This is a genomic window from Microbacterium sp. 2MCAF23 (genome assembly GCF_052115565.1).
Classification (GTDB): Bacteria; Actinomycetota; Actinomycetes; order Actinomycetales; family Microbacteriaceae; genus Microbacterium.
Map to the genome: position 1 here is coordinate 169,050 of NZ_JBFRGY010000005.1, position 55,536 is coordinate 224,585.

Below are 55,536 nucleotides of genomic sequence, written 5' to 3' on the forward strand. Positions count from 1 at the left end.
GGTGGTGCCGTTCGAGGTTGACCCGGCGTCCTCGACGACGAGGCCCACAGGCACCTCGCTGAACTTGCCGTACGGATCCTGGTTCGCCCACAGATACAGGCCGCCGTACAGGATCGGCACGGCCATCAGCGCGATCAAGGCGATCACGGCCATGGGGGTCGCGGTCAGCCGGCGCAGTTCGGCGCCGATCATCGCGGGGATCTTCATCGCGCGGCTCCGTTCTCGGTGTCGGTGGGGTTGTCGGTGTCGGTGTCGTCTTCCTCGACGGGGTCGTTGAGCGAGGACGGCGAAGTCGACCGAGACGAAACGCCGTCTTCATCGGGTTGCGGCGTTTCGTCTCGCTGCGCTTGCTCAACGACCGGGGAGGGGACCGGATCCGGCTCGATGACCGGATCCGGCTCGACGTCTACAGGCGCGACCGGATCCGGATCTGCGTCCCTCACCGTGGTCGATCCGGTGACGTCGGCGAGCGGGCGCACCGGCACCGTGGCGTTGGAGGGGTAGTCGGTCTCGAGCGCCTCGGGGAGCCGCTCGATGACGGCGGCCGCGGATCCGCCGACGATCACGAGCACGGCGAAACCGCGCTCGGCGAACTCCGTGGCGATGCGCCACCAGCCCTCGGGGCGTCCGCCGTGGCGATCGGGGGAGACCAGCACGAACCCCTCCACGTCGTCACGCAGCACGGCGAGTTCGGCCATGACGCGCACGCGCACGGAGGGCTTGATCGTGCCGATCGGCTGCGCGGCGAGCTCGGCGAAGCCGATCTGCTCGAGCCAGCGCCGGGCGTGCAGCGGGGTGGCGGGGAGGCCCGCGAACATGAGCTCCTCGCCCACGACGGCGGCGAGCGTCACGCCGGGGTGCGGGTCGCTGACCTCGGGGGCGTCGACGAGCGCCATGCGGCGGCGCAGGTCGCGGTCGTTCCGGGTGCCGTCGATCGTGACCTCGCCCGTGTCGGGGCGCATCCGGCCGGTGGCGATGAGCCCCAGCACCGTGGGGCGCAGCTCGGTCTCGGCGAGCACGAACCGGGCGTGGCCCGTCTCGATCTCGAGCGATGTGGTGGGCAGGGCGTGGCCCTTCTTGCCCTTGCTGACGTCGTGCACGGCGATCCTCATGCGCGGCCCTCCTCGGCGGGAATCGTGGCAAGCGTATCCGGCGCTCCGGCGGACGTGAGCTCGGGGTGCGCGGTGAGCAGCGTGTCGATCTCGCGCCAGCCGAGCCCGGCGATGCTGAGCACGGCGCGTACGGCGATGTCCCCCGCGGCGGGGGAGGAGGGGTCGGTGCGGGTGACGACGGTGCGGGCGCTCTCCTCGATGAGACGCGCGAGCGTGGGGGCGGCCATGTCCTGGCGCAGCTCGCCGTCCTCCTGGCCGCGGCGGACGAGCGCCGCGAGCACGCGGCGCAGGGGTGCGAGCGCGGCGGCGGTCTCTTCGACGTGCGCGTCGTCGAGCGCGATCGCCGCGGCGACCTGGACGTGCGCGGCCTCGTGCCACAGGTCCGCGGTGAGGCGGGCCAGAGCGATGCGGCTGTCGGCGTCGTCGACCCGCTGCGCGATCGCGTTGAAGCGCGCGGCGCCGGAGGAGATCAGCGCATGCACAAGGGCGGAGCGGTCGTCGAAGTGGCCGTAGAGCGCGCGGCGGCTGAGGCCGGCGGCGCGGGCGATCTGGTCGACAGACGCATGCGGATCCGCGGCCAGGGTCTGCGAGGCGGCGGCGAGGATGCCGGCCCGGTTCTCGGCGGCGTCCCTGCGCTGACGGCGCGGTGCGGTGGTGTCTGTCACCCCACCAGTGTATCTAAAGTACACACGAGTGTGCAAGTTAGATGAGCACGACACAGGCGGTCGCTTCGCCGTAATGAACGGGTCGAGGCGGCGTCTCATTCTGAGGGACGGTCATCGCGCGCGAAGCGCGGCGACCCTCCCCTCTCGGGCGCGGCGTCGCCCGGGTGAACGAAGGGATGAGATATGCACGGGGGCACGGAGGAAGGGTCTCTAGCATCGGTGATCGGATGCACGCTCCCGTTGTCGACGACAGGGGCCTGCGCCGCGCGCCGCGTCGCCGGCGCAGGATGCGGCCGGTCCCCAGTGCCGGTCGCATCCCATGACGTCACGACTCATGTGGGGTGAGCGCGGGATGAGGAGCTCGGCTTCGTCAGTATCGCTTCAGGCTCTCGGTCGCGCGCGCCGACGGCGTTCGCGCGCCGATCGCCCTGCCGGTCGATGTGGTCATCCTGTGCCCACGGACGCCTCGGCACCCGCGAGAGAGCGGGGGCGCAGCGATGTCCGAGGGTGACGAGCGCTCCGTGAGATCGCAGGTGTTCCGCGCGCTCGCGGAAGGCGATTGGCGCGGCGCCGCTGATCTCGTCGTGGCGAACTGGGGGCGGTTGAGCAGCTCCGATGCGTCCTTGATCGAGATCGTCGGGGACTCGCTGCCGCCCGAGGCGTTCGACGAGCGTCCTGAATGGGTGTCGCTGCGTTCCTACGCGCGGCACATGCGCCTCGATCCTCGTGTTCGACCGGCGCTCTACGTCGATCCGGCTCGAGAGCCTCGGGCGCACGATTCCGCACTCACTCGTACGGTGCTGTGGACGAGTCAGGCGACCGCGATGCGCACGTCGGGAAGGATCGACGCGGCGGCCGAGCGCGTGGACCGAGCCCGGATCGCCGCGGTGGAGGTCACGACGCAGGACCCTGTGGGTCGGCAGCTGCTTCCAGAGCTGCAGTTCCAGTGGGCACTCACGTATGTGGTCGCAGGGCGGAGCGACCAGGCCTTCGATCTCTTCGCCACGGCGTTCGCCGGCGCCGTGGCCACATCGAACGTCCGGGTGCAAGTGGATGCGTCCGGCGAGCTGGCGTGGCTGCTCGCCATCTGCGGTTATGGCATCACCGCCGATGCGTGGATTCAAAGGCACGGCGCTGTGAGCGACGCGGATGGCTCGTTCTCCACGGCGCGGGTGAGCGGTATCCTCGCGCGGGCGATGCGCGCCCTGGATCGGCTGGAGCCGACCCACGCGGCGGAACTGTCGGACGGGATCGCCGACGCGGATGCGCGCGATCGCACTCCGTTCGTGGCCGGCGCCCGGTTGCTCGGCCATGCCAGGACGACGGGCGCCGTGAGCCCGTCGATCCTCAACCAGTTCGATGCGTCGGTGAGCGCGTTCTTGCCGGCCGCCTCACTCATCCCGTTCATCGACCAGCACAACAGGGTGGTCCGCTCGGACTATTTCCTGCTGCGGGGTGAGGCGTCCGCGGCGATCCGCATGCTGACCGACGATGCCGCCGCGACCGGTCTGTTCGCCTCCGCGCGGCTCGCGGCCGCATACATGCTGTCCGGCGACCTGGACACGGCAGAGCGGGAGGCGCGGTTCGTGCTGGGATCGCGCGGCACGTGCCCTCGAATCCAGATCGAGGCGTATGCGGTGCTGTCCGCGTCGCTGCTGCGCAAGGGCAACCCGGTCGCTGCACGCGAAGTGTTCCGTGATGCCGCCGCACTGGCGGTGGAGAACGACGCCTACATGCCGCTGGGCGTGATCCCCGTGGAGGATCTTCGGGCCCTGGTCGAACATCTTCCGCACCTGTACGACGTGGCCCCGATCATGACGCTGCGGCAGGGGCGGATACCGACGCCCCCGGCCGCGCAGCCGGAGGTGCATGTCACCCCGCAGGAGGCACGGATCATCGGCCTGCTGACTGGCGATCCTTCCGAGCAGGAGATCGCTGCGGCGATGGGCATCACCCGCAACACCGTGCGGACGCACCTGCGTGCGCTCTACCGGAAGTTCGCCGTCAACGATCGCGGTGCGCTCCGGGCCGCGGCCCGACGAGAAGGACTGCTATGAGCCGCGCGTCCGCGGCCGACGAGAGCGTGATCCGGAGTATCTTCGCGGCCCTCGCGGACAGCCACTGGGACGTTGCCATCGACCTGGTCGAGCTGCACTGGGCAAGCCTGTTGAGGACGGCGCCGCACGCCGTGCATGCGGTGGCGTTCGCCTTGCCCGAGGATCAGCGCCGACGGGACTCCCGGCGGTGGCGGCATCTCGTTGAGACGAGACAGCTGATCCTGCGCACGAGCCCGCCCTCGGTCCACTCGCCTGGTGATCACGCCGGTGAACTGCTGCTCTACCTGACCGAGCTCACCGAGCAGGCATCGCAGATGCTGGATCGGGGTGCGGTCGCATCGGCTCGCGGCGCGGTCCGGCACGCCGTCGCCTTCTACCGAGCGATGGCTGAGCAGCAGCGTCGAGCCGCGGCTCATGCGCTTCCCCAGCACCTGTTGTCCTGGGCACGCATGATGCAAGCGGTGGACGACGCCTCGGAGGGGCGCAATCTTCTCGAGGAGGCCTATGCGTGGAGCATCAGCATCGGGCAGGTGCGACCGGCGATCGAGTCGGCCGGCGAACTCGCCGCAGATGATGCACTCCGCGGGCGCATGTCATCGGCGCAGCAATGGGTGCAGCGGGCGACGATCCTCCATCGCGCCAATTCCGACGCGTCGGGTACGCCGCCGGCTGTGCAGTTCGCATCGGCGGTGATGGCCGCGGACGGCCTCGCCTTCCCGCAGGCACTGGCGCACCTGGCGCAGAGCAAGTCCGTCCCGTTCTATGATCACGAGCGTGTGTGCGCGTCGTTCGGCACGATCTGGCGCAGCTTCCTGCCGGCCCCGGAATCAGCAGAGCTGACCGCCGAACTCGACCGGGCATGCGCTTCTTCGCCGCGAAGCCACCTCGGGCGGATCACGGAGATGTTCGCACGCGTCCGCCTCGACCTCCTCGAGGGGTATCGGCACCGTGCCGTCGCCCGCTTCGCCTCGGTGTCTGAGGAACAGTTCGGGGTGTGGATCTCAGCGGGTAGAGCGGCGCTGCATCTGCGGCTCGGCGACATCCGTGCCGCCGAGCTCGATGCGTCCTTCGCCAGGGAACGCGTCGCCGACTCTCCGCGCAGCGTCGTCGAGCTGCAGGCGATCCAAGCTGCGCTCCACTTCCGTAAGTCCCAGCACGAGCTGGCCCGTGACAGCTTTCGCGCCGCGGTCGAGATGGCGGAGCTGCACGCCCTGCCGGCGGCACTGCTCGCCGCACCGCTGAGCGACCTGCGGTCGCTGGCCGAGATCACCTACCACGACGCTCCGCCGGTGATTCTGGCCCGTCTCCTGTCGACGGTTGCAGACGAGGAGGCCGTCAGCCCTACGGCGGCTAAGCTCACTGTTCGCGAACTTGCGGTGCTCCGCGCTCTCAGCGTCCACCCGGACGCTCGGATCGCGGGCATTGCGGAACACCTCGAAGTGTCTCGCAACACGATCAAGACGCAGCTGAGGTCGATCTACCGGAAGCTGGGCACCTCTGAGCGAGCGCGAGCCCTCGAGATCGTTCGGGAAGCCGGCGTCCTCGTTCCCGATTCCGCCGAGCTTGTTCGTAGCGAGGGCTGCGAGGCGGGGTGAAGGGCGGGGTGAGAATCCTGAGTTGAGCCCGGCCCGTTACGTAGCCTCGACAAGGAGCGCCGTGGATGAGCTGATGATCCAGGAACGCCGCGACACCGAGTGCGGTTCGTAGTGCCGCCGGTCCCGCGAGCCCGCCTTCGCCGATGGAGCGGTCGCCGGGTGCCGCGCCGTTCGAGCGCGTCCCACAGCCGAACGGGAGAGCACGTCATGACCATCCGACGACAGTCTGGGAGCGGCCCGACTGCCCGGCTCTCTGACACGATTCCGTCCACGCGTACGGATATCGTTCTGACGAGCGCCGTGTTCCTGCTCGTCGCGCACCACGGCGACATCGACGCCGCGGCGGAGGCGCTCCATGTTCGCGCCTCAGAACTGCGGATCCATCTTGCAGACCTCGAGACTCTGATCGGCGCTCCGCTTCTTATCGATGTTCAGGGGAATCTGCTTCCGACCGAGACCGGTGCCGTGCTCATCGCGCCTCTCAGGGACGCCGTCCAAGCCGCCGCCACCGCCGACCCGCGTATCGGCGACATCGCTCGGGCGCTCGGCCTCGCCGGGGACGAGACCGCCCCCGCCCCTGTGTGAGGCCGGGGCTGTGAGAGTCGTCGCTTCGTGTTTGGCCGCGCAACCGGTCAGGCGAGGAGCCTGAACGCCTCGATGATCGCTCCCGCACCCGACGAGGCGAGTGCTTGCGAGACAGCGGGCTGGGTGATGCCCTCGGCGGCCGCGAGGTCGCGCTGGAAGACGCCGAGGCAGCGGCCATAGGTGAGGCGCCGTGTGCGCGCGCTCATGTCGCTGATGAGCTGGTCTCGCGTCATCAGCCCGATGTTCGCCTGATGGGCGAGGAGGCGCGCGGCGTCCGGCTGGGCCTCGTGCGCGACCACCCAGGTGCGGGCTCCTGGCACGGTGCGTTTCTGCAGCGCATGCACGTGCTCGATCGCGGTGCGCGCGGCCCACCACCCCGGCCCCTCCGGGAGGTCTCCCGCAGCGGAGGCGATCTCCTCGACCGGCCCGATGCCCACGCCGAAGCGGCAGTCGATGTGCTCGGGCAGGGCGAGCCGCAGCAGGGTCAGCCCCGCGAGCGCGGCGTCGAGCGTGGGGTAGACGCCCTGCTGCTCGTCGCCCACCGTCGGCCGGAGCGGGCTGCTCGCGAGAGGCCGGTCGGCCTCGACGCGCGCGATGGCGTCATCGAGCGCGTGCTGGGCGCCCGAACGGTCATCGAGCCCGCGAGATCCGACGATGTCGAGGATCACGGCGATCATGAAAAAAGGTTATCACTGATCTTCTACGAAGATAAGCTCTTTGCTTCTTGATCGGGCGGATCCGCCGAGGGCTTATGGAGCCCGGGAGGCCTCAGTCCGTGCCGCTGTCGAACGCCGCGCCCTCGCTGGCCGCATCCACCGCGTCGGCCAGCGCCTCCTCGGTGTCGGCGAGGGTCGTGCCCTCGACCGCAGCCGCGATCTCCCCGGACTCTCCCGCGGTGACCCGGCCGACGAGCTCGCCGGTGGCTCCGCCAACAAGGCCCATGCTCGCGTACTGCTCGAGGCGCGCGCGCGAGTCGGCGATGTCGAGGTTGCGCATCGTGAGCTGGCCGATCCGGTCGACGGGTCCGAACGCGGCGTCGCCGACGCGCTCCATGGAAAGCTTCTCCGGGCCGTAGGACAGGTTGGGAGAGACGGTGTCGAGAATCGTCCAGTCGTCGCCGCGGCGCAGCCGGATCGTGACGGTGCCCGAGATCGTGGATCCGACCCAGCGCTGGATCGACTCGCGCAGCATGAGCGACTGCGGCTCGAGCCAGCGGCCTTCGTACATCAGGCGGCCCAGGCGCCGGCCCTGCTCGTGGTAGGTCGCGAGAGTGTCCTCGTTCAGGATGCCGTTGACGAGGCGCTCGTAGGCGATGAACAGCAGTGCCATGCCGGGGGCCTCGTAGATGCCGCGGGACTTGGCCTCGATGATGCGGTTCTCGATCTGGTCGCTCATGCCCAGGCCGTGCCGGCCGCCGATCCGGTTGGCCTCGAACACGAGCTCCACCGGATCCGCGAACTCGACGCCGTTGAGCGCGACAGGACGGCCGCCGGCGAAGGTCACCGTGACGTCCTCGGTCTCGATCGCGACGGAGGGGTCCCAGTACTTCACGCCCATGATCGGGTCGACCGTCTCGAGCGACACGTCCAGGTGCTCGAGGGTCTTCGCCTCGTGCGTGGCGCCCCAGATGTTGGCGTCGGTCGAGTACGCCTTCTCGGCGGAGTCGCGGTAGGGGAAGCCGTGCGCGACGAGCCACTCGCTCATCTCCTGGCGTCCGCCGAGCTCGGTGACGAAGTCGGCGTCGAGCCAGGGCTTGTAGATGCGCAGACGCGGGTTGGCCAGCAGGCCGTAGCGGTAGAACCGCTCGATGTCGTTGCCCTTGTAGGTGGAGCCGTCGCCCCAGATGTCGACGCCGTCCTCCTTCATGGCGCGCACGAGCAGCGTGCCGGTGACGGCGCGGCCGATCGGCGTCGTGTTGAAGTAGGTCTTGCCGCCGGAGCGGATGTGGAACGCGCCGCACGCCAGGGCGACGAAGCCCTCCTCGACGAGCGCGGTCTTGCAGTCGATGAGGCGCGAATCCTCGGCGCCGTACTCGAGTGCGCGGCCGGGGATCGACGCGATGTCGTCCTCATCGGGCTGGCCCAGGTCACCGGTGTACGTGTACGGGACGGCGCCCTTGTCGCGCATCCACGCGACGGCCACGGAGGTGTCGAGGCCTCCCGAGAAAGCGATGCCGACGCGCTCGCCGACGGGCAGAGACTGGAGGACCTTGGACATGGGATCCAGTCTATCGGCGGGCAGGGGGTGCATTTCGGGGGAGGCCCACCCGGGCGGGGCGACGGGCAGGGGTGCGCGAGTGACGCAGGACCGGGCGGATGCGAAGTCGCTCAGATCAGGCGCACGTCTACGCCGAGAGCCGCGTAGGTTCCGATGGCGCGACGGTCACAGGAGAGCAGCGGGACACCGGCGGCCTTTGCGGCGAGGCCGACCAAGCCGTCGTAGATCGCGCCGCCGGCGATACCCGCCTGGCTCAACGTGGTCACGGCATCGCGGGCGACGCCCGGCGGGAGCGCGGCCGATGCGGGAAACTCGCGGGCGATCATCTGCGCGGCGTATGCAGCGCTGAGTCGATTGTCTCCGGGGAGCCGGGTCAGAACTGAGTAAGTCTCGAACTGCGCATGGCCTGCGAGGCCCAGCGTCAACCCCTGTGTGAGCTCGAAGGCCACATCGTGCGACGGACTTGCATCTCGGAGAACCGCGAGCGCCGCGCTCGTGTCGAGGAGGAGGTCAGCGCTGGTCGGCAAGGCGAAGCTCGCGGATGTCGTCGGCGGTCAGCACGGGCCCGCCGGTGATGACCAGTCGACCATCCTTCTCGGTGACGTTGTCATGCGTCTCGATCTCGATCCGGATCCCGTCTCCGTCGATGATCAGGTCCACCGGCCCTGGCACCATCCCGAGGCGCTCGCGGATCGTCGCAGGGATGACGATCCGCCCTGCCTTGTCCATGGTCGCCTTCATGCCATCAGAATACCATTGGAATGGTCGACCTGAGAGATGGCGGCCAGATCGTGCCGGGGGCGGCTCATGATCCGACCGTTGGAAACGTTTGCAATGGCTTCTTGAGCCACAACGCAAACAGCATGCTTCGGTGTTGCGAGGAAAAGCGCAGATTCTCTGGAAACGCTTGCACAATGAGCGGGCGCCCTGCTACTTTCGGGCACGATCGCGCGCGCCCGCCGCGCGGCAAGGAGTCGACGATGACACTCTTCCCCCGCAGAATCGCGACGGCGCTCGCGGCCGCCGCGCTGATCGCATCCGCTGTGCTGGTCGCCCCGTCCGCCTTGGCCGCGACGCCGACGGTCGCGACGAAGGCTCCGGCACCCGCTGCGGATCCGGCCGCCGCCGCGACGAAGGACGTCACGGCGCATCTCTTCCAGTGGCCGTGGAAGTCGGTCGCCGACGAGTGCAGGCACGTGCTCGGCCCGGCCGGCTACGGCGCAGTGCAGGTCTCGCCGCCGCAGGCGCACGTCGAGTTGAAGGACCAGGGCTACCCGTGGTGGCAGGCGTATCAGCCGGTCTCCTACTCTCTGCAAAGCCGCTACGGCACGCCCAAGGAGTTCGCGCAGATGGTCGACGCGTGCCACCGCGCGGGCGTGCGGGTGTATGTGGACGCGGTGCTCAACCACATGAGCGGCCAGCAGACCGGCGGCGTCGGCAGCGACGGTTCCACATTCGCCAAGTACGACTACCCCGGTCTGTACTCGAACAGCGACTTCCACCACTGCGGTCGTAACGGCGACGACTGGATCGCGAACTGGAACGACCGCTGGGAGATCCAGAACTGCGAGCTACTCGGACTCTCGGACCTCGCGACCGAGACCGAGCACGTGCAGGCGACGCTCGCCGGCTACCTGAACTCCCTGCTGGCCCTGGGCGTCGACGGCTTCCGGTTCGACGCGGCCAAGCACATCCCCGCTGCCGACCTGCAGGCCATCACGGCGAGGCTCGATCGCCCGGCGTACATCTACCAGGAGGTGCTCGACGGCGGCCCCATCCAGAAGAGCGAGTACCTGCCCGTCGGCAGCGTGATCGAGGATCGCTACGGCACGCAGATCTCCCGGGTCTTCAAGACCGGATCCCTGTCCTGGCTGAACATGTTCGGCGAGGCCTGGGGGTTCAACGCCTCCGACACCTCGGTCGTCTACACCGACAGTCACGACACCGAGCGCGATGGCTCCGGTGGCTCGGTCACCTACAAGGACGGCGCGCTGAACGATCTCGCCACGGTGTTCGAGCTCGCCTGGCCGTATGGGCATCCGCTCGTGCTGTCGAGCTACCACTTCACGAGCACCGACGCGGGCCCCATCTCCGACGCCGGCGGCACCGTGCTTCCGGTCGCCTGCAACGCGGCGACGTCGGGCGTGGGCGGCTGGCTCTGCCAGGATCGCGCCGACGCGACCGTGGGCATGGTGGCGTTCCGCAGCACTGCGTCGGGCGCGGCCGTGACCCGCTGGTGGAGCGACGGATCCGATGCGATCGCCTTCGCGCGAGAGGGGGCGGGCTACGTCGTCGTGAACAAGGAGAGCGGATCCCTCACCCGCACCTTCGACACGGGTCTCGCCGCCGGCAGCTATTGCAACCTCGTCACCGGACACGTGGTGGGCAACCACTGCACCGGTCCGTCCGTGACGGTGGCGGCCGACGGATCCCTCGCGACGACCGTGGCAGGGCTGTCGGCCCTCGTGATCTCCAAGGACGCCCGCGTCAGCAAGCCCACGACGGCTCCCGTCGCGGCGGTCGCGTTCACGGCGTACGCCTCGGTCGACGCCGGGCAGAGGCTCGTCGTGGTGGGCAGCGATCCGGCGCTCGGCGCCTGGGATCCGGCGAAGGGCCTCGCGCTCTCGTCCGCCGCATACCCGGTGTGGCGCGCCTCGGCCGCAATCCCCGCGGGCACCTCCTTCGAGTACAAGTACGCGAAGGTGTCGGCGGACGGCACCGTGGAGTGGGAATCGCGATCGAACCGCACCGCGACCGTGCCCGCGGACGGCGCTCTCGCGTTCAACGACGGCTGGAATGCCGGGGCGACGGTGGACGCCTCGGTGACCCTGCATGCGACCCTCGACCCCGGCCAGACGGCGTACATCGTCGGCGGATCCCCCGCCCTCGGCAACTGGAGTCCGGACGCCGCGATCCCGCTCGCGGCTGTCGGCGACGGCACGTACACGGGGACGGTGACGCTGCCCGGCTCGACGACGATCGAGTACAAGTACATCCGCAAGGATGCGGCGGGCAACGTCACCTGGGAGAGCGACCCGAACCGCACTGTGACCACGGGGTCCGGTGGCACGATGACGCTCGACGACACGTGGCGCTGAGGCTCTGACCGCTCGAGGTCCGGCCCGTCTTCCCCTGAATGAGGGAGGACGGGCCGGATCCGGTGCCGCCCGGCTTCTACGATCCGCGCTTGCGGGACACCCAGACCACGCCCGCGCCCACGGCAAGGATCGCGACCGCGATCGCCGCGATGTACGCCGCGACACCGCCGTAACCGCCGACGTTCGCCGGATCGAGGAAGGGGTACGGGTACCAGCCACGGGTGCCCGTGCGCGGGTTGATGATGAGGTTCGCGCGGATCAGCGTGTACGCGGCCCACACGATCGGGAACACCGCGGTGATCGCGACGACGCCCCAGCCCAGGCAGCGGCGGCGTGGCGCGAACAGAACGTCGGCCAGCATCAGCAGCGGCCCCACCACGTGCATCATCTCGTTGGCCCAGGCCACAGTCGTACCCTGCGGGAGCTCGATGCCGCGCAGCAGGGTGTTGTAGACGATGCCGGTGACGATCATGTAGGTCGAGCCGCAGGCGAGCAGGATCGCGATCCAGCGCGGCTCCGGGGTGACGGATCCGGTGGAGCGCAGGCTCCAGACCGCCACGATCACGAGCATCACTGCGGACCAGATGTTCGACTCGATCGTGAAGAAGCTGAGGAAGTTCGCCGCCACGGTCGGCACATGCGACGCGTAGGGGGTCGTCGCCTGCAGCGCGTTGCCCATCGTCACGGCGAGCTGGTTGACGACAGCGGCGAGGATCGCGGCGGCTCCGACCAGGCGCACGATCGCCCATGGAGTCGTGCCGATCGCGAAGGCAGGGCGGGTCGTTGTGCGCTCCGGCGCGGACGTCTGCATGCTCTGACGATAGCGGTGCGGCTGCACGTCGATCACGGGTACTTCGTGAGCGCCTTCTGGAAGTCGTCGACCTTCGACTCGCTGAGCATGTAGCGGCCGACGATCGCGAGCTGCAGGCCCTCGAGCGGCTCGCCGGTGCGCTGCGCCGTCTGCTCACGGGACTTGCGGTGCTCGCCGGTCGTGTCGTTCGCGAGGTCGGTCATGTCGGCGTAGAACCAGCCCGGATCCGGTTCGTCGTCGCTGAACCACTCCCAGTCGACCTGCGTCTCCGGGGTCGCTCCGCCGTACATCTTCGAGATCATCGCCGGATCCACACCGCTGCCCGGATCGTTGAACGCGACCATGCTGCGCCAGCCGTGCTGCTCGATCACTGACTCGATCGTCTGCATGACCTCGAGCTTGTGCGCGTAGCCGGTCACCGGCGTCGTCGTCGCCCAGACGTCGGACGTGAAGCGCACCAGCATCGACTCGCCGCCGTAGCCGTTGCGTTCCGGCCGCTCCTGCGCGTCGGCGGACTTCACCCACTGCAGCCCGTAATCGGCCGTCAACTGCGTGCGCACATCCGCCATGGTCTCGTCGGCCAGCGCCTGCAGCTCCTCGAGCGGCTGCTGCCGCAGGAACGTGCTCGAATCCTTGTCCTTGATGCCAGGATACGCTTCCCAGAGCTTCTGCTTGGCGGTCTTGTGCCCGTCGTAGGATCCGGTCGCCGCGACCCGGACGGCGCTCAGCGCACCCATCGTGCCGACGTTCAGGACCAGCGCGATCGTGAGCGCGGCAGCGCCGAGCACGCGTCCGGCCTTCGTCGCCAGCGCGGCGATCGCGAGGCCCAGCACCACGAGCTGCAGCACGAGCATGGTCGCCCCGAAGAACGCATCGGCGGCGCCGATCGCGATCAGGATCAGCATGAGCACGGCGAAGGCGATCGCGGCGCACAACGCGATCCAGCCGAGCGGACTCCGCTTCTTCGGTGGCGCTCCTTGGTCTGCGGTGTACCGCGTTTCGTCTCGGCCGCGTGCGGCGTCCTCGCGCAACGACCGTGCGGCGTCCTCGCTCGACGACCCAGGGAAAGAGGCCGGGGGAGTCATCAGGGGCACCGCCGTGCCCAGCAGCGCACGGCGGGCGCCACGGTAGCCACCGGGCGGCGGCACGGGCGGGGCGCCGGCGGAGTCGGACACGTACCGGGGCGGGTCGCTGCGTTCTACCATGGCTTGTCCGTCCCGCTGCTGCCGCCGTCGTCGGTGCCGCCCTGCTGGTTCTGCTGGCGGTCCTGCTCGCCCTGCTGCAGCTTCTTCTGCAGTTCGTCGAGTTTGTCCGGATCGGGTGTCTGCGGCTGCGGCGGCTGCTTCGGGTCCTGCTTCGGATCCGGAGACTGCTGCTGCTTCTGCTGCTCGTCCTGCTGCTTCTGCTCCAAGCGGTCCTGCTGGTCCTTGTTGGACTGGCTCATGTCGCGCTGCGGATCCGGCGACTGCTCCTGCGCCTGCTTGCTGTCGCACTCCTTCGGCCGGTCGGCGTTCACCTGCAGCGCCTGCGCGTAGAACTCCAGCGCGGTGACATGGTCCTGCTTGTCGGCGGCAGCGTCGCCCTCACGCTCGAGGACGAGGGCGAGGTTGAACCGCACCGCGCACACCTCGAGGCCGTGCGCGAGCTTCAGCGACTCCTCGAACTTCTTCTGCCCGGCGGCGAGCTTCCCCGATTCGGCCAGGCCCACGCCCTGATCGAAGGGCGCCTTGTACGGCTCGAACCAGTTCGCGGGGTTCAGCCCCTCTGCGGCGCTCACGGATCCGGTGTAGTCGCCCGCGACGTACGTGACGATCGACTGGTACGCGAAGGCGTACAGGCTCACCAGCTTGCCGACGAAGAGGGCGGCGGCGAGCAGCAGTGGCAGCGAGCACCAGGCGATCCAGCGGCGTGCGGCGCGGCGACGCCGGTTCGCGGCGAGCAGCGCGTGCGCGGCGGCGTCGGCAGTGGTCCCTTCGAGCTCAGGGGCCGCGAAGGCAGCCTCGGAGGCCGGGGTGGTCGCCGTGGTCATGAATCACCTCCCGACGTCGGACGGACCGAGAGCCCGCGCATGCGCACGATCAGCATCGTCGCGCGGGCGATCTCGGCGCACAGGAGCGCCGCGACCACGAGCGCCACGATCCAGCTCAGATCGGTGGGCTGTGTGAGCGGGTCGTCCTCGCGGTAGGCGGTGGTCGACTTCGGCGCGGGTGGAAGCACGGTCTTCGCGTCGGCGGTGCGGTGCTCGTAGGTCACGCCGAGCTCGGACGCGATGCGCTGCAGGTTCTTCTCATCGATGCGGCTGAGAGCGTCGGACCCCTGGTACTGGATGTACGGCCCGGCCCCGGAGCCCGACGCAGTGTCGCCGAACGCCCCCGTCGTCTCGCGCATGGGTCCGCCCTGGCTGGTGCCGTAGCCGAGCACCTCGCCCCCCGAGATCAGCTTCTTCGCGCTGTCGAACGGCTCGGGCTCGGTGGAAACGGTCTGCTCGCCGTCGCCGAGGTAGAACACCATCCGCGCCCGATCCGGCGAGGCCTTCTGCGCGTTCTGCAGCGTCTGCGTGAGCAGCTGGTTCGCGATGCCGATCGAGCTGCCCTTTGACTGCCGCGTCACCTCGGGCTGCAGCACCTCGACGGCGGAGACGAGTGCGCCGGTATCGGTGGTGAGGGGCAGACGCAGCACCGCGTTCGCGTCGAACGTGATGAGAGCGAACCTCGCCCCGGGGTAGGCCTCCGCGATGCGGCGCACGTCCTCGCGGACGCCCGCCATGCGCGTGTTGCCGGCGGATCCGGCGGATCCGCTGTTCGCACTGTCCCAGTCCTCGGCGACCATGCTCGCGGTGGTGTCGACCGCGATCACGACATCGGTGGCGGAGGCGAGGGTGCGCACGTGCCCGCCGGGCACGCCGGGCCGCAGCAGCAGCACCCCGCAGGCGATGACGAGCAGGACCCGGAGGATCCACATCACGGGGCCTGCACCTGGCCCGGTCCCGGAGCCCGCCCCGGTCCCCGAGCGAGCCTCTTTCGGGGTCGTTGAGCGAGCACCGACGGAGTCGGAGCGAGACGAAACGCGGTTTCCCGCGGAGGACCGCGTTTCGTCTCGGTCGTCGCTGGCGCTCCGTCCTCGCTCAACGACCCCAGATTCGTTCCGCCGCAGGGCGCGCACGAGCATCCACACGGCCGCGGCCAGCACGGGCAGCACGAGCAGGATCACCAGGAGCGGTGCGAGGACGGGCTGGAGGATCACAGGCGCACCCTCCACAGCAGCACGATGAAGCCGAGCGCGATCACGATGAGCGCCGCGATCCACAGCTGCGGCACGTCGGTCCAGATCACGGTGGCCTGTCCCTTGAGCTGGGTCGCCTCCTGCTTCTGCACCTGGCCGATGATGTCGCCCACCGTCGTGGTCTCCCGCAGCGCGTAGGCCTTGCCGCCCGTCGTCGTGGCGGCATCGGACAGGGTCTTGCTGTCGGGCTGGTCGATGCCGTCGACCGGGTTGATCGTGTAGATCCGGATCTTCTTCGAGGCGGCGTAGTCGGCGGCCTCCTGCAGGCTGACGATCGGGGATCCGTTCAGCTCGTTGTCGGTCGCGAGGATGATCGAGCGGGCGCGCTGCTCGTCGGCATGGTCGAAGCGCAGGGCGCACGAGGCCAGGCCGTCGCCGATGAGCGAGGCGCCGACGCCGTTCATGGTGCCGACCCACTGCTCGGGGATGTCGGTCGAGTAGTCGAAGCCCTTCATGAGACTGCGCAGGTGCTCCTGGATGAACCTGTAGTCGTCGGTGAGGGGGAAGACCTGCACGGCGGAGCTGTTGAAGATCGTGAGCCCGACGCGCTCGCCCTTGAAGCCGTCGGCGAGCTTGTCGAAGATCGACACGATCTCCTTGTCGACGTCGGTCATGGATCCGGACACGTCCAGGCACAGCATGATGTCGCGGTTCGTGGACACCGGCTGGATCGTCTTCTGGGCGATCGGGCGGGCTGCGACCACGCCGCCGAGCACCACGGCGAGCACGCCCAGCGCGACGATGCCCGCGAGCGCCGCCTGGCGCCGGCGCACCGCGCGCTGGAACGCCGGGAGGGAGCGGATCCGTTCGGCGCGGGCGATCGGGGCGCCGGGCTCCGCGGATCCGGTGCCCCGGCGGCGCAGTCCGAGCAGCACGCCGAGCACGATCGCCACCAGCAGCGCGCCGACGACCGCGAGCAGGAGCCAGACGTTCGCTAGTACCACGTCGTCACCACCGTCCGGGCGGCGTCGGCGCCGACGAGCGGGTCGACCGGAGCGGTGCGGCGGAAGATGCTGGGGTAGTAGTTGCGCCCGATCGCGTCGATGAGCGCGGGGTGCACGCCCATCCGCACGAGGTCGTCGAGCGCGAGCACGGGTGCCTCGATGCCGCTGTACTCGTTCACGAAGCCGCGCACCACGCGGCTGAGCTCGAGGTTGGCGCGGCGGGCATCGGTGCGGCCCTCGCGGTAGTCGGCCTCGACCTGCGCGATCGCGCCGAGGTACTCCTGCCGCAGCACGGTGGCGACGTCGGCGGTGAAGGCCGGCACCGGGACCGGCGCGGCGGCGAACGCGACCGCGCGGCGCGGGCGCGTCAGCACGACGACGAGCCACGCGATCCCGGCGATCAGCGCGAGGACGCCGATCGCGAGCAGGACCCAGCCCCAGCCGTACTGGGCGGGCGGGTACAGCTCATCCGTGCCGGACATGCGACCTCGCATCCAGCATCCGCAGCAGCGCGCCGACCGCTTCGTCCTGCTCCGCCAGCGGCACGTGCGTGATCTCCAGCCGGCGCAGCAGCGCCTCGGTGTGCGCGGCATCGGCAGCATCCGCCGCGTGCAGTTCCGCGGCGAGCTCGGCGTCGCCCTGCAGGAACTCGGGGATCGCCCAGCGCGTCGCGACGTCGCGGCGGGCGCGGGCCGGCTCGGGAGCGGCCGACTCGGGCGCCCGGCCGTCGACAGCATGTCCTCTCGCCGAACGCACACCTTCTCGACGCGAAGAGCGTGCGCGTTCGGCGGGAGCGTGTGCACTCGACGAGCGCGGAAGGTGCTCCAGCACGGGCTCGGCGTCGCGCAGCGTGATCCACAGCACGTCGTGCTGCACGCGCAGACGCCGCAACAGTCGCTCGGTCTCGTCGGAGACCGGGGCGTCGTCGGTGACCACGACGACGATCATGCGCCGCGCGATCGTGCGGGCGATGTACGACAGCAGCGCGTCGCGGTCGCTCGGCGCGGACGCGGCGTCGACCGCGTGGTCGATCGTGCGCAGGGTGTGCTCCAGCGCCGCCTCGCTGCGGCCGATCTCGCGACGACGGACACCGGCGGAATCTCCGCTGACCAGGCAGAAGTCGTCGCCGTGGCGGAGCGCGAGAAGCCCCAGCACCCCGACTGTCAGGATCGCCAGATCCTTCTTCGGCTTCTCATCATGCGCGAGCGCGGTCATCCCGAGGCCGGTGTCGACGGCGAAGAGCACAGTGTGCATGCGGGTCGCGAGCGACCGTCGCACGACGGGGGATCCGAGCCGCGCCGTGGCCTTCCAGTCGATGTCGCGGATCTGGTCGCCGTACTCGTAGGCGCGCAGGTCGTCGAAGTCGAGGCTGTGCCCGCGCAGCAGCGACGCATACGCGCCGTCGAGCGCGTGCGTCGACTTGCGCGTCGAGTCGATGAAGAGCTTGCCCTTCACCGGCGTCAGCAGGCTGGCCATGGCGGGATCCTCGGTTCCTTCGGCTTCTCGGCTTGTTCGGCTTTTCGGTAGGGTCAGCGCCCGGTGGGAGATGGAAAACGTCGCTCCGAGTTGCTCGGGAGGAGCGAAATCCATCTCTTGGCCGCACGGTTGACGTCGTCGAGATGGAAAACGTCGCTGCCGAGGGCTTCGGAGATGCGAAAACCATCTCCGACACGGGCGCCGCGGACGAACGGATCCATGATCAGGGGGTCGGCACGGCGCCGAACACGGCGTCGATCACGTCTTCGCTGCGCACGTTCTCGGCCTCCGCCTCGAACGTCAGCAGCACGCGGTGGCGCAGCACCAGGTGGCGCAGGTTCCGCACGTCCTCGGGGATCACGTACGAGCGCCCGGCGAGCAGCGCGAGCGCGCGGGACGCCTGCAGGAACGCGATGGATCCGCGCGGGCTGGCACCGTACTTGATGTAGCCGCCGAGCGTCTCGCCGATGTACGGCACCGGATTACGCGTGACGTACACGAGCGAGACGATGTAGTTGCGGATCGCCGGATCGACGTAGACGCGTGAGGAGATGTCCTGCAGCTGCTCGACGTCGGCGAGCGAGATCGTCGTCGTCGCATGCCGATCCGGATCCAGGGCTCCGGAGTCGATGCGCGCGAGCACCTCGAGCTCGTCGGCCGGGCTCGGGTACTCGACGATCTCCTTGAGCAGGAAGCGGTCCATCTGCGCCTCGGGCAGCTCGTACGTGCCCTCCTGCTCGATCGGATTCTGCGTCGCGATCACGAGGAACGGACGAGGGACCCGGTGGATCTCGCCGCCGATCGTCGTCTGCCGCTCCTGCATCGCCTCGAGCATCGCCGACTGCGTCTTCGCGCTCGACCGGTTGATCTCGTCGAGCAGTACGAAGTTGGCGTGCACGGGGCCGAGCACGGTGCGGAAGGTGCCGCTCGCGGCGTCGTAGATCTGCGTGCCGGTGATGTCGCTCGGCAGCAGGTCGGGCGTGCACTGGATGCGCTTGAAGTCGGCCTTGACCGTGTCGGCGAGGGTGCTCGCGGCCGTGGTCTTGGCGAGGCCGGGAACCGACTCGAGCAGGATGTGCCCGCCGGCCATGAGCGCGAGCAGCAGGCTCGTGCGCAGGCGCTCCTGCCCGACCATGCGGGCCGAGTAGGCCTGGGACACGGTGTCGAGGATCTGCCGGGCGCGCGCCATCTCCGCCTCGGTCGGTGCGGGCTTCGCATCGGCGGCGGGGGCGGGCGCTTCCGGCCTGGGGCGGGTCTCGGCGGCCGGTGCCGGGGCCGGTGCCTGGGGAGCCGCGGTCGGCGGAGCCGCGGTCGTCGCAAGCTGCGGAGCCGGTGCCACCGGCTGCTCCCGCCGGATGCTCGGCGCGGGCGGCGTGGGCGGCGCGGGCGGAATCACCGGCGGCGGCGCGACCGTGCTGGCCGGCGGTGGCGGCGTCTGTGTGGCGAAGGATGTGGCGTCGTTGTTCTGGCTCACGTGCGGCTTCCCCCTGGTTCCCGTGTGCACGATCCGGCGACGCGCACCTCTGCCAGCGTAACCGCCGGCGCCTCCACCGCAGCCCCGACGGCATGGGGAGGACTACCCATCGTGGGCTCCCCGCCGCGAACGCGCCGAGGTGAGGCCGACGCGGGGCCGACACCGACATCGCCCGCGCCGAGGTCGATACTGCGGGGTGACGCGCGGGGGCGTGGGACGTCGTAGCGTGGATCGGACCGCACGCGACCGTGGAGAGGGGGCGGCATGACTGTCGAGACCCTGCAGGCTGCAGCGCGTCCGGCGCTGCGTCGCCTCGGGATCCTGCCGCTGCGCGTGACGCCGGGGCGCGCGAATCTCGCGATCTGGGCGGTCGCGATCGCGTGCGCGCTGGCACAGCTCGCGGTCTCCGCCTCGCTCAGCGTCACCCTCTACCGGATCCCGCTCGCGGCGGCGCTGCTGCTGTCGCTCGTGCAGGCGGCGGCCATCGTGCTCGCGCTGTTCGCGCCGGCGTGGGCGACCGTGCTCGCGCTGATCGCGGGCAATGCGCTGTCCGGACTCGCCGTGGCCGCCCCGGGACAGCCGTGGCCGATCGCCGCGTCGACCATCGTCGCCTACGCCCTGGTCTGGGTCGGCGTCGCGCTGCGGGCGCGCTGGTGGCTGCCGGTCGCCGGATGGGCGTTCAGCGTGCTGTCCTCGGTCATGGTCGCCGTGGAGGCGCCCGCGCTGCCCGACGACGGACCGGTGATCGCGAATCTCGTCGTCTTCGCCGCCGTCACACTCGGCGCGGTGCTCGTCGGACTCGGCATCCGCAACTGGTCGCTGCTGCGCGCCCAGCTGCGGACCGAGCGCGCCGCCACCGCCGCGGAACTCGCCCGCCGCGAGGCCGTGCAGGACAAGGCGCGCATCGCCCGCGAACTGCACGACGTGGTCGCGCACGGCATGTCCGCGATCCAGGTGCGCGCGGCCAGCGCGCGGTACCGGATGCCGGATCTGCCCGCGGAGGCGGCCGCCGAGTTCGACGAGGTCGCCGCCACGGCGCGGTCCGCGATGAGGGAGATGCGCGTGATCCTCGGGCTGCTCCGCGATGAGGAGAGCGAGGCGGAGCACGCGCCGCAGCCGGGGCTCGACGACCTCCCGGCGCTCGTCGCCCGGGCGAACGATCTCGCATCCGTCGCGGAGACCGGATCCTGGCAGCTCAATCCCGCCGAGCGGAGCGACCCGCTGCTGGGGCTCACCGCCTACCGCGTGGTGCAGGAGGGGCTGAGCAACGTCGCCCGGCACGCGCCGGGCGCGGCGACGGAGATCGATTGGACCGAGACGCCGACCGAGCGCGGGATCAGGATCCGCAACGCCGCCCCGACGCGAACGGCCGCGCCGCGTGCGGACGACGGAGGGCACGGCCTCCGCGGCATGCGCGAGCGGGTCGAGGCGATGGGCGGCACGGTCGCCGCGGCCGTCACGGGCGATGGCGGGTATGTGCTGCAGGTGCGCATCCCGCGGGAGGAGAAGGCATGACGACGGTGCTCATCGTGGACGACCAGGCCATGCTCCGGGCGGGCTTCGCCGCGATCCTGCAGGCGCAGGACGGGCTGGAGGTCATCGGGCAGGCCGCGGACGGCGCGGAGGGCGTCGACGAGGCGCGCCGGCTGCGCCCCGAGGTGGTGCTCATGGACGTGCGGATGCCGAACCTCGACGGCATCGAGGCGACGCGCCGGATCATCGCCGCCGCCGAGCGCGACGGCCGCACGCCGCCGGCCGTGCTCGTGCTCACCACGTTCGACGCCGACGAATACGTGCACGAGGCCCTGCAGGCCGGGGCCAGCGGGTTCCTGCTCAAGGACGCCCTGCCGGAGGAGCTCGTGCAGGCGGTGCGCGTGGTGGCGGCGGGCGACGCCCTGCTCGCGCCGCGCATCACCCGCCGCCTGCTGGAGCGCTTCGCGGAGAACCGTCCGCGCTCGAACAACGCCGAGCTGCGCCTGAAGGGGCTCACCGAGCGGGAGCACGAGATCCTCGTGCTGATCGGGCGCGGGCAGTCGAACCGCGAGATCGCGGCCGACCTCTTCCTCGCCGAGCAGACCGTCAAGACGCATGTGAGCCGGATCTTCTCCAAGCTGGGGCTGCGCGACCGCGTGCAGGCCGTGATCCTCGCCTACGACGCCGGCCTTGTGGCGCCCGCCGGCTGATGCCGACAACCGTCGCCCGTCGGCTGAGACCGGCCCAGTCGGCCGACGTCGCCCCCGGATCAGCCCGTCTGCGAGACCGCGACGCCGAACACGGAGAGCCCGACCGCGAGGAACAGGATCAGGATCAGCGCCCACACCAGCAGGATCAGGCTCGAGATGATCACGCCGGCCACGGCCATTCCGCGGCCCGCCGGCTCCTTGCGCAGGCCGGCGATGCCCAGGATCAGCGCCGCGATCGGCACGAGGAACGTGAAGCCGAACACGATCGAGACGAGCGCCAGCACCATGGACGCGATGCTCAGGCCCTTGGGCTCCGGCGCCGCGAGGTAGGCCGGCATCGGATAGTACGGCTGGCCGTTCGCGGGGTGCTGCACCATCGGATACGGCGGCGCGGGCTGATACTGCGGCGTGGACTGATAGGGCGGTCCGGGCTGCGGATCCTGCGGATAGGTCATGATTCCCCCTGGTCGGTGCGACGCGATGCGCCGTGACTCCTTTCCTAGCGCAGTCGAGTCGAACTCGCGCGCGCTATCGCGAACTTGCGACACCGAGATCGTGATACCGCAGTAGGGGGTGGATCCGGCTCCGCAGCGGGACGCGGAGGCCGTGACCCGGGCCCGACCGTAGGGGCATGGCACTCCTCAGCCCGATCCTTGCTTCCACGCCGGCACCGCCCGCACGCACGGCCGCTCCCGGTCCCGTCCCCGCGAAGGTCACGCGCGACACGGCCGTCGACGGCGTGCGGGCGATCCTGCTGGGCGTCGTGGTGCTGCTGCACTCGCTCATGGTCGGGGTGAGCGTCGCCGCCGACGGATCCCCGATCCTGCGCAACGCCATGGAGGGCTGGGACGGGTTCGCCCCGCTCACCTGGATCCTGCAGATCATGCCGCTGTTCTTCGTGCTGGGCGGCTTCGCGTCCTACACGCAGTGGACACGGCAGCGGGCGAAGGGCGCCACCACCGGTGAATACGTGGCGGGGCGGATGCGCCGGCTCCTGCTGCCTGCGTCCGGCGCGATCGCGGCGACCGCCGTGGTGCTGGCCGGTCTCGCGATCGCCGGGGTTCCTGCGGAGATCGTCGCGACGGCCGGCTTCCGGATCAGTCAGCCGCTGTGGTTCCTGGGCGTGTACCTCGGCTGCTCCGCACTCGTGCCGGTCATGGTGCGGCTGCACGAGCGGCACCGGATCCGCACCGTCGTCGCGCTCGCCACCGGGGTCGTCGCGATCGACATCCTGCGCGGTGCGACCGGCGTCACCGCGATCGGACTCGTGAACATGGCCTTCGTGTGGCTGCTGCTGCAGCAGCTCGGCTTCGCGGTGGCGGACGGATCCCTCGACCGGATCCGCCGGGCGCCGCTGCTCGTGACCGCCGGCGTGGCGGTCGCGGTGGCAGCCGTGCTCATCCTCAGCGGTGCCGCGCCGGCTGACCTCATCACCGCGCTCAACCCGCCGATGGCGATCCTCGTCGTGGCCGGTGTCGCGCAGGCTGCCCTGTTCCTCGCCCTGCGCCCCCGGCTGCGCACCTGGGCCGCGGGCCCGCGCACCGCGTCCGCGGTGGGCTGGATCAACGCCAGGGCGATGACGATCTACTCCTGGCACATGCTCGTGGTGGCCGCGCTCGCCGGGGCTCTGCTGCTCTCGCCGCTCGCCCTGCCGGTGCCGCTCAGCGCCGAGTGGTGGGCGAGCCGGCCGCTGTGGTTCGCGGCGGCGCTGATCGCGGTGGCCTTCGTGGTCGTCCGTGCGGGTCGACGCGAGGCCGCGCGGGAGACCCGGGCGATCTCGGTCGGCACCGGGCGCGCGACGGCGTCCGCCTTGCTGGGCGTGGCCGGTGTCGTCGTGATCCTCGTGGCCGGATCCGTCCCCTCCGCCTGGGTGGTCGGGGTGATCCTGGTGCTCGCGGCTCTGCGGCTCGCCTCAGCGTGTGGACCTCGGCTCGCGCACTGAGCGTCGCCACCGCAGCCGCGTGACGAGCACCCCGAGCAGGCAGAGCGCGCCGCCGACGAACATGAGCGGTGTCGGCACCTCGCCGAGGATCAGCCACGACAGCAGGATCGCGATCGCCGGCACCACATAGGTGGTCGCGGAGGTCTGCCCCGCGGTGCTGCGCTGCAGCACGTACGCCCAGGTGGTGAAGGCGATCGCCGTCGGGAAGATGCCGAGGTAGACCACCCACAGGGTCGCGTCGATCGGGGCGGTGTGCAGCGCCCCGACGAGGCTGCCCGTCCACGGCAGCAGTGCGATCGTGCCGGCCGCCGCGCCCAGCCAGGTGAGCGTGGTCGCGTCGGCGCCGGCGCTCAGCAGGTGCTTCTGCACGAGCGTGCACCCGGCGTACATGACCGCGGCGAGCAGTGCGAGCAGGAGCCCGGCGATGTCGAGGACGCCGCTCTTCGCCCCGGAGTTCAGGCCGATGAGCACCACGCCGGCGAAGGCGATCGGGGCTCCGATCAGCAACGGCTTGGGGAAACCTTCGCGCAGGAACAGCCCGCTGAAGACGACCACCATGAGCGGCGCCAGGTTGACCACCATCGCCGCGGTGCCGGCGTCGAGGGTGTGCTCGGCGGCGTTGAGCGCTAGGTTGTAGACGCAGAACCAGCCCACGCCCCAGACGGCGACGAGCAGCCAGAGTCGTCGCGACGGCAGACGGATCCCGCGCCTCAGCGCGATGACCGTGAGGGCCACGGTGCCGACCGCCATGCGCAGCAGCGCCAGCGCGCCGGGATCGAAATGCGGACCGGCGCCGCGGATGCCGATGAACGCCGAGGCCCACAGCACCACCGTGACCACGGCCGCCGTCAGGACGAGGGCTCCGTTGCGCCGTGGAGCGGGCGTGGTCGTGCCCTCGCCCTGCGCGGGGCCCCGCATCCGTTCCGGGGTGGTCTCGGTCATGCTTCGATCGTCGCAGAGACCTCCGACAGCGGTCGAGCACGGCGGCTGCCATCGGCCACCGAGATCCCGCCAGGCGCCCCGGCGGAGGACCGCACGCGGTCGTGGCGTGGCGCCCGCACCCCGTCAGATCGAGTTGCGGCGGGCCTGGATGGGCTCGCCGGCGGTGCCGTCCGCATATGCGGCGGTGATCATCGGATTCCCGATCCCCAGATCGAGCGCGCCCGCGCCGACCGTGATCGATGCGCGGCCGGATCCGTCGAAGGTCACGGATCCGGCCGGTGCGCCGCCGTACGTCACGGAGGCGGTCGAGCGGGGCTGCCCGGACAGGCTCAGCGTGTAGCTGCTGAGGATCCGGATCCCGAGCAGGCCGACGGTCTGATTCGGGGTGACCCCCGTGAAGGCGAGGGGCGCGGGAGCGGCGGCGGCCTGCGGTGGCGCGGGTGCCGGCGCCGGTGCGGGCGCCGGGGTGCCGGGCGCGTCGGGAGCGGGGATGCTCTGCGGCGGGAGCGACCCGGGGTCACCGTCCGGGGCGGGCGCATCGGGTGCGGGCGCGGCGACGGTCTCGACGGGAGGCGGGGTCGTCGAGGGAGGCGCCGCGGGGGAGGTCGGTCCGGCGGGCGTCGGGGACCCGCCGCCCTCGAAACCGCCTTGAGTGCGCGGATCCGGATCCCCGAGTGCGGAGATGTCCTGGCCACCGGCCGCGGCATCGCCCGGCGTGCGCGGGAGCCAGAGGCCGGCCGCACCGAGGCCGAGGCACAGCACCACGGCGGCGCCGGACACCCACAGTGCGACCCGGCGCCGCGACGCTGCGTTCCCGGGCGCGGCCTTCCCTGGCACTGCCGGTTCGATCGGCGCGGCGACGGGCAGAGCCAGGGTGTCGGCGAGCGTCGCCCCGGCAGGGGCGAGAGGCGCAGCGAGAGGCGCGGCGAGCTGAGGTCCCCGCAGCGACGCCGCCTCCTGCGACTCGCGGAGCAGGCGCGCCTCACGACGCGTGGCTGCCGCGGGTGAGGCGTGCGGGCCCGCGGAGGGCTGGTCCGTCGGCTCTGTCATCGTGGTGGTCTCCGTCGGGGCACGGCGCCGGCCCCGCGTCCTTCACGTTACCGGCAGCCGCAGGGTTTCTCCTCGGCCGTCGTCGTGCAGGCGCCTCTCCGAGCGGTGCCGGTCGTCGCCGGATCCGGCCGCGCGCCGCTGCCCCGCGGCCGGTCGGCGCCCTCCGATAGACTGGCCCCGCCCGATCGGGCCAGCTCATCAGCCGGTGCAAACCCGGCGAAAGCACGGCGGCCACCGGCCGCACCCAAGGGGGATGCACCCATGCCAGGAATCGTGATCGTCGGCGTCCAGTGGGGCGACGAGGGCAAGGGCAAGGCCACGGATCTGCTCGGCGAGCGCACGGACTGGGTGGTCAAGTTCAACGGCGGCAACAACGCCGGGCACACCGTCGTCGTCGGCGACGAGAAGTACGCCCTGCACCTGCTGCCCTCCGGCATCCTCTCGGCCGGCGTGACCCCTGTGATCGGCAACGGCGTCGTGATCGACCTGGAGGTGCTGTTCCACGAGCTCGAGGCCCTCGGATCCCGGGGCATCGACACGTCGCGTCTGAAGGTGAGCGCCAACGCGCACATCATCACCCAGTACCACCGCACGCTCGACAAGGTCACCGAGCGTTTCCTCGGCAAGCGCATGATCGGCACCACGGGGCGCGGCATCGGGCCCGCCTACGCCGACAAGATCAACCGCGTCGGGATCCGCGTGCAGGACCTGTTCGACGAGAACATCCTGCGCCAGAAGGTCGAGGGCGCCCTCGACCAGAAGAACCACCTCCTCGTGAAGGTCTTCAACCGCCGCGCCATCACGTGCGACGAGATCGTGGAGGACCTGCTCTCCTATGCCGAGCGGCTGCGCCCGATGGTCGCCGACACCGGGCACCTGCTCGACGATGCGCTGCAGCGCGGCGAGGTCGTCGTGTTCGAGGGCGGCCAGGCCACCATGCTCGATGTCGACCACGGCACGTACCCGTTCGTGACGTCCTCCTCGGCGACCGCCGGGGGAGCTGCGACCGGATCCGGCGTCGGCCCCGGCCGTCTGGACCGCATCGTCGGCATCGTGAAGGCCTACACGACGCGCGTCGGATCCGGCCCGTTCCCCACCGAGCTCTTCGACGAGCAGGGCGACTGGCTGCGCGCGCGCGGCTTCGAGTTCGGCACCACCACCGGGCGTCCGCGCCGGGTGGGCTGGTACGACGCGCCGATCACCCGGTACGCGACCCGTGTGAACGGCATCACCGACCTCGTGCTCACCAAGCTCGACATCCTCGACGGTCTGGATCAGGTCCCGGTGTGCGTCGCCTACGACGTCGACGGCGTGCGCTTCGACGACGTGCCGGTGAACCAGAGCGACTTCCACCACGCGAAGCCGATCTTGGAGTACTTCCCGGGCTGGCAGGAGGACATCTCCTCCGCGCGCCGGTTCGAGGATCTGCCGAAGAACGCGCAGGACTACGTGCTCGCGCTGGAGAAGATGAGCGGCACCCGCATCTCGGTGATCGGCGTCGGCCCGGAGCGCGACCAGGTCATCGTCCGGCACGATCTCGTCGACTGACGTGACCCGGTTCTGGGTCGGCGAGTGAGTTCGCCGCATGCCGGAGCCACTCTATTTCGAGTGCACGGCTTATTGACGACTGCACCGGAAGTCGGCGCCAACAACCCGTGCACTCGATAGCAAGCCGTGCACTCGGCGAGAGAGTGAGGATGCGATGACGCGATTCTGGGTCGGCGGCTACGGCGTCGACATGGACGGGCCGGCCGACGGCATCGGCGTGCTGGCGGTCGATGAGGGACGCGGCCCGACGACCCTCGCCTATCGCGGCGCCGTCGCTCCCGCGCCGTCGCCCTCGTGGCTCGCGCAGCACCCGACGCTCGACGTCGTCTATGCGGCGCTCGAGGGTTCCGGCGAGGTCGCCGCGTTCGCGCGCACCGGCGAGAGGGCTCTGCGCCCGCTCGGGCGGCCCGTCGCGGCGGGGCAGTACGTGTGCCACCTCGCCGTCGCCCCGGACGGGCGGTTCCTCGTCGCGAGCTGCTACGGCGACGGCCGTGTGGTGCGGATCGGGCTGGACGCGGCCGGCAGGCTCGTGCCGGATGCGCGCGACAAGGCCGCCGAGCTGCGGGCGGCCCTGTTCGGCGAGGGCTCGGACGAAGCCGGCGAGAGCGGCGACGGCGCCGCTGACCCGATGGCTGCGGCCGACCCGTACGCCTCGGATCCGAATCGTCTGGATCCGAACGGCGATCCCCGGGTCTCGCATGCGCACGCCGCGGCGTTCCTGCCCGACGGGCGGATCGCCACGACCGACCTCGGCTACGACCTCGTGCGGATCTGGCGTCCTGCGGCGTCGGGGCTGACGCTCGACTATGAGGTCGTGCTGCCGCGCGGATCCGGGCCGCGGCACATGGTCGTCCATCCCAGCGGGCACCTGCACGTGGTCACCGAGTACTCGTGCGAGCTGTTCACGCTCGCCGCCGACCGTGAGGGGCGCTGGGAGCTGGTCTCCGGCACCCCGGTGTCGGCGATCGTGACGCCCGGGCACGACTACCCGGCCGAACTCAGCCGCTCCCGCGACGGCGAGACGCTGTACGCAGGAGTGCGCGGCAGCAACACAATTGCCGCGTTGCGCGTGCGCGGATCCGGTGAGCGGGTCGAACCCCTCGCGCTCGCCGACGCGGGAGTGGACTGGCCGCGCCACCACCTCGTGCACGACGGTGCGCTGCTCGTCGCGGGCCAGCGCTCGAATGAGATCAGCGTGCTGGAGCTGGATGACCGTACCGGTGCGCCGGGTCGTGTCCGGCACCGCACCCCCGCGCCGGCCCCGACGCACCTGCTGCCCGCGCGCTGAGCGCGGGCGAACGGAAGCCGCGGCCCTCGGCTAGCGTCCGCCGGGTCTGCCCACGGAGTCGCGCATGACGACCGGCATCGGGATCAGCGACTCGGTCGCGGACTCGGGGTGCAGGATCAGGTCGACCGCGCGGGCGCCCATCGCCTCGTGGGGGAGGGCGACCGTGGTCAGTCCGGGGCGCAGGTAGGCGGCGATCTCGTCGTTGTCGAACGACATGATCGACAGGTCCTCCGGGATGCGCACTCCGAGCTCGCCGGCCGCCTGGTAGGCCCCGAATGCGAGTCGGTCGTTCATCGCGAGGATCGCCCTGGGCGGGTTCTTCTGCCGTAGCAGGCGTCGTGTGGCCTGGTAGCCCTCGTCGGGCTCCCATAGCCACACCGAGACCTCCGCGACGAACGCGAGGTCCTGATCCGCCATCGCATCCCGGATCCCGGCGACGCGCTGGGCGACGGTGGCCGAACGGAAGAGCTCCTTCTCCTTCGCCTCGCTCTGGCCGAGCAGGGCGATGCCGTCGCGGAAGCCGGCGTCCAGGAGCACCTGGATCGCGGCGCGCCCTCCTCGGTACTCGTCGGGGAGCACGGAGTGAGGGAAACGGCTGTTGGTGGCGTTCAGCATCACCGCGGGCGTCTCGATGGGCATGTCGGGGAGGAAGAGCTCCCGTGCGCGCATGGCCGCGAAGACGATGCCGTCGACCTGTCGGTCGAGCGCGGCGCCGATCGCCTCCGTCTCGCGCTTCGGCTCGCCCCCGGTCTCGAGCACCATCATGACGTGCCCGGCCGCCTCTGCGGCCGACAGGGCACCCTTGATGAGCCCGGACGCGAACCGGGTGGTCGCGACGACATCCGAGATGAAGGCGATCGTCTGCGTCTTGTTGGTCTTGAGCCCGCGGGCGGCGACGTTGGGGCGGTATCCGAGCTCAGCGGCCGCGGCGTGCACGCGGTCGTGCGCCTCCTGGGAGAGGCGGGTGTCGGGTTTGCCGTTCAGGATCATCGACGCGGCGGAGACGGAGAGGCCGGCCTTCTTGGCGACATCGGTCAGGGTCACGCGCCTGCTCAGCATCGAGAACGTCCTCCTTGTCTGCGTGCGGTGGCCCTACGCGGCCCGGCTCGTGTCCTGCAGTTGACAAACGTACGCGAGTTGGTTCAGTATTGGCCCGCTGAAAGCTTTCAGCAAAGGGAATCGGGAGTTTTGCTCCCACGACAAAGGAGTCTCTGCATGTCCGCATCTGCACGGGGAAGGCGGGTGCGCGGCGCAACGACCGTCGCCGTGATCGCCTCGCTCGCCGCCATTGCCCTCACGGCGTGCGCGCCCGGTTCGTCGACCGGCGGCGCGACCGCTGCGACGAAGGTCAGCACCGAGCTGACGAAGGACAAGGTCCAGCTCACGATCGCCGACGAGACCGGCTTCCCGCTGACGGACGAGCTCACCAAGGAGTTCACCAAGCAGCACCCGAACATCACATTCAAGATCACCCGCGACACGTTCCAGAACCTCACCGCGAACGCGCCGAAGCTGCTCGCGAGCTCCACGCCGCCGGACCTGATCCGGCTCCCCACCTTGGGCGACACGGTGAAGGACGGCCTGGTCGCCAACCTCGACCCGTACTTCACGGCGTACGGCTGGGACAAGTGGTCACCGGCGCAGCTCGCTCCGCTGCGGATGACGGCCGACGGGGTCCGCGGGAGCGGATCGCTGTACCAGCTCGGCCTCGGCTACAGCGTCACCGGCATCTTCATGAACGCGAAGCTCGCGCAGCAGGCCGGCATCAGCGCGCCGCCGGAGACGCTCGGCGAGCTCGAGGAGGACTTCGCCAAGGCCAAGGCGGCCGGCATCGCGCCCCTGGTCGAGGGCGACAAGGACGGCGTCGTCAACTTCGCCGTGCAGGCGGCGATGAACCAGTACGCCGACAAGCAGCAGTTCCTCGACTGGATGTTCAACAAGCCGGGGGCCAGGTTCAGCACGCCCGGCAACGTCAAGGGCGCCGAGCTGATCCGCACCTGGGCCGACGCAGGCTACTTCCCGTCGGACATCAACGCCCTCGACTACTTCTCCTTCGTCAGTCGCTTCCAGGACGACGGCGGTGTGTTCACGTTCAACGGCAACTGGGAGGCGACGAACTACGCGAAGAAGCTCGGCAAGGATCTGACGTTCTTCCTCGTGCCGCCGGCCGAGAAGGGCGGCAAGCACGTCGCGATGGGCGCGGCGAACTCGTTCTCCGCCGCGGCCAAGTCCAAGCACCTCAACGAGGTGGCGTACTTCCTCAACTGGGTGCACACGAACGACAAGGCGCGTCAGATCGTCGTCGACGTCACCGGGGCGGCCCCCGGAGGAGACCCGTCGCAGGCGCAGCCGAAGGTCGAGAAGGGCTCGATCACCGAGCAGGTCCTCGCGGCCGCCGCGCAGGTCGCCAAGGAGGACGGCCAGGTCGACTTCATGGCGAATACCACGGCGGGCATCTACGCCGGGGTGATCATCCCCGAATCCCAGCTGCTCGTGACCTCCCAGATCTCGGGTCAGGAGTACGTCGACAAGGTGCAGGCGTTCTACGCCCAGGAAATGAAGAAGTAGCCATGACGTCCATGCGGTCTCGCTCCGGCGGGGACACGACCTCCCCCGCCCTGTCGGCACGATGGGTGGCTCGCGACCTCGCCCGCGAGGCCGCCACCGAGCCGACCGGCCGCCCGCCCGCCCGACGCCGGTCGGCGGGGCGCGCCGGCCGGATCGGCTGGGTGCTCGTCGCTCCGGCCCTGTTCTTCTACGCGGCGTTCGTGCTCTGGCCCCTGATCCAGGGCGTCCAGTACTCGTTCTACGAGTGGAACGGCATCGGCCCCTCCACCTGGGTCGGGCTCTCCAACTACCTGACGGTGTTCACGGATCCGGATCTCCTCGGGGCGATCCGCAACGCCTTCGTCCTGATCGCGTTCTTCACCGTCATCCCGGTCACGGCGGGGCTCGTCCTCGCCACGCTGATCCGCTCGGTGCGCGCCGGCTTCTTCTCGAGCGCGTCGCAGACGATCCTGTTCCTGCCCCAGATCATCCCGCTGGCCGCTGCAGGCATCGCGTGGTCGTGGATGTACGCCCAGACCGGCGCGGTCAACCAGATCCTCGGCTGGATCGGGCTGGGCGGGCTCGCGCGCCCGTGGCTCGGCGACTACCAGACGGCCCTGCCGGCCGTGGGCCTGATCGGCTCGTGGACCCTCACCGGGCTGTGCACCGTGCTGCTGCTCACCGGCATCGGCAAGATCGACGTCTCGCTGTACGAGGCGGCTCGTCTGGACGGCGCGGGATGGTGGCGCGAGTTCTTCACCATCACCATCCCGGGGCTGCGCCAGGAGCTGGCCGTGCTGGTGACCATCACGATCATCGCCGCGCTGAGCAGCTTCGACATCATCTACACCACCACCCTCGGCGGCCCAGGACGGGCCACCCTCGTGCCGGGCATCTCCATCTACCGGATCGGCTTCACCCAGAGCGAGGTGGGGCTCGCCTCCGCCTTCGGGATCGTCCTGATGATCCTCGTGCTCGCGGTGGTCCTCCCGATCCAGCGTCTCTCGAAAGTCCGTGACAAATGATCGTCAACCCGATCGAGAAGTGGACGGGGCGGGTGCTCCTCGTCCTGGTCCTCGTGCTCACCGTCATCCCGCTGCTGAACATGGTTTCGGCCGCTCTGCAGCCGGCCGACGTGAACCCGACCGGGCTCGCCTGGCCGTCGGATCCCCAGTGGGGGAACTTCTTCGAGGCGTTCAACACCGGGCACGTGTGGGAACTCCTCGGCTCGAGCGCGCTCGTCGTGCTGGGCGTGGTGCCGATCAGCCTGATCGTGGCGTCGCTCGCCGGCTACGCGCTCGGCGGGATCAGGATGCGCGGCTCGCGCGCCGTGCTCATCCTGTTCATCCTCGGGCTCACGATCCCGTTCGAGGCGATCATCATCCCGCTGTACTACGAGATGCAGTCGCTCAACGTGCTCAACACCCAGTGGGCGATCATCCTCCCGCTCATCGGGCTGTTCATGCCGTTCAGCGTGTTCTGGATGAGGGCGCACTTCGTCGGCGTGCCCGAGGAGCTCGCCGAGGCCGCCCGCATGGACGGCGCCGGCATGTGGCAGGAACTGAGGCACATCCAGCTGCCACTCGCCCGGCCGGCGCTGTCGGCGCTGGCGATCCTGCTGTTCCTGTGGACGTGGAACCAGTTTCTGCTGCCCGTGGTGCTCGTCTCGGATCCCCTGCAGCGCACCGTCGCGGGAGCGCTCACGTTCTTCCAGGGCCAGTACAGCCTGAGCATCCCGCTGCTGAACGCGGGCGCGCTGATCATCATCCTCCCCACCGTCCTGATCTTCGTGATCTTCCAGCGCCAGTTCATCAAGGCGCTGATCCAGGGCGCGGTCAAGGGCTGACGGGATGGGGTTCAGCACACGGGATCACTGGGTCTGGGATTTCTGGGTCGCCGACGACGGCGACCTGTTCCACCTGTTCTATCTGCATGCTCCGATGTCACTCGTGGATCCGGATCTCCGGCATCGCAACGCCCGCATCGGCCATGCCACCTCGCGCGACCTCGTAGAGTGGACGGACCACGGCGTCGCGCTGACCCCCGGTGAGCCGGGGGAGATGGACGCCTCGGCGACCTGGACAGGCAGCGTGATCCGCGCCGACGACGGATCGTGGCGGATGTTCTACACGGGCTCGAGGTTCCTCGCGCCGAACGAGGTCGCGAACATCGAGACCGTGGGCGTCGCCCGATCGGAAGACCTGTTCACGTGGCACAAGCTCCCCGAGGTGCGGCTCTCGGCCGATCCGCAGTGGTACGAGCTCCTTCCCGACGGCACGTGGCACGAGGAGGCATGGCGCGACCCCTGGGTGTTCCGCGACCCCCACGGGGACGGGTGGCACATGCTCGTGACCGCGCGGTCGCGCACGGGCACGACGACTCGTGACCGCGGGGTCGTCGGGCACGCCCGGTCGGCCGATCTCTCCGAATGGTGCATCGGTCCGCCGCTCACCGAGCCCGGTACGGGGTTCGCGCACCTGGAGGTGCCGCAGCCCGTGCGCCTGAGCGAGCGCGACTGGCTGCTGTTCTCGTGCGACGCGGCCCATCTCGCCGGCGACCGCCACGGCGGGCGGGGCGGGATCTGGATCGCCCCCGCGGCTTCGCCCACGGGGCCGTACGACCTCGACCGGGCAGAACTGCTCGCGGACGAACGCTATTACGCGGGGCGCGTGGTCACGGACCGCGCGGGCACCCCTTGGCTGCTCGCCTTCGAGAACGCCGGATCGGGCGGTGCCTTCGCCGGGCGCCTCACCGATCCACTCGCCCTGGACCAGACAGGTCCGACCCCTCGGTTGGCCGATTCGCGGGCAGCCGACGATGCAGAGGAGACGCCATGACGCGGACCGACATCCACGGAACTGCCGAGGGCGGGTACGAGGAGGTCGCCGAGGCGTTCGCGGACGCCTTCGTCGGACGGCCGACGATGGGCGCCGGTCTGACGGTCCGCGTCGACGGCCGGAGGGTGGTGCACCTCTGGGGCGGCGTCGCCGACGAGCAGCGGGCGACGTCGTGGGACGAGGACACCGCATCTGTGATCTTCTCGTGCACCAAGGGCGTGATGTCGGTGCTGATCGCGCGGCTGGTGCAGGAGGGGCTGCTCGACTACGAGCAGCCGGTCGCGCGGTACTGGCCGGAGTTCGCGGCCGCCAGTAAGGCCGACGTGACGGTCGCAGAGCTGCTGGCGCATCGGGCGGGACTCTCCGCCTTCCGGCGCGCCCTCACCCTGGATCAGGCGCTCGACTGGTCTTTCGTCACGGCCGCGCTCGCCGCGCAGGAGCCGCTGTGGGCACCGGGCACCGGTTACGCCTACCACGCGATCACCCACGGCTGGCTCGCAGGCGAGCTCGTGCGACGGGCGACGGGGCAGTTGCCCGGCGGGTACCTCGCGCGCATGGCGGAGGCTTGGTCGGACGGGATCTGGATCGGCCTGCCCGACGCCCAACGCTCCCGTATCGCCCACCTGCAGGCGTCGGAGAGCCAGCGAGAGGCGGGACGGCAGCTCGAGGCGGCAGAATCCCCGTGGACGCCACGGGCGATGACGCTCGGCGGCGCCTTCCCCGCGGCGCTGGTGACTCCGGGAAGCGGGTTCAACGATCCGGGCGTGCAGGCGGCGCAGATCCCGGGCGCCGGCGGGATCGCCACGACCGATGCGTTGAGCGCCTTCTGGTCGGCCACCGTCACGGAGACCGATGGCGTGCGCCTGATCGACGACGCGGTCCTCGATCAGGCGCTGATCCCGATGAGTGCGGGCGAGCCGGTGTTCCCCACCGACGGCCCCTGGCCCCGGTGGGCGCGCGGGTTCCAGCTCGACTCCGAGGCGCGACGCTACCTGGGCGAGGCAAGCTTCGGCCACGACGGCGCCGGGGGCCAGGTCGCCTTCGCCGACCGCGACGCCCGCGTGGGGTTCGCGTTCGTGACCAACTGGATGGAGGCCGGTGCGGACGACCGCGCCACGAACATCGTCGACGCGCTCCGGCGCAGCGTCTGATCACCGAGGGGCCAGACCGGGGCGCGGGCGCCAACACCTACCGGGCACCCGCACCGATGCACCTGCTGCTCGCGCGCTGAGTCCCGCCCCTAGACTCCTGCCATGACCCCTCCGCCCTCGGCGTCCGTCGGCCAGGTCGTGGTGCTGCTCGAGCGCTGGCCGGATCCGGTTCCGCCCGCCGAGCTCCCCATCCGGGGCGCGATGCGGGCCGGCGCCCGCGTCGTCTTCGTGGTGCTGCTGCTCCTCGCCACGGTCGTGGGGGCGGGCACGGTCGTCCCGCTCTGGACCCTGCCGACTCCGGGCGTCTGGTTCTCCGTGCTCTTCACCGTGTTCATCGCGGTGGTCGTCGTCGTGCTCTGGCTCGTCTACATCGGTGCGCTGGCCCACAGCGCGTCGAGGGTGCGCGCGCGGACGCGCTGGCGTGCAGCGGCCGGTCGCATCGAGCGACTCGACGGCACGGTCGTCGCGCGCACGGTGTCGACGATCGAGGACGGCGGCGTGGACCGCTTCGAGCTCGCGGTCGACACGTCGCAGGGCCGGTCGTCGGCGACGTGGGAGCGTCCGAACGCCCGGTCCAGGATGCTCTTGCAGACCCAGGTGCCGGGCGTGGGCGCGAGCGCGCGGGTGTGGCGGATCCGGCAGGCCGGAGCCGAAGATCCGCTGGTCGTCGAGATCCTGGATCCGTCGGTGGTGGCCTCTCCATCCGCGCAGCAGTGACCGACCGCGAGGATCCGGACGCTACGCCGCCTGCGGACGCATGCCCATCCGGGCCAGCACGACGTCCTCCACGATCTGGATCACGTTGTAGAGAAGCAGCGAGACGACGGTGACCACCACGACGGATGTCCACAGCGCGGTGAACTGCGCCTGTGGGATGAAGCCGCCGATCGAGCCGCCGATCCCGCCGCCGACCGCCAGCCACTCGGCCAGCAACGCGCCGGTGATCGCGCCGGGGACCGAGATGCGCACCGCGGCGAAGAAGGCGGGAAGCGAAGCGGGCATCGCCACTTTCCGCAGCTTGGCCCAGGCGCCGCCGCCGTAGACCTCCACGAGGTCGTTCATCTGCGCGGAGGCCGACTTCAGCCCGAACGAGATGTTTACCAGCGCGGGGAACAGCACGACGATGCCGCCGATCACGGCGACGGTCCAGAGGTCGCGCCCGAAGATCATGATGATTACCGGAGCCATCGCGATGAGCGGAACGGAGCGCAGCAGCATCGCCACCGGCATGAGCGCGTGCTCGACGCCGCGACTCAGCTGGAAGGCCGCAGCGCCGAGCAGCGCGACAACCAGACCTGCCGCGAATCCGATCGCCGAGTGCCCGAGCGTCACGGCGAGATTGCCGAGGATGAGTTCCCGGTTCGCTGCAGCGGCGGGGACGACGAACAGATACCGCCACACATCGACGGGGCCCTTCGCGATGAGCGGGGACACTCCCGACAGCCAGAGCACGCCGACCCAGAGGACGCCGACCGTGAGCAGCGTCAGCAGGGAGGTGAGTAGTCCCCAGCCTGCGGCGGAGAGCACCCGCCTGGTGCGCTCGCGCCGCAGCCGGGCGTCGACGTCGACGATGGATTGCGCGGCGGTGACGGTGATCACGGTCATCGCGAGGCTCCCTTCGACCAGGGGGTGAGGGATCTCGCGGCCAGACCCACCAGCGCGAACCCGGCGAGGGCGACCGCACCGCTGGCGAGCGCCAGCCCCCACACGACGGCCGCGTCGGAGTTCTGCTGGGCGAGGATCATGGCGAGACCGACGCCGCGCTCGATCTTGCCGAAGAACTCGCCGAGCACGGCGCCGAGGAACGCCGCCGGCACGGCGATCTGCAGCGCGTTCAGCACGGCGGGCAGCGCCGCGATGAAGCGCACCTTGACGAGCTGAGTGAATGCGGATCCGCCGTACACGGTGACGACGTCGAGGCTCGCCCGGTCGGCCGACTTCAACCCCAGCAGGGCGCCCACGACGGTTGTGAAGAACACCGACAATGCGGCGAGGAAGACCGCGGTCCCGCTCGGCTGCCCTGCCGCGGCGGGAGGCCCGATGAGCACCACGGCGAGCATGCCCACGGCGACGATCGGGACGCAGTAGGTCGTGATCGCGAGCTGCATCGCCACGCCCTCCAGCTTCGGGATCACGAGCACGACGGCGGACAGCAGCAGCGCCAGTCCGTTGCCCCACAGGTAGCCGATCCCGGCCTCGGCGAGGGTCACCGCGAAGTTCTGCTCGTAGTAGGTCCATCCGCTGCGCACGAAGCCGGCCAGCACCTGGGGCGGAGTCGGCACGGTGATCGTGCCCACCGCGCTCCTGCCGAAGGCCGCCGCGACGATCCACCAGAACGCGAACAGCACCACGGCGCCGATCACGCCGATCATCCACGGCGGCAGACATCGCCCGGCAAGCGCGGTGCGTGCGTCAGTGGTCATCGGCCGCGGCGCCCCCGACGCCGAAGAGCAGTTCGGATGCCTCGTCGACGTAGGCGTGGAACTCCGGCGTGCGCATCATCTCGGGTGTGCGCGGGCGCGGCAGATCGATCGTCATGACGGCCTTGACGCGCCCTGGACGCGGGCTCATCACGGCCACCTGATCGGAGAGGAAGATCGCCTCGGACACGCCATGGGTGACCAGCAGCGTGGTCGCCGGCTTCTCTGTCCAGATCCGCAGCAGCTCGAGGTTGAGTTTCTGCCGGGTCATGTCGTCGAGTGCACCGAACGGCTCGTCGAACAGCAGCACGTCGGGCTTGAGAATCAACGAGCGTGCGATCGAGACGCGCTGGCGCATGCCGCCGGAGAGCTGGGCCGGCTTCGCCTTCTCGAACCCCGTGAGGCCGACGAGCTCGATGAGCTCCGAGACGTACGCCTTGTCGACGCTCTGCCCGGCGATCTCGAAGGGCAGCCGCACGTTCGACATCACGCTGCGCCACGGCATCAGTGCGGAGTCCTGGAAGGCGATGCCGAGCTTGTGCGCACGGCGCAGCTCGTCGGGGCTGCGTCCGTCGACCCGGGTCGTGCCGCTCGTGGGGCGCTCGAGACCGGCGAGGATGCGCAGGATCGTCGACTTCCCGCAGCCGGACGGGCCGAGCAGCGAGAGGAAGGTTCCCTGTGCGGTGTGCAGATCGGTGTCCTGCAGCGCGACGACGCTCTTGCGTCCGCTCGTGAACACCTTGTTCAGGGCTGTGATCTGCAGGCCGGTGCCCAGAGCGACGCTCTGGGCACCGGCCGCGGCCCTGATCGCGGAATCCGACATGGCGGTGGCCGTGTCAGCCCGCGTACTTCACCAACTCGGGGTGGGTCTTGTAGACCTCCTCGAGCAGTGACAGGTCGAAAAGATCCTTGGGGGTCAGAGTGACGCCGGCCCCGGCCAGGCTCTTGATCGTGCTCTTCTGCAGCTCGTCCGAGATGGTGAAGAGCCCGTTCTTCGCGGTCTCGTCGGAGACGACGAGCTTCTCGGCCTGCTCCTTGGCGCCGGCGATCGAGTTCGTCAGATCCAGCTTGAGGTCCTTGCCGTAGTTCTCGACGGCCAGCTTCGCGCCGGCTTCCGGATCCTTGACCGCGTCGGTCCAGCCCTTGATCTCGGCCACCAGGAACGACTTCAGCCGCTCGCGATGCTTCGCGATCATGTCGTCGGTGGTCGTGACGGTCTCGGCCACGAAGGGCAGCCCGTTGTCGGCGAACGGCAGGTTGGTGGTCTCGACGCCCTTGGCTTTGACCGTGATCGCCTCATTGGTGAGGTAGGCGATGAAGCCGTCGACGTCGCCGTTGAGCAGGGGCGCCGGGTCGTACTGAACGGGAACGATCGTCACGTCCTTGTCCGTGAGCCCGTTGGCGGCGAGCAGCGCCTTGAACAGTGCGGTGTTCGAGTCCTGGACGCCGATCTTCTTGCCCTTGAGGTCGGCGGGCGTGGCGATGTCGCCCTTGCTCTTCAGGGACAGCACCGTGAACGGGTTCTTCTGGTACGTGGTGCCGATGATCTTCAGCGGCGCGCCCTCACTCGCCACGACGGATCCGATCGAGACGGCATCGGAGAGGGCGATGTCGGTCTTGCCCGACAGCAGCTCGGCGGCGCCCGTGGACGGGCCGGGAGTGAGCGTGACGGTGAGGCCGGCGTCCTTGTAGTAGCCCTTCGAGTCGGCGAAGAACTCGCCGGAGAACTCCTCGTTCTTGATCCAGCTGAGCTGGACGTTGAGTTTTCCGCCGTCGGATGCGCCCTCGGTGGGCGTCTGAGCCGCCGAGCCGCCGCTCGAGCAGGCGCTCAGTGCGATCGCGGTGACGGCCGCGGCGGCGAGTGCCGCCAGCGAGCGCCGGAGCGAGGAGTGAGATGTCATGTGCGGGTCTCCTGCCGGTGAAGCTCTTCGGGTGTGCGTCGCGCCGGCGATCCGGCGCGAGCAGTTCCCTCACGGTACGGACGTCATGTTTCGGCCAGACGCACGGTTGGTTGCCCCGCTGTTTCGCGCGCGATCGGGACGGAGCCGCCCCGTCGTCTCGCGGGATAGGAGCGGAATCTGACGAACCCGTGAGGAATCCTCGCCCGGCCGCGGGCGTTCTGCGAGGGTGGGACGGAGGTTGCGTCACCCCCACCGCACCGCGATCGGAAGGCTCCTGATGACCGACGAATACGACCTGATCGTGCTGGGCGGCGGCCCGGTGGGAGAGAACGTGGCCGACCGCGCCGTGCAGGGCGGGCTCACCGCCGTGATCGTGGAGAGCGAGCTGGTCGGCGGCGAATGCTCGTACTGGGCGTGCATGCCGTCGAAGGCGCTGCTGCGCTCGCCGCAGGCGCTGCGCGCGGCACAGCACGTCGGCGGCGCGGCGGAAGCGGTGACCGGCCGCCTCGACGTGCGCGCGGTGCTCGACCGGCGCGACTCGTTCACGAGCCACTGGCAGGACGACGGCCAGGTTGCCTGGCTCGATTCCGCCGGGATCGACCTCATGCGCGGGCACGGACGCCTGAGCGGTGAACGCAAGGTCGCCGTCACCCAGCCCGACGGCAGTGTGCGCACCCTCACCGCTCGGCACGCGGTGGTCATCAGCACCGGATCCGATGCCGCGATCCCCCCGATCCCGGGGCTGCACGAGGCGAACCCGTGGACCAGCCGCGAGGCCACGAGCGCCGAGGAGATCCCCGCGTCGCTCGTCGTGATCGGCGGCGGCGTGGTCGCCGTCGAGATGGCCACCGCCTACGCCTCGCTCGGTGCTGAGGTCACCGTGCTCGCCCGCAGCGGACTGCTCGGATCCGTCGAGCCGTTCGCCGGCGAGCTCGTCACCGAGGGGCTGCGCGCGCTCGGTGTCGACGTGCGCACGGGCGTCGTCACGAAGAGCGTCTCGCGCGACGCCGACGGGGTCACCGTCACGACGGACGGCGGCGACGTGCGTGCCGCGGAGATCCTCGTCGCGACGGGCCGCACGCCCCGCAGCGGCGACATCGGGCTCGAGACGGTGGGGCTCGCCGCGGGCCGGTATATCCGCACCGACGACACGCTGCAGGTGCCCGGCGTGGACTGGCTCTACGCCGTCGGCGACGTGAACGGCCGCGTGCTGCTCACACACCAGGGCAAGTACCAGGCCCGCGCCGCGGGCGACGTCATCGCCGCCCGCGCGAAGGGCGAGCCGGTCGACGACGACCGCTGGGGCCGGCACGTCGCGACGGCGGACCACACGGCCGTGCCGCAGGTCGTCTTCGGCGAGCCCGAGGTCGCGGCCGTGGGCGTCACCGCTGCGGCCGCCCGCGAGGCGGGCCACCGCGTGCGCGAGGTCCAGGTCGAGTTCTCCTCCGTCGCCGGCGCTTCGCTGCACGCCGACGGCTACAAGGGCCGCGCGCACATGGTCGTGGACGAGGACCGGCAGGTGCTGCTCGGCGTGACCCTGGTCGGATCCGATGTCGCGGAGCTCATCCACGCCGCCACGATCGCGGTCGTCGGCGAGGTCCCGCTGGCCCGGCTCTGGCACGCGGTGCCGTCGTATCCGACCATGAGCGAGGTGTGGCTGCGGCTGCTCGAGGCCTACGGGCGGCAGACCGCCTGAGGGCTGCCCCGTCCCCGTGGTGCGGCCGGTCTTTCTGGTTTCAGAGCGCGCAAATGGCTCCATTCGGGCCCCGGATCCAGCCATTTGCGCGCTTTGAAAACATGGATGGTCCGGTCGGAGCGGGAATCCCGGCGGATGTCGGTCTGTTTCCGATGTGGCGGGCGTTCTTCATGGATGTCGGAGGCTTGGCCTACTGTCGGAAGGGCGCCGTGGCGCACACCGGGCAGGCGCACGCGGACGCACGTGTCTCATCGATCTGAACAGGACGGACGAGCATGCAAGCAGTATTCGAAGGACGAGTCGTCGCGAACGCCGATGACGCCGATGTGGTGCTCATCGAGGGCAACAGGTACTTCCCGCCGACGGCCGTCACCGAGGGCGTGCTGCAGGAGAGCCCCACGCCGTACACCTGTCCGTGGAAGGGCGAGTGCCAGTACTACTCGCTCCGCGTGAACGAGCAGGACCACAAGGATCTGGCGTGGGCGTATCCGCACCCCTACCCGACGGCCATCGAACGGGTCGGCGTCGACTTCTCCGGCTACGTCGCGTTCGACCGCAAGGTCGAGATCCGCGCGGGCGACGTGCCCCAGGAGGGGGCGCTCCCCTGAGGGGCGGGACCGCGATGATCGAATTCCGCTCCGTCACGAAGACGTTCCCGGACGGCACCCGCGCCGTCGACGACTTCAGCCTGGTCATCCCCGCCCGGCAGACGACCGTGCTGGTCGGCTCGTCGGGATCCGGCAAGACCACACTGCTGCGCATGATCAACCGCATGGTCGAGCCCAGCTCGGGCGCCGTCGAGATCGACGGCGAGAGCGTGCTCGAGGGCGACCCCGTCGCCCTGCGCCGGCGCATCGGCTACGTGATGCAGAACTCCGGACTCCTGCCGCACTTCAGCGTGATCGACAACGTCGCCACGGTGCTGCGCCTGAACGGCGTCGCTCGGCGTGAGGCCCACGTCCGCGCGCGCGAGCTGCTCGACACCGTCGGCCTCGACCAGGCGCTCGCCGACCGCTATCCCAGCCAGCTCTCCGGTGGACAGCAGCAGCGCGTCGGTGTGGCACGCGGGCTCGCCGCGGATCCGAACATCCTGCTGATGGACGAGCCGTTCGGCGCCGTCGACCCGATCGTGCGCACCGAGCTGCAGCAGGAGCTGCTGCGTCTGCAGCGCGAACTGGGCAAGACCGTGGTGTTCGTCACTCATGACATCGACGAGGCGCTGCTGCTCGGCGACCGGATCGTGATCCTCGGCAAGAGCGCCCGCATCGTGCAGCAGGGCACGCCGGACGAGATCCTCGCCGCTCCCGCCGACGACTTCGTGGCCGCGTTCATCGGCGCCGACCGTGGACGCCGCGCACTGCACCTGCGGGAGACCCCGCACGGCACGGTCGTCGTCGATGCCGACGGGCGTGCCCAGGGCACGCTCGTGCAGTCGCCCGCGGATCTCCTCGATGCGCATCCGCCGCAGGCGGCGGACGAGGTCGGCTGACATGACCTGGATCATCGACAACCTCGGGCTCATCGCGAGCCTCGCCGCCGTGCATCTGCAGCAGAGCCTGATCGCTCTCGTGCTCGGGGTCGTCGTCTCGGTGCCGCTGGGGTGGATCGCCTGGCGGTACCGGCTGGTGCGCGGCCCCGTGATCGTGCTTACCGGCCTGCTCTACACGATCCCCTCCCTGGCGCTGCTCATCCTGCTGCCGGCGCTGCTCGGCTACTCTGCCATCAGCCCCACCAACCTCATCGTGGCCCTGGCCATCTACAACGTGGCGATCCTCGTCCGTGCGGTCGCCGACGGGCTCGACTCGGTCGATGCCGATGTGCGTCGCGCCGCGATCGCCATGGGCTACGGATCCGGACGCCGGTTCTGGACCGTCGACATGCCGCTCGCGGGCCCGGTGATCCTGGCCGGCGTGCGCGTCGCCGCCGTGTCCACGATCGCCCTGGCCACGGTCGGCATCCTGGTCGGCGTGCAGAACCTCGGCTACCTCTTCACGAATGGACTCGACCGCCGCCTCATCGAGGAGGTGTTCGCCGGAGTGATCGCGGTGATCCTGCTCGCGCTCGTGATCGACGCGCTGCTCGTCGTGCTCGGCCGCGTGCTGATGCCTTGGCAGCGCAGCACCCGCCGGGGCACGCGCAGCAGCCGGTCCGCCGTCGCAGTCGGGGGTGCCGTATGAGCCTCTTCGCCGACGCGATCCGGTGGCTGCTCGACCCTGCGCAGTGGACCGGCTCCTACGCCCTTCCCGTGCTGCTCGGCCAGCACCTGCTCTACACGGTCGTGTCGGTGCTCGTCGCGAGCCTGATCGCCGTGCCGGCCGGCTGGGTGATCGGGCACACCGGCCGTGGACGCGAGGTCGCCGTGGCGATCTCGGGCGCCGCGCGTGCGATCCCCTCGTTCGGACTGCTGATCCTGCTCGTGCTGCTGTTCGGCGTGCTGCAGGTGCCGGCGGCCGCGCTGGTGACGCTCGTGCTGCTCGCGATCCCGTCGCTGCTCGCCGGTGCGTACACCGGGATCGAGGCGATCGAGCCCCGGGTGATCGACGCGGCGAAGGCGATGGGGATGACGCCGTGGCAGGTTTTCTGGAAGGTCGAGTTCCCGCTCGGTCTGCCCCTGCTGGTCGGCGGCCTGCGCGCGGCGACGCTGCAGGTGATCGCGACCGTGACGATCGCGGCCTGGGTGAACCTCGGCGGCCTCGGCTACCCGATCATCCAGGGCATCCCTCTCGGCCGCTTCGACCAGGTGCTCGCGGGGGCCCTCCTCGTCGCGGCGCTCGCCCTGATCGCCGACCTGCTGTTCGCGATCGCGCAGCGCGCCGCCGTCCCGGCCGGTGTGCGTGCGGCCGGCGGTCGCTCCGAAGCCGAACCCCACGCCCGCGGGCGCTCCCTGAGCCTGTCGAAGGCCGCCGCACGCACCTGACCTGCACCGACTCCCCCACCGAAGAGAGGCACACCATGTTCACCGCTCGCATCACCCGCATCGCCGCTGCCGCGACGGTCGCGGCCGCCGTCGCGCTCGCGCTCAGCGCCTGCAGCTCCAGCAACCCGCTCGACAAGCCCACCGCGACCGGCGGATCCGGCTCCTCCGACACGGTCGTGATTGGATCCCAGGCCTATTACTCGAACGAGATCATCGCGGAGATCTACGCGCAGGCCCTCGAGAAGGACGGCGTGAAGGTCGATCGCAAGTTCAACATCGGCCAGCGCGACGCCTACATGCCCGACGTCAAGTCCGGCGCGATCAACCTGTTCCCCGAGTACACCGGCAATCTGCTCGAGTACCTGGGCGGCAAGGCCGACACGAACAGCCCCGACGACGTGTACGCCGCGCTGAAGAAGGCCCTGCCGTCGGGCCTCACCGTGCTCGACTACGCGAAGGCCGCCGATCAGGACACCTACACGGTGACCAAGGCGAACGCCGATAAGTACAGCCTCGAATCGATCGCCGACCTCTCGAAGGTGCCCGCGCCCGTCACGGTGGGCGCCGCGCCCGAGTTCGAGAAGCGCCCGTACGGCCCCGCAGCCGCGAAGACCCTGTACGGCGTCGACCTGGCGTTCTCGGCCACCGGCCAGACCACGCTCGAGGCGCTGAAGGCCGGCACCGTGCAGGTCGCCGACATCTATTCCGCCGACCCGGCGTTCGCCAGCGGTGACCTGGTCGCGCTGAAGGATCCGAAGAACCTCATCCTTCCGTCGAACGTCGTGCCGATCGTGAGCGCGAACGTCGCCGACAAGGTGTCGAAGGCGATCAACGCGGTGAGCGCGAAGCTCTCGACCGAGGAGCTCGTCAAGCTCAACGTGCAGAGCACGGCCGACAAGAAGCAGCCGGCCGACATCGCCAAGGCCTGGCTCAAGGAGCAGGGCCTGAGCTGAGGCTCGAACCAGTGACAGGCGGCGGCCCCGGAATCCGATCCCGGGGCCGCCGCCTCGTCTCCGTGCCAGCGACGTCGTCATCGCCACTCCGGGCGGACGGGTGCCGCCGGTCGACCCGGGATCGCTGAACCCCGATGTCGTCGGCGACGCGGAGCGGGTGACGGAGTTCCGCGCATACCTCGAGACGGTCCGGTCTGCCCTCGACCACCCGATCGCACTGGACGCGGTGTCCGTCGCCGACTTCGCGGCGGTCGTGCTGCCGGGCGGCCACGGTCCGATGGCCGATCTCGCGTTCGATGCGGATCTGGGCCGCATCCTCGCCACCGCCGACACTGCAGCCCTCCCGATCGCGCCGTTCTGCCACGGTCCGGCGGGCCTGCTCAGCGCCACCACGACCGACGGCGGGTTCGTCTTCGCCGGGCGGACTCTCACCGTGTTCACCGACGAGGAGGAGCGCACCGGCGGTCTCGGGGCGAACAGTCCGTGGTTCGTCGCGACGACCCTGCGCGACCGCGGTGCGACCGTGCAGGATGCGGATCCGTGGACGTCCCACGTGGTGCGGGACCGCAACCTCATCAGCGGCCAGAATCCGCAGTCCAGCCACGCGGTCGCCCAGGCTCTGCTCGAGGTGCTGGCCGGCTGAGCCCGGCGAGAGGCGGAGCGGGTGGCCCGGGCGGAACCCGAGCCACCCGCCTCGTGCGTCAGCCGTGCAGGGAGAGATGCCGCGCGAAGAACCGCGCCGCATCCTCGCCGGCATGCGCCGGAACGCCGGTGTGCCCGCCGAGGTTGGCCTGCAGGGTCTTCTCGGCGGATCCGAACGCGTCGAACACGTCGAGCGACCGCTGTCGGTCGTTGCCTTCGTCATCCCACTGCAGCAGCACGTGCAGCGGGATGGTGACCTGACGGGCCTCATCGAACATGGCGCGCGGCACGTAACTGCCGGCGAACAAGCCGGCGGCCACGATGCGCGGCTCGGTGCGAGCCAGACGGATCCCGATCGCGAGCACGCCGCCCGAATAGGCGACCGGGCCGCCGATCTCAGGAAGGGCGAGCACCGCGTCGAGCGCCGCCTGCCATTCGGGCACCGTGCGCTCGACCAGCGGCAGCACCAGCCGGTCGATGACGTCCTCGCTCGGGCGTTCGCCGGCGTCGAGGGCCCGCATCAGGTCGGCGCGGGCGCTCTCGAGCTCGGGCAAGGCCGGACGCGTGCCGTTGCCGGGCATCTCGAGAGTGACCGACGCGAAACCCAGCTCGGCGGACGAGCGTGCCCTGTCCTCCAGGCGAGGGCGCATCCGGGCGAGCCCTGGCCCGCTCGGATGGCCGAGCAGGATCAGCGGGGCAGGATGCTCCACGGAGGCGGATTCCGGCAACCAGAGGATGCCGTCGATCCCGTCGAGGGTGAAGTCGCGCTCGATGATGCCGTCGCGATGCGGTTCGGAGGCGAGGCGCCTCTCGGAGGTGAAGGTGAGTTCAGGGGCGATGTTCATGGTCGTGCCTTTCGGGAGTGCGCATATACGGCGCTCCCGGGCGACCTATCGCCCGACCGTGACCCCGAGGAGGAGCACCCACGTCGATTCGTTCATGGGTATCACCTCCTGTTCTCGTGCCAGCACGGCGTAGGCGACAGTAGCATCTCCGCCGGAGTCAGTCGAGGGCGCTCATCACGTGCTTGATGCGCGTGTAGTCGTCGAAGCCGTACTGCGACAGGTCCTTGCCGTAGCCGGAGTGCTTGAAGCCGCCGTGCGGCATGTCCGACACGAACGGGATGTGCGTGTTGATCCACACGCAGCCGAAGTCCAGATCCCGCGAGAATCGCATCGAGCGGGCGTGGTCAGTGGTCCACACCGAGGATGCCAGGGCGAACGGCACGTCGTTGGCGTACGCCAGCGCCTCGTCGTCGTCCTCGAAGGACTGCACGGTCAGCACCGGCCCGAAGATCTCGCTCTGCACGGCCTCGTCGTCCTGGCGCATGCCCGAGACGATCGTCGGCTCGAAGAAGTAGCCGACGTCGCCCTGCCGCTTGCCTCCGGTCTCGATCGTCGCGTGCGCCGGCAGGCGATCCACGAAGCCCTGCACCTGGGCCAGCTGCGCCGCGCTCGAGAGCGGGCCGAAGAACACGCCCTCCTCGTGCGGTGCGCCGGTGCGGGCGTGCGTGCGCACCCTCTCGACGAGCGCCTTCACCAGTTCGTCGTGCACCGAGGCGTGCACGATCACGCGGGTGGCCGCGGTGCAGTCCTGGCCGGCGTTGAAGAAGGCGCCGGTGACGATGCCCTCCGCGGCCTTGGCGATCGACGCGTCCGGGAACACGATCGCCGGAGCCTTGCCGCCGAGTTCGAGGTGCACGCGCTTCACATCAGCCGCGGCCGACTCGGCCACGGCCATGCCGGCCCGCACGGATCCGGTGATCGCGACCATCTGCGGCGTCTTGTGGGCGACCAGGGCGGCACCCGTGCTGCGATCGCCGAGCACGACGTTGAGCGTGCCCGCGGGGGTGTGCTCGGCGACGATCTCGGCGAGCAGCAGAGTGGTGAGCGGGGTGGCCTCGGCCGGCTTCAGCACCACCGTGTTGCCCGCGGCCAGAGCAGGCGCGATCTTCCACACGGCCATGTTCAGCGGGTAGTTCCACGGGGTGACCTGCCCGATCACGCCGATCGGCTCGCGGCGCACGTAGGAGGTGTGTCCCGCCATGTACTCCCCGGCGGCCCTGCCTTCGAGGCTGCGCGCGGCGCCCGCGAAGAAGCGCAGCTGGTCGACGGACTGGTCGATCTCGTCGGCCACGAGGTTCGGGCGGGGCTTGCCGGTGTCCTGCGACTCCAGGTCGGCGAACTCCTCCGCGCGGGCCGCCATCGCGTCCGCGATCCGGAACAGTGCGAGCTGGCGGGCGGCGGGGGTGGTGTCGCGCCAGACCGGGAAGGCGGCGGCCGCGGCGGCGTAGGCGGCGTCGACGTCGCTCTGGTCCGAGATCGGCGCCTGACCGTACACCTGCTCGGTGACGGGGTCGATCAGGTCCATGCGGCCCTCGCCGTGGGCGGCGACGGAGCGCCCGCCGATGAAGTTCTGCAACAGTGCTGTTTCAGACAGTGTGCTCTGCATGCTGATCAGGATAGGTGAGAACCAACGAAATCGGAAGAAATCTGCAACAGATTCTGCGAAATCAGTTGCAGAGCGTCGTTCAGAGTGTCAAGATCATCACATGAGCGACAAGCCGAAGGTGCCGGTACTGGACGACGTGTCGAAGCGGATCATCGAGCTGCTGCAGGAGGACGGTCGTCGGCCCTACGCCGAGATCGGACGAGCCGTGGGTCTCAGTGAAGCAGCTGTGCGCCAGCGCGTGCAGCGGCTCACCGACAGCGGCGTGGTGCAGATCGTCGCGGTGACCGATCCGCGCCAACTCGGATTCTCCCGCATGGCCATGCTCGGCATCCGCGTCGATGGGGATCCGCGTGTCGCCGCGGAGGCCATTGCGAATATTCCCGAGATCGCATATGTCAATGTGACCCTCGGATCCTTCGACATCCTGGCCGAGGCCATCTGCGAGAGCGACGAGGATCTGCTGGCATTGATCGCGACGCGGATCCGCACCATCGAGGGCGTCTCGCACACCGAGTGCTTCCTCTACGCGGGGCTCCACAAGGACCTCTACAACTGGGGAACGCGGTGATCCGCTGAGCCCCCGCTCTCCCCGACCCGGCCGCATCGCGGCTCCGGGGCGCCCCGTCGCGCCCTGAGAACCACCTCTCCACCCCTTCCACCTCCGGACAAGGAATCAGTCATGGGAACGACCGTCTTCGAGCGACGGCAGCCGAGCGCATCGGTCATCGAGCGCTCTCTCGAGAACACGGTGCACGGCGCCTTCTGGCTCGACGACGTCGAACGCCCCGCCTACCCGCAGCTCACGGGTGAGGTCCGCGCCGACCTCGCGATCGTGGGCGGTGGCTACGCCGGCCTGTGGACCGCGATCCGCGCCAAGGAACGCGACCCGCAGCGCACGGTGGTGCTGCTCGAGGCGAACCGTGTGGGCTGGGCCGCATCCGGCCGCAACGGCGGGTTCTGTGAGGCGAGCCTCACGCACGGCGAGGAGAACGGCCTGAACCGCTGGCCGGAGGAGATGGAGCAGCTCGAGCGCCTTGGCCTGGAGAACCTCGACGGCATCCAGGACGCAGTCGAGCGCTATGGGATGGACGTGGACTGGGAGCGCACGGGCCAGATGGCCGTGGCGGTCGAGCCGCACCAGATCGAGTGGATGGAGGGGGATGACTACCTCGACCAGGCCGCCGTGCAGGCCGAGGTCGCCTCGCCGACGTACCTGGCCGGATCCTGGAACCGTGAGGGCTGTGCGATGGTGCACCCCGCGAAGCTCGCCTTCGAGCTCGCACGTGTGGCCACCGAGCTCGGCGTGCAGATCTTCGAGCGCACACGAGTCACAGAGCTCAGCGGCAAGGGCGTGCAGACGGTCGCGGCCGAGAGCGGCTCCGTCGTCGCCGACCAGGTCGCCCTCGCCACGAACGTGTTCCCATCGTTGCTCAAGCGCAACCGGCTGATGACCGTGCCGGTCTACGACTACGCGCTGATGACCGAGCCACTCACCGCGGAGCAGTACGACGCGATCGGCTGGAAGAACCGCCAGGGTCTCGCCGACAGTGCGAACCAGTTCCACTACTACCGCCTGAGCGCCGACAACCGGATCCTGTTCGGCGGCTACGACGCCGTCTACCACTTCGGCGGCAAGGTGCGCGAGGAGTATGAGGAGCGCCCGGAGAGCTTCCGCAAGCTCGCCTCGCATTTCTTCACGACGTTCCCGCAGCTCGAGGGGCTGCAGTTCACGCACCGCTGGGCCGGCGCGATCGACTCGTGCAGCCGGTTCTGCGCGTTCTTCGGCACCGCGCGTGGCGGACGCGTCGCATACGCCACCGGCTTCACCGGGCTCGGCGTCGGCGCGACCCGGTTCGCGGCGGATGTGATGCTCGACGAGCTCGCGGGGCTGACCACCGAGCGCACGCAACTGGAGATGGTGCGCACCAAGCCCATTCCGTTCCCGCCGGAGCCGGCGGCCTCGATCGGCGTGAACCTGGTGCGCGCGGCGATGAACCAGGCCGACCACAACAACGGCAAGCGCAACCTGTTCCTGAAGACGCTGGACGCGGTCGGCATGGGGTTCGACTCATGACCGCGTTGCCCGCCGCGGGGCACGCGGTGACCGACGCCGACCTGGGCCTCGCGCACGCGCCGCTGCCCGCGGACGAGGTCGTGGCCGGCTCTCCCACGACGGCGATGGCCGTGCTGGATGACACCGGCGACCGCGAGATCGGCATCTGGGAGATGACACCGGGCACGGCGCGCGACACCGAGGCGGACGAGCTGTTCGTCGTGCTCTCGGGCCGGGCGACGATCGTGTTCGAGGATCCGTCGCTGCGGGATCTCCAGGTCGGTCCCGGATCCGTGGTGCGCCTCGCCGAGGGCATGCGGACGACGTGGACCGTGACCGAGACCCTGCGCAAGGTCTACATCGCCTGAGCCTTCCCGGAGGCCTTTCCGGCCGGCGGATCCGGGAATACAATCAGCGCGGGGAACTCATTCGCGCGCCCAAGCGGCGCGGCGTTGTGCTGGGCCGACGCGAGGATGACAACACCCCGGAGCTGGGGCTCATCATGTTCGAGAAACTCATGGCGACGGCCGTCCTTCCGGCGACGGACCTCGATCGCGCCAAGGGATGGTGGCACGACGTGCTCGACCGGGATCCGGTCGACGTCGATGTCGAGTCGGGGAACGTGTTCTACGACGTCGGCGGCACCGTGGTGCTGGTGTACCTCACCAGCTTCGCGGGCACGGCGAAGAACACCGCGCTCAACCTCGTGACCGACGACATCGACCGCGACGTGGCGGCGCTGCGCGCCCGAGGGGTCGAGTTCCACGAGTACGACTTCCCCGGGCTGAAGACCGTCGACGGCATCGCGGAACTGGGAGACGAGCGGGCCGCATGGTTCAGCGACAGCGAGGAGAACATCATCGCGCTCGGCCAGCCCTCGCCCGAGATGGTGGAGCGCGTGATGGGCGGGGCGCACGCGGCCGGGTGAGCCACGGATCCCGATCCCGGACTCTCCCCTGACGCTCGCTGGTCGCGAATTGCCGTCATTCCGCTGTCATGGCAGCAATTCGCGACCAGTGAACGGACGCGCCGGGCGGATCCGGGCGCCGGAAGTCGTGCGCCCAGCACTCCCACCGCCCCGCGCTCCTCGCCGTCGCTTCGTCAGCGCCCCTGCGCGAGCAGCGCCAGGTGCAGGGCCGACAGTGTCTCGCCGTCGTCGAGATCGGCGCCGAGCAGGTCCGCGATGAGGGTGAGGCGCTGGTAGAAGACCGAGCGGGACAGGTGCGAGGCGGTCGCCGCCGCGGTGCGGCTGCCGGGGTGGGCGACCACGGCGCGCAGCACGCGAAGCAGGTCGCCGTCCGTGGCGTCGTCGTGGCGGATCAGTGGAGCGAGCAGGCGCGCGCTGTGCTCCTGGAGTCGGTGGTCTCCGCTGAGCTCGGCGGCCAGGCGCGCGAGGGGCCGGTCGGCGACGCGCAGCACGGCACCAGGTTCCGCCTGACGAGCGAGGCGCCGCACGACGGGAATCGCCGCGAGCAGCTCCGCGGTCGTCGTGGCGGGATCGCTGATGGCGCCGGTCCCGAGGTCGTCGAGGAGTGAATCCGGCAGCCGCGTGCCGGCCAGCGAGACGAGCAGGATCCGCTCCGCGCCGACGTCCGCGGACAGCGTGCGCGCGTCCCCGGATCCGGGTCGCGTCGGATCCGTGACGATCTGCACAGCCTGTGACGATCCGCGCGAGTTCTCGCCGGATCCGTGTGCAGATCGTCTCATCGTGTGCGGATCGTCACGCACCGCGGATCCGGGCGATCCGGTGCGTGCCCGCGCGGCTCCGGGTTGTCCGTCGCCGCCCGCCGCGGACACGGCGACGTACAGCGTGCGACCGTGCAGAGGGAAACCCGACGCCTCCAGGCGTGCTTCGATGTCGGCGACCGACACATAGCGCTCGCCGAGGAGCGCCGCGATCAGCCCCTCCGCGCGCAGCCGGGCCCAGGCGCCCTCGCCGTCCGCCAGACGTGACAGCGCCAGTGCCGTGGCCGCCTGCTCGAGCACCGTCGCGGGCCCGGCGGGGTGCGGCGGCCCGGGCAGGGCGACCAGCTCGCCCCACTGCGTGCCGCGGGCGGCCACCGGCACGCGCGTCCACTCCGGCGGAAGCCGACGCGACCGCCCCGTCCAGCCGGCGAGCAGCTCCGCCTCGGCGAGGTCGAACGGGTCGGCGACCACGACCTCGTGCGCGAGATCCTCCAGCACGACGGGCGCGCGCAGCGCTCGCGCGGTCTCCCGCACGACCACCTCGACCGGCGCCCCGCGCAGACTGAGCCCGGTGAACAGCTCGTGCAGTCGCTGCCGCTCCTGCAGCGCCCCGACCTGGCCTGCGATGATCCGGCGGTGCACCTCCTCGGTGACCGCGACGAACTTCACCTCGCGCTCCAACGTCACGAGCGCGAGGTTCCGAGCGCGGCACGCCGCCACGAGCGGCGGGGGCACCACGGCGAACCGCGTGCCGAGCTCCAGCACGATTCCGGCGAGGCCCGCATCGGCCAGCTCGTCGACGAGCCGGGCGAGGGCGTCGGCGGCGCCGGGCCAGCCGGCGCCCGTCGTCAGGAGCAGCTCGCCGCCGTCCAGCAGCGCCGCGACCCGGTCGCTGTCGGACACGTGCACCCAGCGCACCGGCACGTCGACGGATCCGGCCAGCAGCTCGGGGATCCCGGCCTGCAACGAGGCGACCTCGAGGGCGTCGGCGACCGTCGGGAGCCCGGGGTCGCGGTCCGTCGAGAATCGGTCCGGACGATCTGTCCGATCCGTTGCGAAGTCCAGACGATCTGCGGGCACGGATCCATCCTCTCCTTTGCCAGCATGGGAGAGCAAGCCCGCGGGTGCGTCCGATCAGAGTGTCCGGATCCGTGACCCGCACCATCGAACCCCACGACCCGAGGAGCATCGCGTGACCGTGATCCGCCACTTCATCGACGGAGCCGACACCGGCGAGACCGAGCGCACCGGCCCGGTGTACAACCCCGCGACCGGCGAGGCGCACCGCACCGTCGCGTTCGCGAGCGTCGGCGAGGTCGAGCAGGCCATCGCCGCGGCCAAGGCCGCGCTGCCGGCCTGGCGGGCGACGAGCCTCATCAAGCGCGCCGACGTGTTCTTCCGCCTGCGCCAGATCCTCGCCGAGCGGACGCCCGAGCTCGCTGCGATCGTCACGAGCGAGCACGGCAAGGTGCTCTCCGACGCGGCCGGCGAGGTCTCCCGCGGCATCGAGAACGTCGAGTTCGCTGCCGGTCTCGTGCACCTGCTCAAGGGCGAGCGCGCCGAGCAGGTCGCGCGTGGCGTGGACGTGCACTCGGTCAAGCAGCCGGTCGGCGTGGTCGCCTGCATCACCCCGTTTAACTTCCCCGTGATGGTGCCGCTGTGGATGGTCGCCTCGGCGATCGCGTGCGGCAACACCGTCGTGCTCAAGCCCAGCGAGAAGGACCCGTCCGCGGCGATCTGGCTCGCGAAGGCCTTCCAGGAGGCCGGGCTCCCCGACGGCGTGCTGAACGTCGTCAACGGCGACAAGGTCGCGGTCGACACCCTGCTCGACTCGCCCGACGTCAAGGCCGTGAGCTTCGTCGGATCCACCCCGATCGCGAAGTCGATCTACGAGCGGGCCTCGGCGAACGGCAAGCGCGTGCAGGCCCTCGGCGGCGCCAAGAACCACATGGTCGTCATGCCCGACGCCGACATCGACGGCGCGGCAGCCGCGGCGGTCTCCGCGGCTTACGGCTCGGCCGGCGAGCGCTGCATGGCGGTCTCGGTGCTGGTGGCCGTGGGCGAGGTCGCGGATCCGCTGATCGCCTCGATCACTGAGAAGGTGCAGAACCTGCGCATCGGCGACGGCACCGACGCCGCGAGCGAGATGGGGCCGCTGATCACCCGCGAGCACCGGGACCGCGTCGAGTCGTACGTGACCGGTGCCGAGGCGGAGGGCGCCACCGTCGTGCTCGACGGCACGAAGCGCGTCGCCGCCGGCGAGCGCCTCGACGAGAACGGCTTCTTCACCGGCATCAGCCTCATCGACGGTGTGAAGCCCGGCATGAAGCTCTACGAGGACGAGATCTTCGGCCCCGTGCTCGGCGTGGTGCGCGTCGACAGCTACGCGGAGGCCGTGGAGCTCATCAACGCCCACCAGTTCGGCAACGGCGTCGCGATCTTCACCCGCGACGGCGGCACCGCCCGCCAGTTCGAGTTCGACATCGAGGTCGGCATGGTCGGCATCAACGTGCCGATCCCCGTGCCGGTCGGCGCGTTCTCGTTCGGCGGCTGGAAGGCCTCCCTGTTCGGCGACTCGCACATCTACGGCCCCGAGTCGATCCACTTCTACACGCGCTCCAAGGTCGTCACCACGCGCTGGCCCGACCACACCCCGGCGCAGGTCGACCTCGGCTTCCCGAGCAACCACTGAGTCCTGAGAACCACTGAGTCCTGAGAACCACTGACGCGGAAAAGGATCCGAGATCATGACCGTCACCACCGAAACCGCGGCCCTGACCGACCGCCACGGCGCCGTGCACGCCCTGCCCGCCGCCGAGGCCGAGGCGCAGGTTCGCGCCGACGACCGCGCGCACGTGTTCCACTCCTGGAGCGCGCAGGCCGCGATCGACCCGCTGCCCGTCGCCGCGGGCGAGGGATCCACGTTCTGGGACTACCAGGGCAACGCCTACCTCGATTTCTCCAGCCAGCTGGTGAACCTCAACCTGGGTCACCAGCAGCCGGATCTGGTCGCGGCGATCCAGCAGCAGGCCGGCCGTCTCGCGACGATCCAGCCGTCGCTCGCGAACGACGTGCGCGGCGAGCTGGCGCGGCTCATCGCCGAGGTCGCCCCCGAAGGTATGGAGAAGGTCTTCTTCACCAACGGCGGCGCCGACGCGAACGAGTACGCGGTGCGCATGGCGCGCACCGTGACCGGGCGTCGCAAGGTGCTGTCGATGTACCGCAGCTACCACGGCTCCACGGCGACGGCGATCTCGATGACCGGCGACCCGCGGCGCTGGGCGAACGACACCGTCGACAACGGCACCGTGCGCTTCTTCGGCCCGTACCTGTACCGCTCGGCGTTCCACTCGTCGACGCTCGCCGAGGAGTCGCAGCGCGCGCTCGAGCACCTCGAGCAGACCATCCAGCTCGAGGGCCCGTCGACGATCGCCGCGATCATCATCGAGACCGTCGTGGGCACCAACGGCGTGCTCGTGCCGCCGCCCGGCTACCTGCAGGGCGTGCGCGAGCTGTGCGACCGCTACGGCATCGTCTACATCGCGGATGAGGTCATGGTCGGCTTCGGCCGCCTCGGCGAGTGGTTCGGCATCGACGCCTTCGACGCCAAGCCCGACCTCATCACCTTCGCCAAGGGCGTGAACTCCGGCTACGTCCCGCTCGGCGGCGTCGTCATCTCCGACCGGATCGCCTCGGCGTTCGACACCGTCCCGTTCGCGGGCGGGCTCACGTACTCAGGCCACCCGCTCGCGTGCGCCGCGGGCGTCGCGACGTTCGACGTGTTCCGCCGCGACGGGATCCTGGAGCGCGTGCGCGATCTCGGGTCCCGCATCGTGGAGCCGACGCTGCGCTCCTGGGCCGAGAAGCACCCGAGCGTCGGCGAGGTGCGCGGCCAGGGCCTGTTCTGGGCTGTGGAACTCGTGCGCTCGAAGGAGACCCGCGAGCCGCTCGTGCCGTTCAACGCGGCAGGTTCCGACGCCGCCCCGATGGGCGCGTTCGTGGCCGCGGCGAAG

General features: G+C 70.3%; 54 protein-coding genes (2 of these 54 running past the window's edge). 28 read left to right on the forward strand and 26 right to left on the reverse strand.

Annotation, left to right across the window (positions count from 1 at the left end; genetic code table 11):
* The 3 genes in view from AB4078_RS07370 to AB4078_RS07380 are tightly spaced (each overlapping or abutting the next) and all read right to left on the reverse strand, a layout consistent with a single transcriptional unit that may run on beyond the window.
* Window positions 1-207, reverse strand: partial view of a YhgE/Pip family protein gene (locus AB4078_RS07370; protein WP_441976571.1) — the 5' portion only. Its footprint begins 1,689 nt before the window's first position; the window shows 207 of its 1,896 coding nt (coding positions 1-207); the start codon lies at window positions 205-207; the stop codon falls past the left edge of the window.
* Window positions 204-1,112: a hypothetical protein gene (locus AB4078_RS07375; protein ID WP_441976572.1), complete on the reverse strand. Its 909-nt coding sequence runs from the start codon at window positions 1,110-1,112 to the stop codon at window positions 204-206. Before AB4078_RS07375 ends, AB4078_RS07370 begins: the two co-directional genes overlap by 4 nt.
* Window positions 1,109-1,777: a TetR/AcrR family transcriptional regulator gene (locus tag AB4078_RS07380; protein WP_441976573.1), complete on the reverse strand. Its 669-nt coding sequence runs from the start codon at window positions 1,775-1,777 to the stop codon at window positions 1,109-1,111. The genes AB4078_RS07375 and AB4078_RS07380 overlap by 4 nt, the downstream gene beginning before the upstream one ends.
* A 521-nt stretch (window positions 1,778-2,298) precedes the next feature.
* On the opposite strand from AB4078_RS07380, the gene AB4078_RS07385 reads away from it, so the two are divergent.
* The 3 genes from AB4078_RS07385 to AB4078_RS07395 all read left to right on the forward strand — a co-directional run bounded on the left by AB4078_RS07385 (window position 2,299) and on the right by AB4078_RS07395 (window position 6,014).
* Window positions 2,299-3,834, forward strand: coding sequence for a helix-turn-helix transcriptional regulator (locus AB4078_RS07385; protein ID WP_441976574.1), 1,536 nt, complete (start codon window positions 2,299-2,301; stop codon window positions 3,832-3,834).
* Complete coding sequence (locus AB4078_RS07390; protein WP_441976575.1) at window positions 3,831-5,429, forward strand: LuxR C-terminal-related transcriptional regulator; 1,599 nt, start codon at window positions 3,831-3,833, stop codon at window positions 5,427-5,429. Before AB4078_RS07385 ends, AB4078_RS07390 begins: the two co-directional genes overlap by 4 nt.
* Window positions 5,430-5,729: 300 nt before the next feature.
* Entirely contained in the window at window positions 5,730-6,014 is a 285-nt protein-coding gene (locus AB4078_RS07395; RefSeq protein WP_441976576.1) for a helix-turn-helix domain-containing protein, read from the forward strand.
* Between the two features lie 47 nt (window positions 6,015-6,061).
* Here the strand turns inward: AB4078_RS07395 and AB4078_RS07400 are convergent, their stop codons facing one another.
* The 4 genes from AB4078_RS07400 to AB4078_RS07415 all read right to left on the reverse strand — a co-directional run bounded on the left by AB4078_RS07400 (window position 6,062) and on the right by AB4078_RS07415 (window position 8,972).
* The gene (locus tag AB4078_RS07400) at window positions 6,062-6,691 is read right to left on the reverse strand and encodes a SatD family protein (RefSeq protein ID WP_441976577.1); all 630 of its coding nucleotides are present in this window, start codon (window positions 6,689-6,691) and stop codon (window positions 6,062-6,064) included.
* A gap of 91 nt (window positions 6,692-6,782) precedes the next feature.
* Complete coding sequence (gene argG / locus AB4078_RS07405) at window positions 6,783-8,231, reverse strand: argininosuccinate synthase (protein WP_441976578.1); 1,449 nt, start codon at window positions 8,229-8,231, stop codon at window positions 6,783-6,785.
* A 110-nt stretch (window positions 8,232-8,341) separates the two neighbouring features.
* On the reverse strand, window positions 8,342-8,758 hold the full coding sequence (locus AB4078_RS07410; RefSeq protein WP_441976579.1) for a PIN domain-containing protein: 417 nt from the start codon (window positions 8,756-8,758) through the stop codon (window positions 8,342-8,344).
* Complete coding sequence (locus AB4078_RS07415) at window positions 8,742-8,972, reverse strand: AbrB/MazE/SpoVT family DNA-binding domain-containing protein (RefSeq protein WP_441976580.1); 231 nt, start codon at window positions 8,970-8,972, stop codon at window positions 8,742-8,744. The genes AB4078_RS07410 and AB4078_RS07415 overlap by 17 nt, the downstream gene beginning before the upstream one ends.
* A gap of 239 nt (window positions 8,973-9,211) precedes the next feature.
* On the opposite strand from AB4078_RS07415, the gene AB4078_RS07420 reads away from it, so the two are divergent.
* On the forward strand, window positions 9,212-11,329 hold the full coding sequence (locus AB4078_RS07420) for a carbohydrate-binding module family 20 domain-containing protein (protein ID WP_441976581.1): 2,118 nt from the start codon (window positions 9,212-9,214) through the stop codon (window positions 11,327-11,329).
* Window positions 11,330-11,405: 76 nt separating this feature from the next.
* On the opposite strand, the gene AB4078_RS07425 is transcribed toward AB4078_RS07420, so the two are convergent.
* The 8 genes from AB4078_RS07425 to AB4078_RS07460 form a co-directional block, all read right to left on the reverse strand.
* The gene (locus AB4078_RS07425; RefSeq protein WP_441976582.1) at window positions 11,406-12,140 is read right to left on the reverse strand and encodes a Pr6Pr family membrane protein; all 735 of its coding nucleotides are present in this window, start codon (window positions 12,138-12,140) and stop codon (window positions 11,406-11,408) included.
* A 32-nt stretch (window positions 12,141-12,172) separates the two neighbouring features.
* The gene (locus tag AB4078_RS07430; RefSeq protein ID WP_441976583.1) at window positions 12,173-13,345 is read right to left on the reverse strand and encodes a hypothetical protein; all 1,173 of its coding nucleotides are present in this window, start codon (window positions 13,343-13,345) and stop codon (window positions 12,173-12,175) included.
* The gene (locus tag AB4078_RS07435) at window positions 13,339-14,169 is read right to left on the reverse strand and encodes a hypothetical protein (RefSeq protein ID WP_441976584.1); all 831 of its coding nucleotides are present in this window, start codon (window positions 14,167-14,169) and stop codon (window positions 13,339-13,341) included. The genes AB4078_RS07430 and AB4078_RS07435 overlap by 7 nt, the downstream gene beginning before the upstream one ends.
* Window positions 14,166-15,101 carry a vWA domain-containing protein gene (locus AB4078_RS07440; protein WP_441976631.1) on the reverse strand — a complete coding sequence of 312 codons (936 nt, stop codon included), beginning with the start codon at window positions 15,099-15,101 and terminating at the stop codon, window positions 14,166-14,168. The genes AB4078_RS07435 and AB4078_RS07440 overlap by 4 nt, the downstream gene beginning before the upstream one ends.
* 278 nt (window positions 15,102-15,379) lie before the next feature.
* On the reverse strand, window positions 15,380-16,366 hold the full coding sequence (locus tag AB4078_RS07445; protein WP_441976585.1) for a vWA domain-containing protein: 987 nt from the start codon (window positions 16,364-16,366) through the stop codon (window positions 15,380-15,382).
* A complete protein-coding gene (locus AB4078_RS07450) occupies window positions 16,357-16,848 on the reverse strand; it encodes a hypothetical protein (protein WP_441976586.1) in 492 nt (163 codons plus the stop codon). Before AB4078_RS07450 ends, AB4078_RS07445 begins: the two co-directional genes overlap by 10 nt.
* Window positions 16,832-17,842, reverse strand: coding sequence for a DUF58 domain-containing protein (locus tag AB4078_RS07455; RefSeq protein WP_441976587.1), 1,011 nt, complete (start codon window positions 17,840-17,842; stop codon window positions 16,832-16,834). The genes AB4078_RS07450 and AB4078_RS07455 overlap by 17 nt, the downstream gene beginning before the upstream one ends.
* A gap of 223 nt (window positions 17,843-18,065) precedes the next feature.
* Window positions 18,066-19,031, reverse strand: a complete 966-nt coding sequence (locus AB4078_RS07460) for an AAA family ATPase (protein WP_441976632.1) — start codon at window positions 19,029-19,031, stop codon at window positions 18,066-18,068.
* Between the two features lie 549 nt (window positions 19,032-19,580).
* Between AB4078_RS07460 and AB4078_RS07465 the strand changes: the two genes are divergently transcribed.
* Both AB4078_RS07465 and AB4078_RS07470 read left to right on the forward strand, forming a co-directional pair.
* The gene (locus AB4078_RS07465) at window positions 19,581-20,831 is read left to right on the forward strand and encodes a sensor histidine kinase (RefSeq protein ID WP_441976588.1); all 1,251 of its coding nucleotides are present in this window, start codon (window positions 19,581-19,583) and stop codon (window positions 20,829-20,831) included.
* On the forward strand, window positions 20,828-21,499 hold the full coding sequence (locus AB4078_RS07470) for a response regulator (RefSeq protein WP_440732824.1): 672 nt from the start codon (window positions 20,828-20,830) through the stop codon (window positions 21,497-21,499). Before AB4078_RS07465 ends, AB4078_RS07470 begins: the two co-directional genes overlap by 4 nt.
* Window positions 21,500-21,558: 59 nt before the next feature.
* On the opposite strand, the gene AB4078_RS07475 is transcribed toward AB4078_RS07470, so the two are convergent.
* A complete protein-coding gene (locus AB4078_RS07475; protein WP_441976589.1) occupies window positions 21,559-21,954 on the reverse strand; it encodes a DUF4190 domain-containing protein in 396 nt (131 codons plus the stop codon).
* A gap of 176 nt (window positions 21,955-22,130) precedes the next feature.
* Between AB4078_RS07475 and AB4078_RS07480 the strand changes: the two genes are divergently transcribed.
* On the forward strand, window positions 22,131-23,441 hold the full coding sequence (locus tag AB4078_RS07480) for an acyltransferase family protein (protein WP_441976590.1): 1,311 nt from the start codon (window positions 22,131-22,133) through the stop codon (window positions 23,439-23,441).
* On the opposite strand, the gene AB4078_RS07485 is transcribed toward AB4078_RS07480, so the two are convergent.
* Together AB4078_RS07485 and AB4078_RS07490 are read right to left on the reverse strand one after the other, a co-directional pair.
* The gene (locus tag AB4078_RS07485) at window positions 23,412-24,383 is read right to left on the reverse strand and encodes a DMT family transporter (RefSeq protein ID WP_441976591.1); all 972 of its coding nucleotides are present in this window, start codon (window positions 24,381-24,383) and stop codon (window positions 23,412-23,414) included. The two genes, AB4078_RS07480 and AB4078_RS07485, sit on opposite strands and share 30 nt — an antisense overlap.
* A 123-nt stretch (window positions 24,384-24,506) precedes the next feature.
* Window positions 24,507-25,433, reverse strand: coding sequence for a hypothetical protein (locus AB4078_RS07490; protein WP_441976592.1), 927 nt, complete (start codon window positions 25,431-25,433; stop codon window positions 24,507-24,509).
* Between the two features lie 261 nt (window positions 25,434-25,694).
* On the opposite strand from AB4078_RS07490, the gene AB4078_RS07495 reads away from it, so the two are divergent.
* On the forward strand, window positions 25,695-26,981 hold the full coding sequence (locus tag AB4078_RS07495; protein ID WP_440732844.1) for an adenylosuccinate synthase: 1,287 nt from the start codon (window positions 25,695-25,697) through the stop codon (window positions 26,979-26,981).
* A 154-nt stretch (window positions 26,982-27,135) separates the two neighbouring features.
* Window positions 27,136-28,269, forward strand: coding sequence for a lactonase family protein (locus tag AB4078_RS07500; RefSeq protein ID WP_441976593.1), 1,134 nt, complete (start codon window positions 27,136-27,138; stop codon window positions 28,267-28,269).
* 30 nt (window positions 28,270-28,299) lie between these two features.
* On the opposite strand, the gene AB4078_RS07505 is transcribed toward AB4078_RS07500, so the two are convergent.
* Window positions 28,300-29,313 carry a LacI family DNA-binding transcriptional regulator gene (locus AB4078_RS07505; RefSeq protein ID WP_441976594.1) on the reverse strand — a complete coding sequence of 338 codons (1,014 nt, stop codon included), beginning with the start codon at window positions 29,311-29,313 and terminating at the stop codon, window positions 28,300-28,302.
* A 171-nt stretch (window positions 29,314-29,484) separates the two neighbouring features.
* Here AB4078_RS07505 and AB4078_RS07510 point away from each other — a divergent pair, with 171 nt between their 5' ends.
* From AB4078_RS07510 to AB4078_RS07535, 6 genes are all read left to right on the forward strand, one after another.
* Entirely contained in the window at window positions 29,485-30,837 is a 1,353-nt protein-coding gene (locus AB4078_RS07510) for an ABC transporter substrate-binding protein (protein ID WP_441976595.1), read from the forward strand.
* A 2-nt stretch (window positions 30,838-30,839) separates the two neighbouring features.
* Window positions 30,840-31,841 carry a carbohydrate ABC transporter permease gene (locus tag AB4078_RS07515; protein ID WP_441976596.1) on the forward strand — a complete coding sequence of 334 codons (1,002 nt, stop codon included), beginning with the start codon at window positions 30,840-30,842 and terminating at the stop codon, window positions 31,839-31,841.
* Window positions 31,838-32,662: a carbohydrate ABC transporter permease gene (locus AB4078_RS07520; protein ID WP_441976597.1), complete on the forward strand. Its 825-nt coding sequence runs from the start codon at window positions 31,838-31,840 to the stop codon at window positions 32,660-32,662. The genes AB4078_RS07515 and AB4078_RS07520 overlap by 4 nt, the downstream gene beginning before the upstream one ends.
* 4 nt (window positions 32,663-32,666) lie before the next feature.
* Window positions 32,667-33,653 carry a glycosyl hydrolase family 32 gene (locus AB4078_RS07525; RefSeq protein WP_441976598.1) on the forward strand — a complete coding sequence of 329 codons (987 nt, stop codon included), beginning with the start codon at window positions 32,667-32,669 and terminating at the stop codon, window positions 33,651-33,653.
* Window positions 33,650-34,804 (forward strand): serine hydrolase domain-containing protein, encoded by a 1,155-nt coding sequence (locus AB4078_RS07530; protein ID WP_441976599.1) that lies wholly within the window; start codon window positions 33,650-33,652, stop codon window positions 34,802-34,804. Before AB4078_RS07525 ends, AB4078_RS07530 begins: the two co-directional genes overlap by 4 nt.
* A gap of 102 nt (window positions 34,805-34,906) precedes the next feature.
* On the forward strand, window positions 34,907-35,521 hold the full coding sequence (locus tag AB4078_RS07535; protein WP_441976600.1) for a hypothetical protein: 615 nt from the start codon (window positions 34,907-34,909) through the stop codon (window positions 35,519-35,521).
* Between the two features lie 21 nt (window positions 35,522-35,542).
* Here AB4078_RS07535 and AB4078_RS07540 read toward each other — a convergent pair whose 3' ends face one another.
* The 4 genes from AB4078_RS07540 to AB4078_RS07555 are packed head-to-tail and all read right to left on the reverse strand — an operon-like array spanning window position 35,543 to window position 39,125.
* A complete protein-coding gene (locus AB4078_RS07540) occupies window positions 35,543-36,409 on the reverse strand; it encodes an ABC transporter permease (RefSeq protein ID WP_441976601.1) in 867 nt (288 codons plus the stop codon).
* A complete protein-coding gene (locus AB4078_RS07545; protein WP_441976602.1) occupies window positions 36,406-37,227 on the reverse strand; it encodes an ABC transporter permease in 822 nt (273 codons plus the stop codon). The genes AB4078_RS07540 and AB4078_RS07545 overlap by 4 nt, the downstream gene beginning before the upstream one ends.
* Window positions 37,217-38,047, reverse strand: a complete 831-nt coding sequence (locus AB4078_RS07550) for an ABC transporter ATP-binding protein (RefSeq protein ID WP_440732851.1) — start codon at window positions 38,045-38,047, stop codon at window positions 37,217-37,219. The genes AB4078_RS07545 and AB4078_RS07550 overlap by 11 nt, the downstream gene beginning before the upstream one ends.
* Window positions 38,048-38,060: 13 nt before the next feature.
* Window positions 38,061-39,125, reverse strand: coding sequence for an ABC transporter substrate-binding protein (locus AB4078_RS07555; protein WP_441976603.1), 1,065 nt, complete (start codon window positions 39,123-39,125; stop codon window positions 38,061-38,063).
* 277 nt (window positions 39,126-39,402) lie between these two features.
* Here AB4078_RS07555 and AB4078_RS07560 point away from each other — a divergent pair, with 277 nt between their 5' ends.
* From AB4078_RS07560 to AB4078_RS07590, 7 genes are all read left to right on the forward strand, one after another.
* The gene (locus AB4078_RS07560; protein WP_441976604.1) at window positions 39,403-40,821 is read left to right on the forward strand and encodes a dihydrolipoyl dehydrogenase family protein; all 1,419 of its coding nucleotides are present in this window, start codon (window positions 39,403-39,405) and stop codon (window positions 40,819-40,821) included.
* Window positions 40,822-41,096: 275 nt separating this feature from the next.
* The gene (locus AB4078_RS07565; RefSeq protein ID WP_440732854.1) at window positions 41,097-41,429 is read left to right on the forward strand and encodes a DUF427 domain-containing protein; all 333 of its coding nucleotides are present in this window, start codon (window positions 41,097-41,099) and stop codon (window positions 41,427-41,429) included.
* Between the two features lie 14 nt (window positions 41,430-41,443).
* Entirely contained in the window at window positions 41,444-42,310 is an 867-nt protein-coding gene (locus tag AB4078_RS07570; RefSeq protein ID WP_441976605.1) for an ABC transporter ATP-binding protein, read from the forward strand.
* Window position 42,311: 1 nt separating this feature from the next.
* Complete coding sequence (locus AB4078_RS07575) at window positions 42,312-42,998, forward strand: ABC transporter permease (protein ID WP_441976606.1); 687 nt, start codon at window positions 42,312-42,314, stop codon at window positions 42,996-42,998.
* The gene (locus AB4078_RS07580; protein ID WP_441976607.1) at window positions 42,995-43,738 is read left to right on the forward strand and encodes an ABC transporter permease; all 744 of its coding nucleotides are present in this window, start codon (window positions 42,995-42,997) and stop codon (window positions 43,736-43,738) included. Before AB4078_RS07575 ends, AB4078_RS07580 begins: the two co-directional genes overlap by 4 nt.
* Window positions 43,739-43,773: 35 nt before the next feature.
* Window positions 43,774-44,691 (forward strand): ABC transporter substrate-binding protein, encoded by a 918-nt coding sequence (locus AB4078_RS07585; protein WP_441976608.1) that lies wholly within the window; start codon window positions 43,774-43,776, stop codon window positions 44,689-44,691.
* Window positions 44,692-44,791: 100 nt separating this feature from the next.
* The gene (locus AB4078_RS07590) at window positions 44,792-45,334 is read left to right on the forward strand and encodes a type 1 glutamine amidotransferase domain-containing protein (RefSeq protein WP_441976609.1); all 543 of its coding nucleotides are present in this window, start codon (window positions 44,792-44,794) and stop codon (window positions 45,332-45,334) included.
* Between the two features lie 58 nt (window positions 45,335-45,392).
* Here the strand turns inward: AB4078_RS07590 and AB4078_RS07595 are convergent, their stop codons facing one another.
* A complete protein-coding gene (locus tag AB4078_RS07595) occupies window positions 45,393-46,178 on the reverse strand; it encodes an alpha/beta hydrolase (RefSeq protein ID WP_441976610.1) in 786 nt (261 codons plus the stop codon).
* Window positions 46,179-46,335: 157 nt separating this feature from the next.
* Window positions 46,336-47,784: an aminobutyraldehyde dehydrogenase gene (locus AB4078_RS07600; RefSeq protein ID WP_441976611.1), complete on the reverse strand. Its 1,449-nt coding sequence runs from the start codon at window positions 47,782-47,784 to the stop codon at window positions 46,336-46,338.
* Between the two features lie 100 nt (window positions 47,785-47,884).
* Between AB4078_RS07600 and AB4078_RS07605 the strand changes: the two genes are divergently transcribed.
* From AB4078_RS07605 to AB4078_RS07620, 4 genes are all read left to right on the forward strand, one after another.
* On the forward strand, window positions 47,885-48,352 hold the full coding sequence (locus AB4078_RS07605; protein ID WP_440732861.1) for an Lrp/AsnC family transcriptional regulator: 468 nt from the start codon (window positions 47,885-47,887) through the stop codon (window positions 48,350-48,352).
* A gap of 111 nt (window positions 48,353-48,463) precedes the next feature.
* Window positions 48,464-49,858 carry an NAD(P)/FAD-dependent oxidoreductase gene (locus AB4078_RS07610; protein ID WP_441976612.1) on the forward strand — a complete coding sequence of 465 codons (1,395 nt, stop codon included), beginning with the start codon at window positions 48,464-48,466 and terminating at the stop codon, window positions 49,856-49,858.
* Window positions 49,855-50,205 carry a cupin domain-containing protein gene (locus AB4078_RS07615; protein ID WP_441976613.1) on the forward strand — a complete coding sequence of 117 codons (351 nt, stop codon included), beginning with the start codon at window positions 49,855-49,857 and terminating at the stop codon, window positions 50,203-50,205. The genes AB4078_RS07610 and AB4078_RS07615 overlap by 4 nt, the downstream gene beginning before the upstream one ends.
* 86 nt (window positions 50,206-50,291) lie before the next feature.
* The gene (locus AB4078_RS07620) at window positions 50,292-50,765 is read left to right on the forward strand and encodes a VOC family protein (protein ID WP_440732864.1); all 474 of its coding nucleotides are present in this window, start codon (window positions 50,292-50,294) and stop codon (window positions 50,763-50,765) included.
* 173 nt (window positions 50,766-50,938) lie between these two features.
* On the opposite strand, the gene AB4078_RS07625 is transcribed toward AB4078_RS07620, so the two are convergent.
* Entirely contained in the window at window positions 50,939-52,603 is a 1,665-nt protein-coding gene (locus tag AB4078_RS07625; protein ID WP_441976614.1) for a PucR family transcriptional regulator ligand-binding domain-containing protein, read from the reverse strand.
* A gap of 112 nt (window positions 52,604-52,715) precedes the next feature.
* Between AB4078_RS07625 and AB4078_RS07630 the strand changes: the two genes are divergently transcribed.
* Both AB4078_RS07630 and AB4078_RS07635 read left to right on the forward strand, forming a co-directional pair.
* Window positions 52,716-54,215: a CoA-acylating methylmalonate-semialdehyde dehydrogenase gene (locus tag AB4078_RS07630; protein ID WP_441976615.1), complete on the forward strand. Its 1,500-nt coding sequence runs from the start codon at window positions 52,716-52,718 to the stop codon at window positions 54,213-54,215.
* 55 nt (window positions 54,216-54,270) lie between these two features.
* Window positions 54,271-55,536, forward strand: partial view of an aspartate aminotransferase family protein gene (locus AB4078_RS07635; RefSeq protein ID WP_441976616.1) — the 5' portion only. 138 nt of this gene lie beyond the right edge of the window; only the first 1,266 of its 1,404 coding nucleotides appear in the window; it begins with the start codon at window positions 54,271-54,273; the stop codon falls past the right edge of the window.

Excerpts from the sequence above, each read along its gene's own strand:
- AB4078_RS07375 (WP_441976572.1), bottom strand. The coding sequence starts at position 1,112 with ATGAGGATCGCCGTGCACGACGTCAGCAAGGGCAAGAAGGGCCACGCC.
- AB4078_RS07390 (WP_441976575.1), top strand. The coding sequence starts at position 3,831 with ATGAGCCGCGCGTCCGCGGCCGACGAGAGCGTGATCCGGAGTATCTTC.
- AB4078_RS07400 (WP_441976577.1), bottom strand. The coding sequence starts at position 6,691 with ATGATCGCCGTGATCCTCGACATCGTCGGATCTCGCGGGCTCGATGAC.
- argG (WP_441976578.1), bottom strand. The coding sequence starts at position 8,231 with ATGTCCAAGGTCCTCCAGTCTCTGCCCGTCGGCGAGCGCGTCGGCATC.
- AB4078_RS07415 (WP_441976580.1), bottom strand. The coding sequence starts at position 8,972 with ATGAAGGCGACCATGGACAAGGCAGGGCGGATCGTCATCCCTGCGACG.
- AB4078_RS07420 (WP_441976581.1), top strand. The coding sequence starts at position 9,212 with ATGACACTCTTCCCCCGCAGAATCGCGACGGCGCTCGCGGCCGCCGCG.
- AB4078_RS07425 (WP_441976582.1), bottom strand. The coding sequence starts at position 12,140 with ATGCAGACGTCCGCGCCGGAGCGCACAACGACCCGCCCTGCCTTCGCG.
- AB4078_RS07430 (WP_441976583.1), bottom strand. The coding sequence starts at position 13,345 with ATGGTAGAACGCAGCGACCCGCCCCGGTACGTGTCCGACTCCGCCGGC.
- AB4078_RS07435 (WP_441976584.1), bottom strand. The coding sequence starts at position 14,169 with ATGACCACGGCGACCACCCCGGCCTCCGAGGCTGCCTTCGCGGCCCCT.
- AB4078_RS07440 (WP_441976631.1), bottom strand. The coding sequence starts at position 15,101 with ATGTGGATCCTCCGGGTCCTGCTCGTCATCGCCTGCGGGGTGCTGCTG.
- AB4078_RS07450 (WP_441976586.1), bottom strand. The coding sequence starts at position 16,848 with ATGTCCGGCACGGATGAGCTGTACCCGCCCGCCCAGTACGGCTGGGGC.
- AB4078_RS07455 (WP_441976587.1), bottom strand. The coding sequence starts at position 17,842 with ATGGCCAGCCTGCTGACGCCGGTGAAGGGCAAGCTCTTCATCGACTCG.
- AB4078_RS07460 (WP_441976632.1), bottom strand. The coding sequence starts at position 19,031 with ATGGCGCGCGCCCGGCAGATCCTCGACACCGTGTCCCAGGCCTACTCG.
- AB4078_RS07465 (WP_441976588.1), top strand. The coding sequence starts at position 19,581 with ATGACTGTCGAGACCCTGCAGGCTGCAGCGCGTCCGGCGCTGCGTCGC.
- AB4078_RS07470 (WP_440732824.1), top strand. The coding sequence starts at position 20,828 with ATGACGACGGTGCTCATCGTGGACGACCAGGCCATGCTCCGGGCGGGC.
- AB4078_RS07475 (WP_441976589.1), bottom strand. The coding sequence starts at position 21,954 with ATGACCTATCCGCAGGATCCGCAGCCCGGACCGCCCTATCAGTCCACG.
- AB4078_RS07480 (WP_441976590.1), top strand. The coding sequence starts at position 22,131 with ATGGCACTCCTCAGCCCGATCCTTGCTTCCACGCCGGCACCGCCCGCA.
- AB4078_RS07485 (WP_441976591.1), bottom strand. The coding sequence starts at position 24,383 with ATGACCGAGACCACCCCGGAACGGATGCGGGGCCCCGCGCAGGGCGAG.
- AB4078_RS07490 (WP_441976592.1), bottom strand. The coding sequence starts at position 25,433 with ATGACAGAGCCGACGGACCAGCCCTCCGCGGGCCCGCACGCCTCACCC.
- AB4078_RS07495 (WP_440732844.1), top strand. The coding sequence starts at position 25,695 with ATGCCAGGAATCGTGATCGTCGGCGTCCAGTGGGGCGACGAGGGCAAG.
- AB4078_RS07500 (WP_441976593.1), top strand. The coding sequence starts at position 27,136 with ATGACGCGATTCTGGGTCGGCGGCTACGGCGTCGACATGGACGGGCCG.
- AB4078_RS07510 (WP_441976595.1), top strand. The coding sequence starts at position 29,485 with ATGTCCGCATCTGCACGGGGAAGGCGGGTGCGCGGCGCAACGACCGTC.
- AB4078_RS07515 (WP_441976596.1), top strand. The coding sequence starts at position 30,840 with ATGACGTCCATGCGGTCTCGCTCCGGCGGGGACACGACCTCCCCCGCC.
- AB4078_RS07520 (WP_441976597.1), top strand. The coding sequence starts at position 31,838 with ATGATCGTCAACCCGATCGAGAAGTGGACGGGGCGGGTGCTCCTCGTC.
- AB4078_RS07525 (WP_441976598.1), top strand. The coding sequence starts at position 32,667 with ATGGGGTTCAGCACACGGGATCACTGGGTCTGGGATTTCTGGGTCGCC.
- AB4078_RS07530 (WP_441976599.1), top strand. The coding sequence starts at position 33,650 with ATGACGCGGACCGACATCCACGGAACTGCCGAGGGCGGGTACGAGGAG.
- AB4078_RS07535 (WP_441976600.1), top strand. The coding sequence starts at position 34,907 with ATGACCCCTCCGCCCTCGGCGTCCGTCGGCCAGGTCGTGGTGCTGCTC.
- AB4078_RS07540 (WP_441976601.1), bottom strand. The coding sequence starts at position 36,409 with ATGACCGTGATCACCGTCACCGCCGCGCAATCCATCGTCGACGTCGAC.
- AB4078_RS07545 (WP_441976602.1), bottom strand. The coding sequence starts at position 37,227 with ATGACCACTGACGCACGCACCGCGCTTGCCGGGCGATGTCTGCCGCCG.
- AB4078_RS07550 (WP_440732851.1), bottom strand. The coding sequence starts at position 38,047 with ATGTCGGATTCCGCGATCAGGGCCGCGGCCGGTGCCCAGAGCGTCGCT.
- AB4078_RS07555 (WP_441976603.1), bottom strand. The coding sequence starts at position 39,125 with ATGACATCTCACTCCTCGCTCCGGCGCTCGCTGGCGGCACTCGCCGCC.
- AB4078_RS07560 (WP_441976604.1), top strand. The coding sequence starts at position 39,403 with ATGACCGACGAATACGACCTGATCGTGCTGGGCGGCGGCCCGGTGGGA.
- AB4078_RS07565 (WP_440732854.1), top strand. The coding sequence starts at position 41,097 with ATGCAAGCAGTATTCGAAGGACGAGTCGTCGCGAACGCCGATGACGCC.
- AB4078_RS07570 (WP_441976605.1), top strand. The coding sequence starts at position 41,444 with ATGATCGAATTCCGCTCCGTCACGAAGACGTTCCCGGACGGCACCCGC.
- AB4078_RS07575 (WP_441976606.1), top strand. The coding sequence starts at position 42,312 with ATGACCTGGATCATCGACAACCTCGGGCTCATCGCGAGCCTCGCCGCC.
- AB4078_RS07580 (WP_441976607.1), top strand. The coding sequence starts at position 42,995 with ATGAGCCTCTTCGCCGACGCGATCCGGTGGCTGCTCGACCCTGCGCAG.
- AB4078_RS07585 (WP_441976608.1), top strand. The coding sequence starts at position 43,774 with ATGTTCACCGCTCGCATCACCCGCATCGCCGCTGCCGCGACGGTCGCG.
- AB4078_RS07595 (WP_441976610.1), bottom strand. The coding sequence starts at position 46,178 with ATGAACATCGCCCCTGAACTCACCTTCACCTCCGAGAGGCGCCTCGCC.
- AB4078_RS07600 (WP_441976611.1), bottom strand. The coding sequence starts at position 47,784 with ATGCAGAGCACACTGTCTGAAACAGCACTGTTGCAGAACTTCATCGGC.
- AB4078_RS07605 (WP_440732861.1), top strand. The coding sequence starts at position 47,885 with ATGAGCGACAAGCCGAAGGTGCCGGTACTGGACGACGTGTCGAAGCGG.
- AB4078_RS07610 (WP_441976612.1), top strand. The coding sequence starts at position 48,464 with ATGGGAACGACCGTCTTCGAGCGACGGCAGCCGAGCGCATCGGTCATC.
- AB4078_RS07615 (WP_441976613.1), top strand. The coding sequence starts at position 49,855 with ATGACCGCGTTGCCCGCCGCGGGGCACGCGGTGACCGACGCCGACCTG.